54 protein-coding genes and 1 riboswitch (1 of these 55 running past the window's edge) are annotated in these 57,671 nt (G+C 48.8%); of the genes, 32 read left to right on the top strand and 22 right to left on the bottom strand.

Annotated elements, in window-relative coordinates; translation table 11 throughout:
• Window positions 1-26, top strand: the 3' end of a protein-coding gene (locus H579_RS0110075; RefSeq protein ID WP_028300573.1) for an arginine N-succinyltransferase. It extends 1,030 nt beyond the left edge of the window; 26 of the gene's 1,056 nt are visible here — the last part of the coding sequence; its start codon lies off the left edge, out of view; it ends in the stop codon at window positions 24-26.
• A 167-nt stretch (window positions 27-193) separates the two neighbouring features.
• Here the strand turns inward: H579_RS0110075 and H579_RS0110070 are convergent, their stop codons facing one another.
• From H579_RS0110070 to H579_RS0110060, 3 genes are all read right to left on the bottom strand, one after another.
• On the bottom strand, window positions 194-1,237 hold the full coding sequence (locus H579_RS0110070) for a hypothetical protein (RefSeq protein WP_028300572.1): 1,044 nt from the start codon (window positions 1,235-1,237) through the stop codon (window positions 194-196).
• 303 nt (window positions 1,238-1,540) lie between these two features.
• Window positions 1,541-2,341, bottom strand: coding sequence for a DUF1338 domain-containing protein (locus tag H579_RS0110065; protein ID WP_028300571.1), 801 nt, complete (start codon window positions 2,339-2,341; stop codon window positions 1,541-1,543).
• Between the two features lie 183 nt (window positions 2,342-2,524).
• On the bottom strand, window positions 2,525-3,475 hold the full coding sequence (locus H579_RS0110060) for a LysR substrate-binding domain-containing protein (RefSeq protein WP_028300570.1): 951 nt from the start codon (window positions 3,473-3,475) through the stop codon (window positions 2,525-2,527).
• Between the two features lie 240 nt (window positions 3,476-3,715).
• On the opposite strand from H579_RS0110060, the gene H579_RS0110055 reads away from it, so the two are divergent.
• Both H579_RS0110055 and H579_RS0110050 read left to right on the top strand, forming a co-directional pair.
• Window positions 3,716-4,648 (top strand): sugar nucleotide-binding protein, encoded by a 933-nt coding sequence (locus tag H579_RS0110055; protein ID WP_028300569.1) that lies wholly within the window; start codon window positions 3,716-3,718, stop codon window positions 4,646-4,648.
• A complete protein-coding gene (locus H579_RS0110050; RefSeq protein ID WP_028300568.1) occupies window positions 4,649-5,422 on the top strand; it encodes a lysophospholipid acyltransferase family protein in 774 nt (257 codons plus the stop codon).
• Between the two features lie 368 nt (window positions 5,423-5,790).
• Here the strand turns inward: H579_RS0110050 and H579_RS0110040 are convergent, their stop codons facing one another.
• Window positions 5,791-6,510: a YoaK family protein gene (locus tag H579_RS0110040; protein ID WP_028300567.1), complete on the bottom strand. Its 720-nt coding sequence runs from the start codon at window positions 6,508-6,510 to the stop codon at window positions 5,791-5,793.
• 297 nt (window positions 6,511-6,807) lie between these two features.
• On the opposite strand from H579_RS0110040, the gene H579_RS0110035 reads away from it, so the two are divergent.
• Complete coding sequence (locus H579_RS0110035) at window positions 6,808-7,062, top strand: hypothetical protein (protein WP_157834596.1); 255 nt, start codon at window positions 6,808-6,810, stop codon at window positions 7,060-7,062.
• A gap of 143 nt (window positions 7,063-7,205) precedes the next feature.
• On the opposite strand, the gene ahcY is transcribed toward H579_RS0110035, so the two are convergent.
• The gene (ahcY, locus tag H579_RS0110030) at window positions 7,206-8,600 is read right to left on the bottom strand and encodes an adenosylhomocysteinase (RefSeq protein WP_028300565.1); all 1,395 of its coding nucleotides are present in this window, start codon (window positions 8,598-8,600) and stop codon (window positions 7,206-7,208) included.
• Between the two features lie 16 nt (window positions 8,601-8,616).
• Window positions 8,617-8,701, bottom strand: a riboswitch (S-adenosyl-L-homocysteine riboswitch).
• Between the two features lie 142 nt (window positions 8,702-8,843).
• Window positions 8,844-10,034, bottom strand: a complete 1,191-nt coding sequence (metK, locus tag H579_RS0110025; protein ID WP_028300564.1) for a methionine adenosyltransferase — start codon at window positions 10,032-10,034, stop codon at window positions 8,844-8,846.
• 593 nt (window positions 10,035-10,627) lie between these two features.
• Between metK and tkt the strand changes: the two genes are divergently transcribed.
• From tkt to H579_RS0110010, 3 genes are all read left to right on the top strand, one after another.
• A complete protein-coding gene (gene tkt / locus H579_RS0110020; protein WP_028300563.1) occupies window positions 10,628-12,634 on the top strand; it encodes a transketolase in 2,007 nt (668 codons plus the stop codon).
• Window positions 12,635-12,971: 337 nt separating this feature from the next.
• Entirely contained in the window at window positions 12,972-13,412 is a 441-nt protein-coding gene (locus tag H579_RS0110015; RefSeq protein WP_028300562.1) for a Panacea domain-containing protein, read from the top strand.
• A gap of 12 nt (window positions 13,413-13,424) precedes the next feature.
• Window positions 13,425-13,838, top strand: a complete 414-nt coding sequence (locus tag H579_RS0110010) for a hypothetical protein (protein WP_028300561.1) — start codon at window positions 13,425-13,427, stop codon at window positions 13,836-13,838.
• Window positions 13,839-14,003: 165 nt separating this feature from the next.
• On the opposite strand, the gene H579_RS25160 is transcribed toward H579_RS0110010, so the two are convergent.
• Window positions 14,004-14,279 carry a nucleotidyltransferase domain-containing protein gene (locus tag H579_RS25160; RefSeq protein ID WP_245583247.1) on the bottom strand — a complete coding sequence of 92 codons (276 nt, stop codon included), beginning with the start codon at window positions 14,277-14,279 and terminating at the stop codon, window positions 14,004-14,006.
• Between the two features lie 244 nt (window positions 14,280-14,523).
• On the opposite strand from H579_RS25160, the gene H579_RS0110000 reads away from it, so the two are divergent.
• The 3 genes from H579_RS0110000 to fba all read left to right on the top strand — a co-directional run bounded on the left by H579_RS0110000 (window position 14,524) and on the right by fba (window position 18,101).
• Complete coding sequence (locus H579_RS0110000) at window positions 14,524-15,546, top strand: type I glyceraldehyde-3-phosphate dehydrogenase (RefSeq protein ID WP_245583246.1); 1,023 nt, start codon at window positions 14,524-14,526, stop codon at window positions 15,544-15,546.
• Between the two features lie 69 nt (window positions 15,547-15,615).
• Entirely contained in the window at window positions 15,616-16,824 is a 1,209-nt protein-coding gene (locus H579_RS25155; protein ID WP_051227517.1) for a phosphoglycerate kinase, read from the top strand.
• Window positions 16,825-17,036: 212 nt separating this feature from the next.
• Entirely contained in the window at window positions 17,037-18,101 is a 1,065-nt protein-coding gene (fba, locus tag H579_RS0109990; protein ID WP_028300559.1) for a class II fructose-bisphosphate aldolase, read from the top strand.
• A gap of 231 nt (window positions 18,102-18,332) precedes the next feature.
• On the opposite strand, the gene H579_RS0109985 is transcribed toward fba, so the two are convergent.
• Window positions 18,333-18,605, bottom strand: coding sequence for a Txe/YoeB family addiction module toxin (locus tag H579_RS0109985; RefSeq protein WP_028300558.1), 273 nt, complete (start codon window positions 18,603-18,605; stop codon window positions 18,333-18,335).
• Complete coding sequence (locus H579_RS0109980; protein WP_028300557.1) at window positions 18,586-18,858, bottom strand: type II toxin-antitoxin system Phd/YefM family antitoxin; 273 nt, start codon at window positions 18,856-18,858, stop codon at window positions 18,586-18,588. Before H579_RS0109980 ends, H579_RS0109985 begins: the two co-directional genes overlap by 20 nt.
• A gap of 197 nt (window positions 18,859-19,055) precedes the next feature.
• Between H579_RS0109980 and chrA the strand changes: the two genes are divergently transcribed.
• Entirely contained in the window at window positions 19,056-20,255 is a 1,200-nt protein-coding gene (gene chrA / locus H579_RS0109975; protein WP_028300556.1) for a chromate efflux transporter, read from the top strand.
• A gap of 302 nt (window positions 20,256-20,557) precedes the next feature.
• On the opposite strand, the gene H579_RS27835 is transcribed toward chrA, so the two are convergent.
• A complete protein-coding gene (locus H579_RS27835; protein ID WP_051227516.1) occupies window positions 20,558-21,826 on the bottom strand; it encodes a diguanylate cyclase in 1,269 nt (422 codons plus the stop codon).
• Between the two features lie 265 nt (window positions 21,827-22,091).
• Between H579_RS27835 and H579_RS29110 the strand changes: the two genes are divergently transcribed.
• The gene (locus H579_RS29110) at window positions 22,092-22,241 is read left to right on the top strand and encodes a hypothetical protein (protein WP_157834595.1); all 150 of its coding nucleotides are present in this window, start codon (window positions 22,092-22,094) and stop codon (window positions 22,239-22,241) included.
• Window positions 22,242-22,380: 139 nt separating this feature from the next.
• Here the strand turns inward: H579_RS29110 and H579_RS0109960 are convergent, their stop codons facing one another.
• Entirely contained in the window at window positions 22,381-23,049 is a 669-nt protein-coding gene (locus H579_RS0109960; RefSeq protein WP_028300555.1) for a glutathione S-transferase family protein, read from the bottom strand.
• A gap of 237 nt (window positions 23,050-23,286) precedes the next feature.
• Here H579_RS0109960 and H579_RS25145 point away from each other — a divergent pair, with 237 nt between their 5' ends.
• The 3 genes from H579_RS25145 (at window position 23,287) to H579_RS29980 (ending at window position 25,405) form a co-directional block, all read left to right on the top strand.
• The gene (locus H579_RS25145; protein WP_051227515.1) at window positions 23,287-24,171 is read left to right on the top strand and encodes a LysR family transcriptional regulator; all 885 of its coding nucleotides are present in this window, start codon (window positions 23,287-23,289) and stop codon (window positions 24,169-24,171) included.
• A gap of 66 nt (window positions 24,172-24,237) precedes the next feature.
• Window positions 24,238-24,600 carry a translation initiation factor Sui1 gene (locus H579_RS0109950; protein WP_028300554.1) on the top strand — a complete coding sequence of 121 codons (363 nt, stop codon included), beginning with the start codon at window positions 24,238-24,240 and terminating at the stop codon, window positions 24,598-24,600.
• Window positions 24,593-25,405, top strand: a complete 813-nt coding sequence (locus tag H579_RS29980; RefSeq protein ID WP_084624061.1) for a globin domain-containing protein — start codon at window positions 24,593-24,595, stop codon at window positions 25,403-25,405. Before H579_RS0109950 ends, H579_RS29980 begins: the two co-directional genes overlap by 8 nt.
• Before the next feature lie 133 nt (window positions 25,406-25,538).
• Here the strand turns inward: H579_RS29980 and H579_RS0109940 are convergent, their stop codons facing one another.
• Window positions 25,539-26,135, bottom strand: a complete 597-nt coding sequence (locus tag H579_RS0109940; RefSeq protein ID WP_028300552.1) for a glutathione S-transferase family protein — start codon at window positions 26,133-26,135, stop codon at window positions 25,539-25,541.
• 108 nt (window positions 26,136-26,243) lie between these two features.
• Window positions 26,244-26,675, bottom strand: coding sequence for a VOC family protein (locus tag H579_RS0109935; protein ID WP_028300551.1), 432 nt, complete (start codon window positions 26,673-26,675; stop codon window positions 26,244-26,246).
• Window positions 26,676-26,889: 214 nt separating this feature from the next.
• On the opposite strand from H579_RS0109935, the gene H579_RS0109930 reads away from it, so the two are divergent.
• On the top strand, window positions 26,890-27,813 hold the full coding sequence (locus H579_RS0109930; RefSeq protein WP_028300550.1) for a LysR family transcriptional regulator: 924 nt from the start codon (window positions 26,890-26,892) through the stop codon (window positions 27,811-27,813).
• A gap of 38 nt (window positions 27,814-27,851) precedes the next feature.
• On the opposite strand, the gene H579_RS0109925 is transcribed toward H579_RS0109930, so the two are convergent.
• Entirely contained in the window at window positions 27,852-28,589 is a 738-nt protein-coding gene (locus tag H579_RS0109925; protein WP_051227514.1) for a 2OG-Fe(II) oxygenase, read from the bottom strand.
• Window positions 28,590-28,726: 137 nt separating this feature from the next.
• A complete protein-coding gene (locus tag H579_RS25140) occupies window positions 28,727-29,548 on the bottom strand; it encodes an NAD-dependent protein deacetylase (protein WP_036565987.1) in 822 nt (273 codons plus the stop codon).
• Between the two features lie 219 nt (window positions 29,549-29,767).
• Between H579_RS25140 and H579_RS27830 the strand changes: the two genes are divergently transcribed.
• On the top strand, window positions 29,768-30,556 hold the full coding sequence (locus H579_RS27830; RefSeq protein ID WP_157834594.1) for a GGDEF domain-containing protein: 789 nt from the start codon (window positions 29,768-29,770) through the stop codon (window positions 30,554-30,556).
• 138 nt (window positions 30,557-30,694) lie between these two features.
• On the opposite strand, the gene H579_RS0109910 is transcribed toward H579_RS27830, so the two are convergent.
• On the bottom strand, window positions 30,695-32,866 hold the full coding sequence (locus H579_RS0109910; RefSeq protein ID WP_028300548.1) for a malate synthase G: 2,172 nt from the start codon (window positions 32,864-32,866) through the stop codon (window positions 30,695-30,697).
• Window positions 32,867-33,328: 462 nt separating this feature from the next.
• Here H579_RS0109910 and H579_RS0109905 point away from each other — a divergent pair, with 462 nt between their 5' ends.
• The 8 genes from H579_RS0109905 (at window position 33,329) to H579_RS25125 (ending at window position 42,613) form a co-directional block, all read left to right on the top strand.
• Window positions 33,329-34,417 carry an ABC transporter substrate-binding protein gene (locus tag H579_RS0109905; RefSeq protein ID WP_028300547.1) on the top strand — a complete coding sequence of 363 codons (1,089 nt, stop codon included), beginning with the start codon at window positions 33,329-33,331 and terminating at the stop codon, window positions 34,415-34,417.
• A gap of 64 nt (window positions 34,418-34,481) precedes the next feature.
• Window positions 34,482-36,062, top strand: coding sequence for a diguanylate cyclase domain-containing protein (locus H579_RS0109900; protein WP_169449705.1), 1,581 nt, complete (start codon window positions 34,482-34,484; stop codon window positions 36,060-36,062).
• Between the two features lie 2 nt (window positions 36,063-36,064).
• Entirely contained in the window at window positions 36,065-37,048 is a 984-nt protein-coding gene (locus tag H579_RS0109895; RefSeq protein ID WP_036565986.1) for an alpha/beta hydrolase, read from the top strand.
• Window positions 37,049-37,191: 143 nt separating this feature from the next.
• Window positions 37,192-38,919 (top strand): COG3014 family protein, encoded by a 1,728-nt coding sequence (locus H579_RS0109890; protein WP_028300544.1) that lies wholly within the window; start codon window positions 37,192-37,194, stop codon window positions 38,917-38,919.
• Window positions 38,920-38,976: 57 nt separating this feature from the next.
• Window positions 38,977-39,582, top strand: a complete 606-nt coding sequence (locus tag H579_RS0109885; protein WP_036565983.1) for a penicillin-binding protein activator LpoB — start codon at window positions 38,977-38,979, stop codon at window positions 39,580-39,582.
• Window positions 39,583-39,630: 48 nt separating this feature from the next.
• Window positions 39,631-40,704, top strand: coding sequence for an LPP20 family lipoprotein (locus H579_RS0109880; protein WP_028300542.1), 1,074 nt, complete (start codon window positions 39,631-39,633; stop codon window positions 40,702-40,704).
• 126 nt (window positions 40,705-40,830) lie between these two features.
• Window positions 40,831-41,880: an OmpA family protein gene (locus tag H579_RS27825; RefSeq protein ID WP_028300541.1), complete on the top strand. Its 1,050-nt coding sequence runs from the start codon at window positions 40,831-40,833 to the stop codon at window positions 41,878-41,880.
• 124 nt (window positions 41,881-42,004) lie between these two features.
• Complete coding sequence (locus tag H579_RS25125; protein WP_051227512.1) at window positions 42,005-42,613, top strand: OmpA family protein; 609 nt, start codon at window positions 42,005-42,007, stop codon at window positions 42,611-42,613.
• A 116-nt stretch (window positions 42,614-42,729) separates the two neighbouring features.
• Here the strand turns inward: H579_RS25125 and H579_RS0109865 are convergent, their stop codons facing one another.
• Window positions 42,730-44,643, bottom strand: coding sequence for a beta-ketoacyl synthase (locus tag H579_RS0109865; protein WP_036565982.1), 1,914 nt, complete (start codon window positions 44,641-44,643; stop codon window positions 42,730-42,732).
• 462 nt (window positions 44,644-45,105) lie between these two features.
• On the opposite strand from H579_RS0109865, the gene H579_RS0109855 reads away from it, so the two are divergent.
• Window positions 45,106-45,873, top strand: a complete 768-nt coding sequence (locus H579_RS0109855; RefSeq protein ID WP_028300539.1) for a ParA family protein — start codon at window positions 45,106-45,108, stop codon at window positions 45,871-45,873.
• A gap of 231 nt (window positions 45,874-46,104) precedes the next feature.
• On the opposite strand, the gene H579_RS0109850 is transcribed toward H579_RS0109855, so the two are convergent.
• A complete protein-coding gene (locus H579_RS0109850; RefSeq protein WP_036565981.1) occupies window positions 46,105-46,965 on the bottom strand; it encodes a sulfurtransferase in 861 nt (286 codons plus the stop codon).
• Between the two features lie 400 nt (window positions 46,966-47,365).
• Between H579_RS0109850 and nfo the strand changes: the two genes are divergently transcribed.
• The 6 genes from nfo to H579_RS25115 all read left to right on the top strand — a co-directional run bounded on the left by nfo (window position 47,366) and on the right by H579_RS25115 (window position 54,849).
• Window positions 47,366-48,220 carry a deoxyribonuclease IV gene (gene nfo / locus H579_RS0109845; RefSeq protein WP_028300537.1) on the top strand — a complete coding sequence of 285 codons (855 nt, stop codon included), beginning with the start codon at window positions 47,366-47,368 and terminating at the stop codon, window positions 48,218-48,220.
• On the top strand, window positions 48,220-48,951 hold the full coding sequence (trmB, locus tag H579_RS0109840) for a tRNA (guanine(46)-N(7))-methyltransferase TrmB (RefSeq protein ID WP_051227511.1): 732 nt from the start codon (window positions 48,220-48,222) through the stop codon (window positions 48,949-48,951). The genes nfo and trmB overlap by 1 nt, the downstream gene beginning before the upstream one ends.
• A 24-nt stretch (window positions 48,952-48,975) precedes the next feature.
• Window positions 48,976-49,707: an SIR2 family NAD-dependent protein deacylase gene (locus H579_RS0109835; RefSeq protein WP_028300535.1), complete on the top strand. Its 732-nt coding sequence runs from the start codon at window positions 48,976-48,978 to the stop codon at window positions 49,705-49,707.
• Window positions 49,708-49,900: 193 nt separating this feature from the next.
• The gene (locus H579_RS0109830) at window positions 49,901-51,544 is read left to right on the top strand and encodes a FecR domain-containing protein (RefSeq protein ID WP_028300534.1); all 1,644 of its coding nucleotides are present in this window, start codon (window positions 49,901-49,903) and stop codon (window positions 51,542-51,544) included.
• Between the two features lie 20 nt (window positions 51,545-51,564).
• Window positions 51,565-54,006, top strand: a complete 2,442-nt coding sequence (locus H579_RS27820; RefSeq protein WP_169449704.1) for an EAL domain-containing protein — start codon at window positions 51,565-51,567, stop codon at window positions 54,004-54,006.
• 114 nt (window positions 54,007-54,120) lie between these two features.
• Window positions 54,121-54,849, top strand: a complete 729-nt coding sequence (locus H579_RS25115) for a tRNA-uridine aminocarboxypropyltransferase (RefSeq protein ID WP_245583245.1) — start codon at window positions 54,121-54,123, stop codon at window positions 54,847-54,849.
• Window positions 54,850-54,921: 72 nt separating this feature from the next.
• Here H579_RS25115 and H579_RS0109815 read toward each other — a convergent pair whose 3' ends face one another.
• The 4 genes from H579_RS0109815 to H579_RS0109800 all read right to left on the bottom strand — a co-directional run.
• Entirely contained in the window at window positions 54,922-55,446 is a 525-nt protein-coding gene (locus tag H579_RS0109815; RefSeq protein ID WP_028300533.1) for a hypothetical protein, read from the bottom strand.
• Between the two features lie 76 nt (window positions 55,447-55,522).
• Entirely contained in the window at window positions 55,523-56,044 is a 522-nt protein-coding gene (locus H579_RS0109810) for a hypothetical protein (RefSeq protein ID WP_028300532.1), read from the bottom strand.
• A 100-nt stretch (window positions 56,045-56,144) separates the two neighbouring features.
• The gene (locus H579_RS0109805; RefSeq protein WP_028300531.1) at window positions 56,145-56,705 is read right to left on the bottom strand and encodes a hypothetical protein; all 561 of its coding nucleotides are present in this window, start codon (window positions 56,703-56,705) and stop codon (window positions 56,145-56,147) included.
• 676 nt (window positions 56,706-57,381) lie between these two features.
• On the bottom strand, window positions 57,382-57,671 hold a 290-nt coding region (locus H579_RS0109800), incomplete at its 5' end, for an IS3 family transposase (protein ID WP_028300530.1).

The raw sequence follows: 57,671 nt of genomic DNA, 5'->3' as shown, positions 1-57,671 counted from the left end.
AACAGGCTCATGCCGTCGCGGCATAGTTTTATTGGAAGAGTTAGTGTTATTTCGAATCATATAGTCTCGCGAGACAGAGACACGAGCAATACGCGCTTTCCTGCAAAACATAGACAGTACTTCAGCCCCGTGTGCACGGGGCTTTTTTTGTGTCCGCTATTTGTAATGCGCACAGGGCCAGCAGAGGACTGAATCAGCCGTTCAGTGACATATTGAGCAGGTTGTAGGCTGGAGCCAGGAACAGGGCTTGTCTCAGCGTACTGTTTTTGCCAAAGATCTCTTCGGTTGATGGTTGTCCGACCAGTTGCCTGAAGGAATCCGCAGCATCTTCACCCAGTACCTTCTCCGCTAACTCAATTAACTTATTCGGTGTATCAATCTCATTTCTGAAGAGTTCTGATGATGCTTTAACAGCCTGTGCTGCCGAGCTATTCTCATCCAGCGTTTTGGTCATATTTTCGTTCATACGCTGAACGGCTAATAACAGGGCTGCTTTGCGTACTTCTTCTGGATCTAGATCGTTATCCCGCGCATTTTGATACGCTTTACTGAGTTCCGAATGATCTGAGTCTTTCAGATGCCGGAAGAGCAGATCTTCGGCAGCGTTAGAGCTTTGATTATTTGATGTCGCGTTAGCTCGATAAGGACCAAGTTGATCATCAACGGCGTCAGTAAACAGTGCTTGATTCAGTATTGGATTTGAACCAAAGAAACTGCCTTCGTCAGCACGCTTTATTCTATTCAGTAGTTTATTGTCAGGATCTTGCTGGAGTAGTTTTTTAAGCTCCTGAGCCCTGTCTTCAGGTTTCGCACTTACAAGGGCTTTATATTTATCAGGTACATAAGTGGAGTGTTTCGTACCTGTCGCAACCTGGGCTTGTTTGTGCCTTAGTCCGCCCAGATAAAAAGCTGCTTCTTCTACTTTTTTTAGATCGGTTCCATTATTTAAAGCGTAGTCATAGGCTTCTTTCAGAACTTTTTGATCGCTGGGCTTTAAGAAATCATAAATACTGCCAGATGATGCATGAGGATCGGCATAACCTTCCACTGGTTTTAGATAGCGTGGAAGATTGTTGCCTTCTCTGGCTGCATTGCTAATTTGCACTTCTGCCGCTGCACCTGTCCCAGTTTGTTGAACGGTATGCTTATCAGCGGTGTGGCCTTCAGTGGCTGTCCTGCTGGATTTGGGCTGATTAGAATGCAGGGATGGAGCTGATGAGTTATTGGTGATCTGCATAGATAACCTCCTGTTATCTGAGGGCTTCGCAATTAGCGTGCGTATCGAGTCAATATTAATCGACTTTATTGATAGTTATATCGGTTTTTTTATAGGCCTCTTTAATAAATAAATTGTTAGCTTGAGTAATTAATGTATTGCTTACTATTTGATTATCCGGAATCTGGCAAGTAATAAGATTGCTTTATCAGTGGATTTTTTAAGACAAATATTGTCCTTTGTTTTTTGTGAAAAATAATAAGGGCATGCCTTCATTGCTGCCAGCATGCCCTTTAAATGGATAATTACTGTCGTATCAGAGGGTTAGGCTGCGATGTTAGTAGACTCGAAAATCTTATCGGCATTGGCTTCGATAAAACCTTGGTAGACAACGCCTTCATTGTCGGCATGGCGCAGGGCGAACTCATAGAAGCAGGTCGCGATCTCATGCTCTTGGCCATCGGCAAAGGTAAATGCCATACGGTCAGCCATACTGGAGCCCTGTTCCAGCAGTGACTCAGGCGTACCTTTTACTTCACCGCCTACGGTGTTGACTGCAAAACCGGCGTCTTTTACACGCTGCAGCACTTCACGAATGCAGTTGGTGCTGTTTAGATGATTGATGCTGACCGTGAAGTGATTCACTCGGATACCAATCGCCAGTAACCAGGCACCGTACTCACTTTCTGCCATTACGGTTTGATAGTCTTCCCAGGCTGGCGTGCTCCAGTGACGACCCGAGCAGAACACACTTTGATCCATAGGCTGTTCGGTGATTTCAGCAGTGTACTTGGCAATAATCTGTTGTGCCTGTTCGCTCAGCTGGTCGGTCAGCAGCTCAGAGATAAAAATCTTAGGCACGGTATGATCCAGGTGGATAAAGCTTTTCGCACGCAGTTTTTTCGCTTTGAACTCATAGTCCCCTTGTACCTCGTAACCCATTTCCAGAATCAGAGGTACCAGGTTATCCAGTTGCAGCGGTGTATTGGCAAAGGTTCGGAAAGCGACATGGTCGTTAATCACTTCACCGTCGGTGGCGGCAAACAGCTGACGAATCTGCTCAGCCTGTGGTGTGATCTCGATATAGTTTTGCCAAAGTTGTTCAAAGAAAGCCTGTGGAGTCATGTTGTTTTCCTGTCACGGTTTTTCTGCTGGCACTCTTCAATGCCGCAGTAGGGGATTAAACCCCTTTATCTTTTATTTGGGTCATAACCTTGTGTGTAAAACAGGGTTATTTGTTATACCGGTAATAGAGGTAGTGTGACGAGACAGGGAGATGCCAGCAAACAAAAAAACTTCGTGTCTTGGTCAAGTTAAACTTGCTCTTGCGGCTCTTGGGTGGTGTTGTAGCCAGCTGTGCATCCAGCGCAGAAAATCCTGAATCTGCGGGTGCTTATGGGCGTCTTCTTTTTGCACTAACCAATAGCCGGGCATCAAGCCAGGGTTAAGCTCACTGATCGCTCTATCGCCCAAAGGAGCAATCAGATCGCCTTGGGTAATGGCATCTCGGGCATCGGGGACAGAGATCAGAGCCACGCCTAAACCCCGTTTAGCCGCTTCCAACAGACCCGCATGGCTATCCAGAGTCAACACCTGACGCTCCACCACGGTATCTACGCCAAGTGTGTTCAGTAACTTGCGCCACAATTCGACGGACAGAGGAGTGCAGAGCAGTCGGTGTTGGCTCAGATCGTCTTTGTGTTGCAGTGTTTTGTAGTAAGAGGAATCCGGCTGCAGCAGATCAGGCGCGCAGACCAGAAGTTTATCGTCGGTAATCAGCAGTTGCTTGTGACTGAAAGGCCACTGGCCAAAACCCCACTGTATCGCCAGATCCAGGCGTTCGGCGGCAAAGTCCGGAAAGGGCACTGTGGTCGTGATACGAATATCCAGTTCAGGGTGCAGGGCTTCATATTCGGGTAGCTTGGGCAGTAAGCAGTTCACAGCAAACCAGGGTGAGGTACTGATTCTCAATAGTGGCCGATGTTGCTGCTGTTTGACCTCTTTAATACCCCGGTCGATCAGGTCGATGCCTCGACGCACATAATCCAGTAGCTGTTCACCAGCAGCACTCAGCTCAATGCCTGAGGGGTGGCGGATAAACAGTGTCAGCTGTAACTGTTCCTCTAGTGATTTGATCTGCAAGCTGACCGCCTGAGGGGTCACGCACAGTTGTTCTGCGGCCTGTTTAAAGCTACCCAGTTCTGCGGCAACCGCAAAAATATGCAGACTGCGCAGTGGCGGTGTGCGCTGAATATTCATAAAGCTCTCTCTGACTGTTCTCCGGGGACGTCGTTTGGCTTGATCGACGACCTTGGCATTATACTTGTCCCGGTATAGCATGCCTGCGATTGATTTAGAGATCTGCAATCCAGCGAGCAATACGGTACAATTCGTATCCCCAAAGCATCACCCCAACTCTGACTGCTGAGCTGAATACATCCTTCTGATGGGCTTTAGTCGTTGTCGATGTTGGGATTATCCTTCAGACAGGAACAGGGTATGCACATTTTTTTCATAGAGGATCAGTCCTCTCTGGCACAAGGTATTTTGCAATACGCTGAGGCGATCCGTGGTATTCGGTGTACGGTGTATCAGGGTGACCCTGATGATATTGCTGAGCTGCAGCGTCAGCTGGCAGAGCTATCCGTGGACTTTGTGCTCAATACCTACGAATTTGCCGATAGCAAAAAGGTGGAGCAGCAGCCGGACAGGGCCTGGCAGATCAATGCTATCTTCCCGGATCACCTGGCGCATATCTGTCTGGAAACAGGCAGTGCTCTGCTGCATATCTCTACGGATGATGTTGTGGGTGAAACCCGTGGTATCGCTTTCCATGAGAAGGATAACGTTCACCCGCTGAATGCGTACGGTGAAAGTAAGTGGCAGGGCGAAGAAGCGATCCGCCAATTGCTGAAACGTCGCCTGATTCTGCGTCTTGGCACCTTGTTTGATGCGAACAGCAAGGGCTGGTTAAGCCAAATGGTGGCGCAGGCTGAGAGCAGTAAAGGTGTACAGGATGCCAGCGATATTATGTTTTCGCCAACCCCTGTTGCCGATGCCGCCCGTGTGATTATTGCTATGTTACAACAGATGGATTGTGGTGCGGACTGCTGGGGAACCTATCAATATGCCGGTGTTGAGCCGATCAGCCGCTTTGAGTTTGCCGAGCTGCTGGTTGAGTTGGGACAGGATCAGGGACTGCTGGATATGATGGCGGAAGCCCGCTCAGTATCGGCTGCTGCACTGGGTTTAACCGGTAAGCAGGCGCTGCATAAAGAGATGAATTGTCAAAAGATTATGGATCACTTCGGTATTAAGCAGCGCAGCTGGCGTCCTGCGTTGGTGGGGTATCTGGAGCATATTGCTGATAGTCGCAAAGCTGCCCAGGCTGAGCAACCCGAGGAAGTCGTCCATTCTGAGGAAAGTAAGTAGATGACTGCGTTACGAGCCATTATTTTTTATCTGGGTTATTCACTGGCCCTGGTACTGGTGTCCTGTATCGTGACACCGATTGCTCTACTGACCCCACCTAAAACCCGTGCCTGGTTGATTTTGCGTTATAACTGGTTTGTGCTGTTGTGGCTGCGTATTACCTGTGGTGTGCGCTATGAGATCGAAGGTGCTGAGCATATTCCACAAAACGGTGAAACTGTCGTAATTCTGGCGAACCATCAATCCGAGTGGGAAACCCTGTACCTACAGCTGGTCACTCAGCCAATGAGTACCGTACTGAAGCAGGAGCTGCTGAAGATCCCTTTCTTTGGCTGGGGCATGAAGGCACTGCAACCGATTCCTGTGGATCGCAGTAAACCCGCTGCAGCCATGAAACAACTGCTGAAAGAGGGCAAGCAGCGCCTGGATGAAGGCTTCTCCGTACTGGCGTTTCCTGAAGGCGCCCGCACCGAGCCGGGCACTCGTGGCGATCATAAAAAAGGCGGGGCTATGCTGGCGACCAAAAGTGGTAAAGCGATTCTGCCAGTGGCTCATAATGCCGGTGAGCATTGGACTTCCAGCCCGTTAAAGAAAAAAGCCGGTACTATCCGTGTTTGCTTTGGTCCGCTGATCCAGACCGAAGGTCGCCATGTCAATGATGTGCATGCCGAGGTGACCGAATGGTTGGAAGCTCAGGTGGATCGTTTGTCTGATCTGCCACCGGTGCGAGTTGAAGAGAAGAAGGCTGAAGCAACAGAGAAGAGCGCGGACTAAATTCAAAAGAGATTAATATAACCGCTCTCTTTAATACCAAACCAGATAAGTTGTTGTCGGAAAAGCTGCAAGGTGCCTTCCGACAATCATCAGGTACCGAAGTCAGTGTCGGATGGCGCTTCGCTTATCCAACCTGCTTGATATCAAGAAATTTATCGGGAATGGTATAAGTTTTGTGCTTAAGCCTCTTTTACAAATAGAGAGAATAAACAAAAAGCCGTTAGTGATTGATTGACGATCCAGTAGCGGCTTTTTTGTTGTCTGACTTGACGGTTATGGTTACGGTTATTGTACAAGCTTGTTCAGGATTATCGAATAAAGAGGTCGGTGATTTATGGTGAGCTTCGAATCACAGGATCTGGCGTGACTTATTTATTTTCTCCAGATGTTGAGCCCTTTTGACGTTTCAATGCAATTCGGCGGGCAAAGCGGATGCGGTACAGGCGGTAATACAGCGCCAGAATAAAGCAGATAACAGCCGGTACTGACAGTGTCATAAACTGATAGTTTTGATAGAGCCAGGTGCCCACAATACCGCCTGCGGTAAAGTCTAACAGCAGCAGGCTCAGTAAAATCAGCTTTCTCCGGTCGATGGGTTTATTGCGTAATGCCGCCCCTAGCATAATGCCCAGATCTGTCACAATACCTGTCATATGTGTGGTACGAATGACCGCACCACTGTAACGGGTCACCATCGCATTCTGCAGACCGCAGGCCGCGGAAGCAAGATAGTGGCCCGATAACGAACCTTGTTCTAACAGAAAAATGGCTCCCAGCAGCAACAGCCCTTCAATGATCAGCAGTGCATCATAATGCCGCCCCAGTTTGAGTGAGACATGGGGCATCATAAAACCGGACACCATCGCGCCCAGCATAAAGCTTACCACGACACCGGCTAAGTGCAGTGTTGTGGACAGTGTCTCGGGTGATAGGTGCAGAATGTCACTGCCCAGCAGAGTAACTGTGCCGGAAAGATGGGAGATAGACTGATGCTGGAAACCGAGCAGCCCCACCGCATTGATCGTACCAGCCATTAGGGCGAGTAGAAATGCACCGTACTCAATCCAGCGTGGCAGTCTTGAAATCACGTCAATGTCTCCCTGTTTCGAATGAAGTCAGACCCTGTGTGAATCTGGAGTCTATCAAACAGATCTGACTGAAGGGAGATGACCTTAGCCTCAGGTACTCTTTTATCATCAAGGTGTAAGGCATAGTGATAGTGCCGGTTAAGTATGTATAAAGTCAGGCTTGAGCAGGGGTTAGGATAGGTGTAATAACGCGTAATATTCTGTCGCTTTGGTTTTGGTTATATTGTTCTGAAACAGGTTGCCGCTGAAGATTAGGGCCAAGTCATGAGTTTTATATTGACCGCTGATGGAATTGTTATGTCTGCACAGCCCAGGACAGATCAAGTCAAGCTATTGGTGTTTGAGCGCCAAATCTATGCCATCGAACAGATTGTATTTGAGGTAGACGAGTTCTGTGTTGTTGAGTTAGGTCAGACGCTGCAACTCAGTGGCAGGGAAGAGCGTTATCTGGCCGTCACTAAGCATGCCCAACTGTTCACCATTGATGCCCTGGCTGCCCCCAACAAGTTACTGATTCACTGCCACGGTAGCGCCCGTATTATCAGCAGTTAATCTCAAAGGTTTTTAGGTGACTAAATAGCCATCCGTCAGGGAAGACGGTTTTTTTGTATGGTCTAAAAAAGCAGTCAGAGATAAAAAATAACCCCGCAAGTGCGGGGTTATCTCTAAATACTGAAGTCAGCTAAGAGGGCTGATTAGTACTTATAGCTTTCTGGCTTGAATGGGCCTTCAACGTCAACACCAATATAGTCTGCCTGCTCTTTAGACAGTTTGGTAATCACGCCGCAGAAGCCTTCAACCATATAGCGAGCTACTTCTTCATCCAGCTGCTTAGGCAGAACTTCAACAGTGATGTTCGCCGCTTTTTCTTCAGCAGACAGGTTAGCAAAGCCTGCTTGGTAAAGGTGGATCTGAGCCAGTACCTGGTTAGCAAAAGAGCCATCCATGATACGGGATGGGTGACCGGTGGCGTTGCCCAGGTTCACCAGACGGCCTTCAGACAGCAGGATCAGGTAGTCGCTGCTATCCAGGTTGACATCAGTACCTGGCTTAGCATCGCGGAATACCTTGTGTACCTGTGGCTTCACTTCTTCCCACGCCCAGTTTTCACGCATGTAAGCGGTATCGATCTCGTTATCGAAGTGACCGATGTTGCATACCACAGCACCTTTTTTCAGGGCTTTCAGCATGTTGGCGTTACAGACGTTGTAATTACCGGTCGTGGTTACGATCAGGTCGGTTTTTGCCAACAGTGCGCTGTTGATAGAGGCATCAGTACCGTCGAATTCACCGTTGTTAAACGGAGAAACCACTTCGAAACCGTCCATACATGCCTGCATCGCACAGATAGGATCCACTTCTGTAACAGAAACGATCATGCCTTCCTGACGCAGAGATGCCGCAGAACCTTTACCCACGTCACCGTAACCGATCACCAGGGCTTTTTTACCTGACAGCAGGTGGTCAGTACCGCGCTTAATGGCATCGTTCAGAGAGTGACGACAGCCGTATTTGTTATCGTTCTTGGACTTGGTTACCGCGTCGTTTACATTGATCGCAGGGACTTTCAGAGTACCCTTGTGCATCATCTCGATCAGACGGTGAACACCCGTGGTGGTCTCTTCAGATACGCCGTGGATGCTGTCCAGCATAGCTGGGTATTGCTCGTGGATCAGAGCGGTCAGATCACCGCCGTCGTCCAGCAGGATGTTGGCATCCCATGGCGCACCGTCTTTATTGATGGTTTGCTCCAGACACCAAACGTACTCTTCTTCTGTCTCACCTTTCCAGGCAAATACCGGAATGCCTTGAGCAGCGATAGCTGCAGCAGCGTGGTCTTGCGTAGAGAAGATGTTACAGGAAGACCAACGAACTTCTGCACCCAGGGCTACCAGTGTTTCGATCAGCACGGCAGTCTGGATGGTCGTGTGAATACAACCGATGATCTTAGCGCCAGCCAGCGGTTGCTCGGCACGGTACTTCTCACGAATCGCCATCAGCGCCGGCATTTCAGACTCAGCGATGCGGATTTCGTTACGGCCATAGTCAGCAAGAGAGATATCAGCGACTTTGTAGTCAGTGAAGCTCATTAGGTTTCTCCATTCAGGTGAATGGGCGCCCTTGCAATAATAAAATTTGGCATCGGTCTGAGCGTAGCGGAATAAACTCCGTTGCAGCGCCCCTCAGTCCGATGTGATGCCAGCAGGGCTGACAATCAGATGCGACAAAGCAGGAGCCAGGCTCCTGCTTTGTGGTGTACGTTAACCGTACATTATAGATGCTCTGTGACAAAACAGATCATCCGGGTCTGTATCTAATTGAGAGTAATCAGATTACAGGCCAGCATCAGCACGCAGTGCGTCAGCTTTATCGGTTTTTTCCCATGGGAATGCCGTGAAGGTGTCATCGCCCACGGTCATCTCAAAAGGATTACGGCCAAAGTGACCGTATGCTGCAGTCAGGCGGTACATAGGGTGCAGCAGATCCAGCATGCTGGTGATTGCGTATGGACGCAGATCGAAGTGCTCACGCACCAGCTGGATGATCTTCTCGTCGGAGATCTTACCTGTGCCAAAGGTGTTGATAGATACAGACGTTGGCTCTGCAACACCAATCGCGTAGGACACCTGAATCTCACAACGGTCCGCCAGGCCTGCTGCGACGATGTTTTTCGCAACATAGCGACCCGCGTAAGCCGCAGAACGGTCTACTTTGGATGGATCTTTACCAGAGAACGCACCGCCGCCGTGACGAGCCATACCACCGTAGGTATCTACGATGATTTTACGACCGGTCAGGCCACAGTCACCCACAGGGCCACCGATAACAAAGTTACCCGTTGGGTTGATATGGAACTTGGTGTCTTTCGTCAGCAACTCAGCAGGAATCTCATGCTTGATGATCAGTTCCATTACCGCTTCACGCAGATCTTCCTGAGAAACTTCAGGGTTGTGCTGAGTGGACAGAACGATGGCATCAATTGCAGATACCTGACCGTTTTCATAACGGCAGGAAACCTGAGATTTAGCATCCGGGCGCAGCCAAGACAGCAGACCGTTCTTACGGGTCTCAGCCTGACGCTCAACCAGGCGGTGAGCAAAAGTGATAGGTGCAGGCATCAGTACTTCGGTTTCGTTAGACGCGTAACCGAACATCAGGCCCTGGTCACCGGCACCCTGATCTTCAGGCTTCTTACGATCAACGCCCTGTGCGATATCAACGGATTGCTTACCAATCAGGTTGATGATGCCACAGGTGCTGCCGTCAAAGCCTACATCAGAAGAGGTATAGCCGATGTCATTAATAACATTACGGACCAGATCTTCCAGATCGATCCAGGCAGAAGTGGAAATTTCACCAGAAACAATGGCAACACCAGTTTTTACCATAGTTTCACAGGCAACACGGGCGTACTTATCTTCCGCCAGAATCGCATCGAGTACGGCATCAGAAATCTGGTCAGCGATTTTGTCCGGATGGCCTTCAGATACAGATTCAGACGTAAATAAAGAGTATTCGCTCATGATTCTCTTATTACCCTCAAAGGAGTTGAAAATAAGGAATTAGCCAGACCTTTTAAATAGGTTAAGACCTGACCTCCTGTAACAGACATACAAGGATAAACGTATGACTGTTGGTTTGACCGGCAGGAGGGTCGCTCAATAGAACAATCCAACCGGGTGTAGCGATGACCCGGCAAGTCCTCGTCCACCACGTTGAAGACCCCATTGCATAAGAGGTCATGGCTTGGAGCGTTATAAAAACACCATCGAATGGGACGCGCCTAAGGTTAATCGTTAATTGTAGCCATTTGCCCTGCTGAATGCACAATGAAATTTACTAAAATTACCCTGAAAAACGCTCATTTTCACTATGGAGGATAAAATTCATTCGCAATTGCCGTGTTATTCCATTCTATCTGTCATGAAATGAAGTTCAGGGTTTGAAGAGTGCGGCCTTATAAGCGACAATACGCGCCTATTTACGGTGGTTTGTCCCATTTTGAGCTTAACTTATACGCTTTGAACGTATCGTTAACGCTCTGGCAGGCCATGAACATACTTTGCAGTGATACCTCTGTTTATAAGAGCATCACACACCCAGGAGCCAGGTAAGCATGCCTTCCCGTTCTGATTTAGCTAATGCCATCCGTGCCTTGAGCATGGACGCCGTCCAGAAAGCCAAGTCCGGTCACCCCGGTGCCCCAATGGGGATGGCTGATATTGCTGAAGTGCTATGGAACGACTTCTTAAAGCACAACCCACAGAACCCGAACTGGTACAACCGCGACCGCTTTGTCCTGTCCAACGGACACGGTTCTATGCTGCTGTACTCTCTGCTGCATCTGAGCGGCTACGATCTGTCTATCGACGATCTGAAAAACTTCCGTCAGCTGCACGCTAAAACCGCAGGTCACCCTGAGCACGGTTATGCGCCTGGTATTGAAACGACCACCGGTCCTCTGGGTCAGGGTATTGCTAACGCGGTAGGTATGGCAGTGGCTGAAAAAGCCTTAGCGGGTCAGTTCAACCGTGACGGTCACGAGATTGTTGATCACTACACCTACACCTTCCTGGGTGATGGCTGCATGATGGAAGGTATCTCCCACGAGGTATGTTCTCTGGCCGGTACACTGGGTCTGGGTAAACTGATCGCGTTCTACGATGACAACGGCATCTCTATCGATGGTGAAGTAGAAGGCTGGTTTACTGATAACACCGCACAGCGTTTTGATGCTTACGGCTGGCACGTGATCAAAGTAGACGGTCACAATCCAGAAGAGATCAAAGCCGCGGTTGAAGCGTCTAAAGCAGAAGCTGATAAGCCAAGCCTGATCATCTGTAAGACCATCATCGGTTTTGGTTCACCAAACAAAGAAGGTAAAGAGGATTGCCACGGTGCACCTCTGGGTGATGACGAAATCGCACTGACCCGCGAGCGCCTGAACTGGCCTCACGCGCCATTCGAAATTCCTGCAGAGATCGCAGCGGGCTGGAATGCACAGGAGAAAGGTGCAGCAGCTGAAAGCGCGTGGGCAGAGCAATTTGCAGCTTACCAGGCGGCACATCCTGAGCTGGCCGCTGAGCTGGAGCGTCGTATGAACGGCGACCTGCCTGCAGACTTCGCTGAGAAAGCCGATGCGTACATCAAAGCCTGCCAGGAAAAAGGCGAGACCGTTGCGACCCGTAAAGCGTCTCTGAACAGCCTGAACGCCTTTGGTCCTGAGCTGCCTGAACTGCTGGGCGGTTCTGCGGATCTGGCACCATCTAACCTGACCTTCTGGAACGGTGCAAAAGCGATCACCGCTGACGATGCTTCCGGTAACTACATGCACTACGGTGTACGTGAGTTCGGTATGGCTGCCGTCATGAACGGTGTGGCGCTGCACGGTGGTTTTGTCCCTTACGGTGCGACCTTCCTGATCTTTATGGAATACGCCCGTAACGCAGTACGTATGGCGGCTCTGATGAAGCAGCGCGCTATCTACGTATTCACCCACGACTCTATCGGTCTGGGTGAAGACGGTCCGACTCACCAGCCGGTTGAGCAAGTACCTAGCCTGCGTGGCACGCCAAACATGAGCGTATGGCGTCCATGTGATGCGGTAGAGACTGCCGTATCCTGGAAAGCAGCGCTGGAGCGTAACGACGGCCCGACTTCTCTGATCCTGTCTCGTCAGAACCTGGCGCATCAGCCACGTACTGAAGAGCAGCTGGCGAACATCGCCCGTGGTGCTTACGTACTGAAGGACTGCGAAGGTACAGCTGATGCTATCCTGATCGCTACCGGTTCCGAAGTGACTCTGGCGCTGGATGCGGCAGAGAAGCTGACTGCAGAGGGCAAGAAGATCCGTGTAGTCTCTATGCCTTCTACCGATCGTTTTGATGCACAGGACGCGGCTTACCGTGAGCCTGTACTGCCTGCTGACGTGATCACTCGTGTCGCAATCGAAGCAGCGCACAAAGACTTCTGGTACAAGTACGTGGGTCTTGAAGGTGCCATCATCGGTATGGAAACCTTCGGTGAATCTGCACCGGCAGATCAACTGTTTGAAGAGTTTGGTTTCACTGTGGACAACATCGTTGGCACAGTTTCCGAACTGCTGGAAGAACTGGACGACTAATTTAATCGGTCGTTAGCATCTGCCAAGCATTCACAAAAAGGGCAGGCCATTTGGTCTGCCTTTTTTGCTTATACCACTCCCGATAAGTTTCTTGATATCAGAGTAGGTTGGATAAGCGAAGCGCCATCCGACAGTGACTTCGATATATGGCTATTGTCGGAAGGTGCCTTGCGTCTTTTCCAACCTACAACAACTTATCTGGATTGGTATTAATTGGATATACTTAATAGTAGACTCTTAGAGCTTTATTCTGGCTAAACAACTTGTTTTGCTGCGATTGATCCCGATATTCTAACGGGTAAGTGTTTAGATTTTCGGATAGCTTGGGAGGTAAGCGATGATCAGTGTTCGTGAAGTGGCTAACTATATGCTACATCGTGATGCTATGAATGAAGGCGATGGATTGTCTAATCTGAAACTGCAAAAGCTGGTTTATTATGCCCAAGGATTCCACTTGGCTATTTTTGATCAGCCTTTATTTGAAGAGCGGATAGAGGCCTGGACCCATGGTCCTGTGACCCCGGAGCTTTATCAACAGTATAAAAGTTTTGGTAAAAACCCTATTCCTCTAGCTGGTGATAGTGGCCTGAATCAGTGTGTATTCAGTGATAATCAACGCGAACTTCTTGATGAGGTCTTTGAGGTTTTTGGTCAATACTCGGCTTGGAAGCTGCGTGATATGACTCATGAAGAGTCTCCTTGGCTGAATAACGAGTCTCATGCCGGAGTGATAAGCCCAGACGAGATTAAGGAATACTTTAAAACACGAATCCAGTAACGGATATGGGGTATGGTCAGAAAAAGGATTAAGGCCAGACAGCCTAAACAAGGGCACTCAGTTAAAGCATTGGATGTGCCCAACTATGATAATCGTCCACCCGTCTTCTCTTTAGAACGAGTACAACAGGGTAATTACTGCTTTTCCTCTCTCGATCAAACACATAAAGCACAATTTGCCGAAGCGATATTTCGCCGTAGAGGCATTACTTGGCGGGAGATAAAATCTGTTGATCGACATAGCCTCGGTTTTGAGAAGATAGCCCGCAGTGGTATAAAGGCACCGATCCCCGCTTTTATCACTGAAGACGAAGAAAGCTTTCTTGCATTTCGTTATAACGGTATGAGCCCTATGGTTGGCTACCGGGTACGGGATGTGTTTTATGTCTTATGGTTTGATCATAACTTTACGCTGTACAAGCATTAGAATGAATTTGTGAGTCGAGAGAATTGCTGGCTTTGCCTCCTCTTTCGGACATACGAAAAATGCCCATCCCTATCAGGATGGGCATTTTTTGCGAAAATCAAATGACCTTATAGCCTATCCACCCCTGCTGGTGGGGTCTTCACATCATCATTAGAGTGCATGCTTTTACCAACCCCATCCCTTACGATCAATCACCAGGTCTATCTTCTGTTCGGCCAATTGCTGATAAAGCGCGGCCTTGGCTTTAATCATTGCTTTGGCTATTAGACTGGTATCAGAGGTTTCAGGTTCCAGATAGAGATCGATATCACCGCCTCTGGCCTGATCATCCAAATGGGAACCAAACAGATAAACCAGGCTTTGATTGCCAAAATGTTGGCGTAATGTGCTAACAATTTGCTGAGTCTGTTGCAGACTTAGACGCACGGTCTTGATCCCCACTTTGACACATTAATGGTGGTTACTTCAGTAGTAACCCTCTTTTTCCTCTTAGAGCTATCCGCGCTAGATCTCTATGAAACAAGTTCAGTGGATTAATATCTTGAAACTTCCGTCGCACAAGTTTGCGCCCAGCCGTCGGATGGGAGAAAATGTCGCTCCATTTTTCGGTCATTAGGCGCAAAGATAGCTGCCGATGATCAGTAACGCTGCGATTTAGTTTTTTGTTAACGGAGTGGCGCATCCTTTGGGTATATACAAGCTGGCAATTAATGGTTATGGCCGTATCGGGCAGTGTGTCCTGCGGGCCTGTGCTGAACGTTCCGATTGCTCCGATCTCCAGGTCGTGGCGTTAAACGAGCTATCTGATCTGGATACGATTACCTACCTGACCCGTTATGATTCCACCCATGGGCGCTTTCCTGCTGAAGTCAGCCAGACTGAAACTGAACTGGTGGTTGCAGGTCGGCCTATACAGGTGTTGAGTCAACCGGATGCGTCTTTGCTGCCCTGGGGCGAGCTGGGTATTGATCTGGTGATGGAGTGCTCGGGCTCTTTCAAAGACCGTGCATCTGCGCAGCAGCATCTGGATTCCGGTGCTAAGCGTCTGCTGTTTTCCCAGCCTGCAGAAGCGGATGTGGATGCCACTATTGTTTATGGTCTGAATCAGCATGAACTCAGGTCCGAACATACCATTATTTCCAGTGCGTCCTGTACGACAAACTGTGTGATCCCTATTTTAAAGCTGATCGATGATCACTTTGGTATTGCTCACGGGGTTACCACGACGATTCATTCTGCGATGAATGATCAGCCGGTGATTGATGCTTATCACCAGACCGATCTGCGTTTGACCCGCGCCGCGATGAGTTCGATTGTGCCGGTAGATACTGGTCTGCCAAAGGGGATTGATCGTTTGTTGCCTCATCTGTCAGGCAAGTTTGAATCCCTTCATCTGCGGGTGCCGACGTTGAATGTATCGGCGATGGATATGACCCTGTGTGTGAACACCGATGCCAGTGCGGAGCAGACCAATCAGATCCTGTCTGAGGCGGCGAAAGGGCCATTATTTGGGCTATTGGGCTATACCGAAGAGCCCCATGCCTCGGTAGACTTCAACCATGATCCGCGCTCAGGCATTGTGGATGGTACTCAGACCCGGGTCTCCGGTAAGCGTATGGTGAAACTTTTGTGCTGGTTTGATAACGAGTGGGGCTACGCCAATCGTATGGTGGATGTGGCTCTGTCCTGGTTAAGGCAAACCCGGTAACGGCAAAAAACTGCGCCTGACAACGTATTGCATTTTTATCCTTGTAACTGAAACGGTAGGAATTATCCCATGTCCGTATTGAAAATGACTGACCTGCAACTGGCCGGTAAACGCGTCCTGATTCGTGAAGATCTGAACGTACCGGTTAAAGACGGTAAGGTAACTTCTGATGCACGTATCCGTGCTTCTCTGCCTACGATTGAACTGGCGCTGAATGCCGGTGCTAAAGTGCTGGTGATGTCTCACCTGGGCCGTCCAACGGAAGGTGAATACGCCGAGGAGTTCTCTCTGGCACCTGTGGCGAATCATATCGCTGAACTGCTGGGTCGTGAAGTACGTCTGGAGAAAGATTACCTGAGCGGTCTGGAAGTGGCGGACGGTGAACTGGTCATTCTGGAAAACGTACGTTTCAACAAAGGCGAGAAGAAAGACGAAGACGAACTGTCCCGTGCTTATGCGTCTCTGTGTGATGTTTTCGTGATGGATGCCTTTGGTACGGCGCACCGTGCCCAGGCGTCTACGCATGGTGTCGCACGTTTTGCTCCGGTTGCCTGTGCCGGTCCTCTGCTGGCCAATGAGCTGGATGCACTGGAAAAAGCCCTGGCCGCACCGGCCAAGCCAATGGCGGCTATCGTGGGTGGTTCCAAAGTTTCCACGAAACTGGAAGTGCTGTACGCATTGTCTGATAAGTGCGACAACCTGATCGTGGGTGGTGGTATCGCGAACACCTTTATCGCAGCGGCAGGCTACAATGTGGGTAAATCCCTGTATGAAGCGGATCTGATTCCGATTGCCAAGAGCCTGATGGAAAAGACCTCAATCCCTGTTCCGGTTGACGTGGTTGTTGCGAAAGAGTTCAGTGAAAATGCTGAAGCCGTTGTGAAAAAAGTGGATGAAGTTGCTGACGATGAGATGATTCTGGATATCGGTCCTGAAACAGCGGCGCAACTGGCGGCACAACTGAAAGAAGCCAAGACCATTCTGTGGAACGGCCCTGTGGGTGTTTTTGAGATCGATCAGTTTGGCGAAGGCACCAAGACTCTGTCTCTGGCCATTGCTGAAAGCGAAGGCTTCTCTATTGCCGGTGGTGGCGACACGCTGGCCGCGATTGGCAAATATGATATCGAAGATAAAGTCTCTTATATCTCTACCGGTGGCGGTGCTTTCCTGGAATACGTGGAAGGTAAAAAACTGCCAGCAGTCGTCGCGCTGGAACAAGCTGCTAAACTGGTAGCAGACGACGTTGATACTTGCTGTGGCAGCGGTTGCTGCGATTAATCCCCTGTTTAACAGTCGGGTACTACGACAACTGTCAGAAAACAGTTGAGATACGGCAAGGCTAACGCTAGTCTTGCCGGACTTATTTTCCAGGACTGGGTAGCAGGTCATCAGTTTAGTTTTTTTCTGAGCTGACGAGACTGACACCGGGTACTGAAACTTATTTCATACATCCAAAATCGAATCTTACGATTTAACCAAGGATATTGATCATGGCTTTAATCAGTATGCGTCAGATGCTGGACCACGCTGCAGAGTTTGGTTACGGCGTACCGGCTTTTAACGTAAATAACCTTGAGCAGATGCGCGCGATTATGATCGCTGCGGATAAAACTGACTCGCCTGTTATCGTGCAAGCCTCTGCTGGCGCACGCAAATACGCCGGTGCTCCTTTCCTGCGCCACCTGATTTTGGCAGCAATTGAAGAATTCCCGCACATTCCTGTGTGTATGCACCAGGATCACGGCACCAGCCCAGCGGTATGTCAGCGTTCTATCCAACTGGGCTTCAGCTCCGTAATGATGGACGGTTCCCTGATGGACGACGGTAAAACACCTGCGTCTTACGAGTACAACGTAGACGTAACCCGTCGTACTGTAGACATGGCACACGCGTGTGGTGTTTCTGTAGAGGGTGAGCTGGGTTGTCTGGGGTCTCTGGAAACCGGTCAGGCCGGTGAAGAAGACGGTGTTGGCGCAGAAGGCACTCTGGATATGGACCAGATGCTGACTGATCCTGAAGAAGCCGCTGACTTCGTTAAGAAAACCGGTGTTGATGCACTGGCAATCGCTATCGGTACTTCTCACGGTGCGTACAAGTTCACCAAGAAGCCGACGGGTGATGTACTGCGAATCGACCGCATCAAAGAGATTCATGCCCGTATCCCGGATACTCACCTGGTGATGCACGGTTCCTCTTCTGTACCTCAGGAGTGGCTGGCAGTAATCAACGAGTTTGGCGGTGAGATCCCGGAAACTTACGGTGTACCGGTTGAAGAGATCGTTGAAGGTATCAAGCACGGTGTGCGTAAAGTAAACATCGATACGGATCTGCGTCTGGCTTCTACCGGTGCGATTCGTCGTTTCCTGGCGGAAAACCCATCTGAGTTTGATCCGCGTAAATACTTCAAAGCGTCTATGGATGCGATGGTTCAGATCTGTGTGGATCGTTATGAAGCGTTCGGTACAGCGGGTAATGCAAGCAAGATCCGTGCAGTATCTCTGGACGATATGTTCGCCCGTTACGCCACTGGCGAACTGGACCCTAAAGTAAAATAATCCGTTTTACTGTTATACCAAACCAGATAAGTCGTTGTAGGTCGGAAAAGCCGCAAGGCGCCTTCCGACAATCATCCGATACCGGAGCAAATGTTGGATGGCGCTTCGTTTATCCAACCTACTTTGATATCAAGAAACTTATCGGGAATGGTATTAGTTGATCCAAGAAAAACCCGCATAGCGATATGCGGGTTTTTTTCGTACTAAAAGATGAGAATGACGTGAAGAGGACTATTTAAACTGCTCGTAATGACCACCGATGGCAAAAATATAGATATAGTGATCATCGAATTTATAGATCAAGCGATCCTTCTGGCTGATACGCCGGGACCAGAAGCCTGAGAGGTTGTGTCTTAAGGCCTCAGGTTTGCCGATACCCTGAGTCGGATCTGCCCTGAGTAGTTCCTTCAAAATGCGACATAGGGCTTTATGCAGTTGCTTATCTCTATTACGAAGCTCTTCGTATACCTGCCAAGTACTCCCTTCAAAGATTAAGGATCTCATCCAGTTCCTCCTTGGAAGGTTGATGCCCCTTGTGTTGCTGATGGGTTTCCATGGATTCAGCAATCTGTTTCATCAGTGCCTGATTTTGCAGCACATATAGCGTTTCCTGTTCCCGTTCCCAATCTTCAGCGCTAATCACCACAAAATCCTCACCAGAGCGGCGGGATACTTTTAAGGGCTGATGGTCCTGAACTACAGTTTCAATGTAGCTTTTCAGATTATCGCGAAACTTGTTAACACTGACACTGTCCATTTTACACTCTCGTGATGTACGGTAATTCCGTACATATTAAATTAGGCTTGGGTATTCAGCCAGAAAAAGATTTCGATTAGCCGACGGCTATAGATAAGATCTAATGCCATAAAAATGAAATCTCAACCTGATAAGGATAGGCGCTTCGTTATTTATAGACTGAGCATGCGTAATTTCATCGAAAAAATGGAGAGCAAATGAAACCAGCCATTGAAGTTTTCTGGCGTTTTTTACTGCTGGGTTGTGTCAGTTTTGGTGGGCCTGCGGCTCATATCGGTTATTTTCGTACCACCTTTGTGGAAAAGCTGAAGTGGTTAGATGACGATGCTTATGCCCGTTTGGTGGCGTTAAGCCAGTTTCTACCAGGGCCGGGCTCCAGTCAGGTGGGGTTTGCGATTGGTGTCAATCGTGCCGGTTGGTTGGGTGGTTTAGCGGCGTTTACTGGTTTTACCCTGCCGTCTTTTGTCTTGTTAACCCTGTTGGCGACGTTGACGTTGCAGCATACGGATACCGGTCTGTTAAACGGTGCGATTCATGGTCTTAAGTTGTTGGCTGTCGTGGTGGTCGCGGATGCCTGCCTGGGGATGTATCGCAATTTCTGTAACAACCAATGGACGATGGCAATTGCGGTTTTAACGGCGGTTGTGTTGTTGATGCTACCGGGCATTGGTAGCCAGATTGTGCCGCTGATTGTTGCAGCGGGTTTTGGTATCTGGCAAAGACAGCGGCTGATGTCTGAAAGCTCTGCTAAGGCGGCGCAGTCAGTCGCTTCGTCTTATTCGCAAGCAGGGCAATCCAATCAACCCGGTGTATTGAAGTCCCGTGCGTTATGGCTGTTTTTTGCTTTGCTATTAGGCTTACCTTTGTTTGCTTCAATCGCGGAAAGCCTGGATCTGTTCAGTCGTTTCTATCAGGCGGGTAGCTTGGTGTTTGGTGGTGGTCATGTGGTTCTGCCGCTGTTACAGGAGTTGGTTGGCGAAAGCATGGCTCAGGATCGCTTTCTGACTGGTTATGCGGCGGCACAGGCGGTGCCGGGGCCGATGTTTACTCTGGCTTCTTTCCTGGGGGCTGATCTGTGGTTAGAGAGTCCAATTGCGGGGGCTTTTATTGCGACAATCGGTGTTTTTGCGCCAGGTCTATTGCTGATGTATGCCCTGCAACCTCACTGGGAGCAATTAGCGGCTAAACCGAAAATGGCGGCGGCTGTGGCTGCGATTAATGCGGCGGTAGTCGGTTTGCTGCTATCGGCGTTGTATACGCCCGTGTTTAGCTCGGGGGTGTTGTCTGGCGTCGATATGGCGCTGGTGCTGTTAGGATTCTGGGTGTTAAAACAGCTGAAGTTATCCCTGTTATGGATTGTGGCCGCTTATCTGATGGTCGGTATGATCTTTTTCTAAGGCAACAGGTCCTTTAGGGTCATGCTTCTTCTTGGACAGCGCTTCTTCCAGAATAAGACTCAGGCCGGTGACTGTGGATATATTCTCTCTGTAATAAGGGAATAGGGGCAGTCACCGACCTGATTGTTTTTTAGTTGGGCTGTTTTATCCACAGGGAGATGGAGTAAACGTTATTCACAGAAGTTAATGATCCTCTGCTTATTCGCTTTCTTGTTGCTTGTTCTTGCGGCAGTGCTTCTGATTTTAGGCTTTATAAGCCTCCAGCCTCCAGCCTCCAGCCTCCAGCCTCCAGCCTCCAGCCTCTAGATTGAAAAATCCGTTAAACGATTGGCTTTGAGTTCACGTTTGTGTTGATACATGCTTTCATCGGCCCGGTTGAGCAGGCTTTCAAAGCAGTCTTCCGCGGTCATCTCACACACTCCAAAACTGGCATTCAGAAAGAGTTCGCCCTGGGGGATGGAGAGCGGAGTGCCAGCCAGAGCTTGCTGTACTTTGCCTTTGATCTCTTGAGCTTCATTCAACTGAGTCGTTGGCAGCAGGGCCAGAAACTCATCACCGCCCAGGCGAAAGGCAAAGTCGGTGCCTTTCAGTTGTTCGGTGATGATACGGCCAAAGTGACATAGGGCATCATCGCCTACCGCGTGACCATAGGTGTCATTGATCGGTTTAAAGCGATTTAGATCAATTGAGAGAATGGAAAAGGGCGTGCTATGTTGTTCAAAACGAGTAATCTCTTCCGTTAACACTTCGGTGAGTTTTTTGCGGTTGTATAGCCCTGTCAAAGGATCAATCAAGGAGGCCTGTTTCAGCTTTTTAAAGGCATTCAGTAAGTCAGAATGTTCTTTCAGAATCAGGTCTTCGATCTCAGCAATTTCGGCAATCGGTGTTTTAGAGCGTTTCAGGATGATTTGATCCGACTGGCTGATCGACTTCATTTTATCGATAAACTGATCAAAGGGCGCAATAATACTGGCCTTGATTGCCCGGGTGTAGACGAGATACGTAGCGACGACTGTCAGTATCAGCAGGAGCATATTCATAATAAAGCTGTGCAATAGCGGCAGCTTCAGGTTTTCAAAACCATAGCTGATACTCAGGACTCCGGCGATGTCGCCTGCTTTGGCATTGCCGTGGCAGGCAAGACATTCAGCCTGAAACTCTATGGGTTTAGAGTAGATAAAACCATACTCACTCCGGTAGCTCACACGATTATCAGGGCCGATACCTTTCAGTAATTCGGCTTCTGCTTCCGTAAATTTCCACCGGCTTTCCCTGGCACCAAAAAGCTCAATAACCTTCTCCGAGCGGTGCATGTGGAAGTTGACGCCATTATGATAGTTGTTCAGCTCATTTAATTTTTTGCTGATATCCTCTTTATTCCAGCCTTTCTGCATAAAGGCATAGAGATTGGCAAAAACGATATCCGATAAAAACTCGCCTTCCTGTTGAACCGCTTTTTTTACCAGAGTGATCTGGTAGGCTACCAACAAGGAACCGATGAATACGGCTACCAGCAAACCAGAGGCTAAAGAGAGCTTTTTAAATTTAGAAAACAGGGCGACCTTCCGCATAGAGATCCTTTCATCTGGTTGAGAGTAAGTCTGATGTTAAGCTGGAAAGCGGCTTAACATCTATGTGGCGACATTCCCTGTTGCAAACCCCAGACCTGGGATATTGTTGTTTTCCATAGGTTAATTTTAAAACGGTAGCGACAGTGAAGGTAATGGTAAAAGGCACTTTATATAGTTGTCTTTGCTATATGGATGATAAGTATCAATTAAGAACCGGGTTGAGTCTTATCATTTAGTCGGTTTAAAAGCTGATGAGAGGTTGAGCATGCAAGAGTTTATACAGAATAATCAGGGTGTTATTGCCGCAGTGCTGTTTTTGATGGTGCTGCCGTTTTATATCAAGAAGATCAAACAGTGGTCTAAGGCCAGTCAGGAAAAAGATAAGGCACGACGCAAAAGGCTTAAGGATCTTTAGTGCTGTGCAGGCGAATACTGCAGAAGTATAAACGGTGGTGCTGTCGCGAAATGCGAAGCGCCCTGAACGGGTGCTCAGGGCGGGTTTTCAGGACGTGGGCGCAGAGAAGCCGGTGCGTTTATCCGGCTGAATTTAGGCGTCAGTGAGCCTCGACTTCCGCAACCTGGATTACTTCCGATTCATCACAGGCTGCTGCCTTCCATTCCTGATAGGCTTCCAGCTGCTCTACCTGCTGACAGTAAGCTTGACAGGCTTCCGGCAGATCCACCTGATAGGTGATAAAGCGACTGACTACAGGGGCATAAAACGCATCGGCGATAGAAAAATCACCCAGCAACCAAGGCCCACCTGAAGCGGTTAACAGCTGTTGCCACAGGCTACTGATACGGTCGATCTCTTTCTGCGCAGCGTCTGAAGGCGTAAAGCCTGAGAAGGTTTTACGCATATTCATCGGTAGCTCACCGCGCAGGGCAAAAAAGCCTGAGTGCATTTCGGAAACCGCTGAACGTCCCATGGCTCTGAGTGTTGGATCTTTAGGCCAAAACTGCCCTTCACAACATTCATTGATATATTCGCAGATCGCCAGAGAATCCCAAATTTCTATTTCTTGTGCCTGATCTCCCTGTTCCTTTAAAACGGGCACCTTACGGCTGGATGAGTGTTGAGCCATTAACGCTGGCATCTCATCGGTCATCAAAGGGATGCGGATCTCGCTAAAACTCCAGTTGGCCTGCTTCATTAACAGCCAGGGGCGCATCGACCAGGATGAGTAGTTTTTATTGCCTATGATCAGGGTTCTTTCAGTCATTTTTCTTCCTCCATGTGATGGATGCAAGTCTGGAAGAATCCTGTTAAGCGCTCAAACGAATAATATTTACCTCAGGTATAAGCGAGGCTTATCGGTTTGCTTGATAGGGAAAAGGGTATGATGGTGACTAAGATGGAGTTCTTAGAATGGCTGGACTAGCTGTAAAATAGTGATGACAGACGCTGTAGAAAATAGTAGTAGAGTGCTGTTTAAGATAAGAGCCAGGAGGATAACAATATGATGGAAACCGAGCTGTTGCGTACCTTTCTGGCTGTGGTCGATACCGGCAGTTTTACCCGTGCAGCCAGGCAGATTTTCCGTACTCAGGCGGCGGTCAGTCAGCAGATGAAGCGCTTGGAGCAGACCCTGGGCAAAACGTTATTCGAACGTGAAGGGCGGGTGCTGGAGCTGACTCAGGATGGCAAAGCACTGACCGGTTATGCTCGTCGAATAGTGAATTTGCATGATGAAGCGATGCAGCAACTACAGCAGGAAGAAGCCTGCCCTCCGCTACGGTTGGGCTGCCCGGATGATTATCTGCATACGGTTGTACCCGGGCTACTGGCTTTGATTGAACAGCGTTTTCCAAAGCTTGAGGTACAGATTTTTGGTGGTTCGACCAATCGTTTGCGTCCCCAGTTGGATGCCGGTGAGCTGCACCTATCGGTGATGACCCGTCACCCCGGCAGTGATGAGGGCTATACCCTGTTTCAGGATCAGGGCGTATGGGTGATTCCCGACGGTATGGACCCGGAAAAGGTGGAAGTATTACCTTTGGCGCTGTCCGAGCCGGATTGTAAGTTTTACAGCACCGCCATTGATGGACTGGAAAAACTGGGGCGACGCTATCAGGTGCGCGCCGTAGTGAATAATACCGCGCTGCTGGCGGAACTGGTGCGGCGTAACGGTATGGTCAGTGCCATGGTGACCAGTGGTGTCCCGGCAGGAATGACAACGCTGGAAGCGGGCACCACACTGCCTGATCTGCCTTCGGTGGCGATTGTGATGGCGGTGGCAGCAAAAGGCCATCCATTAGTGACGGCACCTGTGATACAGCAGATCTGTCAGGCGTTCAGATCTGGTACCTGGAACCCTGTGCCTCTTTCCGCCACCGTAAGCTGACGGTACACTTATTCCCTATCGCTTAATCCTTTTTTCTTAATCCATCTTGAACCTGTGGATAAAACAATGTCATTTGATAAGTTAAGAAGCCTGGTTTACTCAACAGAAACGGGCCGTGTATGCCCGGATTGTGAGAATCCAGTGGATCAATGTACCTGTAAACAAGCCGATGACAGCATTCCTGAAGGGGATGGTATTGTCCGGGTGAGTCGCGAAACCAAGGGACGGAAAGGCAAGGGTGTGACCCTGATTAAAGGTGTCCCGGTTCCTGCCAGTGAGCTGAAGAAGCTGGCCAAAGAGCTGAAAACCCGTTGTGGTACCGGCGGCGCGGTTAAAGATCATGTGATTGAGATCCAGGGGGATCAGCGTGATCTGCTGGTACAGCTGCTCACCGATAAAGGTTTTAAAGTGAAAAAAGCCGGTGGCTGATTGGTATCTGTACGTCATAGAAACCGACGGCCAGCGTCTGTATACCGGGATTACTACCGATGTTGAACGGCGCTTTACTGAGCACCAAACCGGTAAAGGCGCGCGCTTTATGCGGGGCCGTAAGTGCTTTACTTTACGCCACCAGCAGCGGATTGGCAGTCGAAGTCTGGCGTCAAAAGCAGAGTACGCTTTTAAGCAGTTAAAGCGCAGTGATAAGCTGTTTTGGCTGGCTCAGGGAGAGATCCCTTTCCACCCGGAAACCGGCAAGCTATCTATAACAGCAGCAGCCACAACCACACCAAACCACAAGCAGCGAAAAACACAGAAAGCTGCTGAGTCCAGGCTCAGGCATGAAAACAGCAGAATAATACAATCAGGATTAGAGATGACGACAGAAGCAAAACAAGACCCACGCCCTTACGGCACCGAAGATGCGTCTTTCCAGGCCGCAGGCGGTGAAGAAGGCATTAAAAAGCTGGTCGATGCGTTCTATAAAGCGATGGATACTCTGCCAGAAGCCAAGCGTATTCGTGATATGCACGATGCCGATCTGACGGTATCCGCTGACAAGCTTTACCGTTTCCTGTGCGGTTGGTTAGGTGGCCCAACACTGTTCCGTGAGAAGTATGGCCCCATAGCTATTCCCCGTGCCCATGCACACCTGGATATCGGGATTGCCGAGCGTGATGCCTGGCTGCTGTGCATGAAGGAAGCGCTCAAGGATCAGGATTACGCCGATGACTTTAAAGAGTATCTGATGGCTCAGCTGTTCCGCCCGGCAGAATTTTGTCGTACCCGCGATTGATACATTGCAAGCGATAATAATCAAAACCGCCAAGGCCTGATCAAAGGCGTTAGCGGTTTTTTATATCTGCTCTCAAGTTCAGCTTGTTAGTGTGATTCTTCAGAGATGTTATTCAACCTGCCTGTCCAATGTTTTATTCAATGCCTGGCATAGGAATAAAGCCCGGCAGCTCTTTAATGCGCGCCATCCAGGCATTAATCGCCGTATAGTCAGACAAATCTATACCACCTTCCCAGGCAACTGCCAGATAAGGAAAAACGGCACAATCGGCGATGGTTGGACGACCCAGAGCCAGCCAGTCGTGTTGTTGCAGGTGTTGCTCCAGTACCGGCAGGATAATTCCCGAAATATCCAAAGTACGAGACTTATCCAACGAAATGCCAAACTTATCGATTAAACGAGCGGAGCAAGGACCATGCTGAATCTCGTTAGCGGCGGCCGATAACCATTGCATCACTTCGGCTTGTTGAGCCGCGCCATCCGGCCACCACTGATGGCCACCGTATTGGCGCGCTAGATAAACCAAAATAGCTTGAGAGTCTCTCAGTACCAGATCCCCATCTTGCAATACCGGTAGTTGGCCCAGGGGGTTAAGCTCAATGACTGGTGCTTTTTTATGATCTCCGGCCAGGAAATCCACCGGTTGCAGTTCCAGGGAAATACCCGCCAGAGCGGCAAACAATCGAACTTTGTAGCAGTTACCGGATAGATCTAAATCGTACAGTTTCATCCTGATATCCTCGTTGTTGTGAGTGGACACTTGTCCTGGCTAAGTTATCTTGTTGTCGTTGTTATTGTGTAGGGTCTATCTATGATGTTTTCTTGTGTTGCTTGCTGCTTATGAAGTGAGGGATGGCGTATTGGAAATCAGTTGATTGAACTCCAGAACATTGCCATCTGGGTCACGAATAAACAGGGTGATACGGCGTGAGCCTATGGGGTGAGGGCCTTGGGTAATCGTAATACCTTCAGTCTCCAGCCATTCTTGCAGAGCGGTTAAATCATCCACAACAAAAGCGGGGTGAGTGACGCCGGGAGGTTTTACAGGAGCATCCAGCAGAGGGTTATGATCCATACGGGCACCGTTAAATATCAGATTGATACGTACCCCACCCACTTCCATCTCATTGGCTTCATAAGCAGGGAATACGGCTGTTTCACGAAATCCCAGGCGTTGATAAAACTCGACGGAACGCTGACGATCGCTGACCCGAATACCGACATGATCAAAGCTGCGAATGACCTGAGGATTTAGCATTGTTGTTGTCATGTACTTTCTCCGCTGGTTTTGTGCTGCCGTTGCTACAGTTCGATCTGAACGTTGTGTTCCGCTGTATCTGCCACCACTGTAGGCTTCTTATAAAACGTAATAAATGCCATAAAGCTGATATCTTTATTTCGTTTTATGAATAAATAGATAGGCTGGGCATCAAAAAGGATGGCTGTAGGGTAAATGGGCAGGGGATAAAAATCGGAGGAAGATAATGGATAAATTTAAAGGTATGACGGCTTTTGTCGCTATTGTGGAGCAGGGCAGTCTGTCGGCCGCAGCGGAGCAGCTCAATCGCTCTGCGGCCACCATGGTACGCACCCTGGCTGAGCTGGAAGAGTATTTGGGGGTGCGTTTGCTCAATCGCAGTACCCGACGTTTATCTTTGACCGATGAGGGACGGGAATATCTACAACACTGTCGGCGCATTCTGGCAGAGGTGCAAGAGGTCGAATTTCTGTTGGATAGCCGAAAACAGCGGCCAGCGGGTAAGCTCAGCCTGACAGCTCCAGTGATGTTTGGTCGACTGCATATTGCTCCTTTGCTGAACCAATGGCTGCTGGACAATCCCGGTATGAGTGCGGAGTTAACTCTTCTGGATCGTGTCACGGATATCATTGAGGAGGGCTACGATATAGCGCTAAGGATTGGCAAACTGTCAGATTCTTCTCTGATCGCTATGCCTCTGGGGCAAGTGCATTATACCTTGTGTGCAAGCCCGCAGCTTGTTGAAAAGATGAGCGTGGCTGAAAGTGTGAAGGGGAATGAAAAAATAGGCTTGCTAGAACACCCCTGTGAACTGGCGAATTGGCCAGTTATCGCCTTTGCCCCGCAGGGGCAGTATTGGCAGCTGTATTATCAAGGTAATCCTATTGTTGTACCCATTACGCCTGTGTTTACTTCGAATCAGATTGATCCGGTATTAAATGCTGTCAAAGCCGGTTTAGGCGTAGCAATGGTGGTGTCTTACCAGGCCAGAGAGGGCTTGGAAAGCGGTGAGCTGGTGAGTCTGTTAGATGACTGTATGCCGGAAGCGATACCTGTACAGTTTGTTTACCCTCATAACCGTTTGCTCTCACCCAGAGTGCGCTTATTTCTCGACTGGGCTGCACCCAGAATCCGACAAATTCTGGGGTGATAGACAGAAAATATTATGGTTCTTTTTGATAAAAGGGCTTAAGCCGGGATACCATCATTGATGCGAAACCAGACCGCAATACTGTAGCGTGTGGCTTGGGCTGTGATCACTTCGTGGGGAAACTCTTCACTCAGAAATGCCGCTACGGTACCTGCTTCTGGTTCGACCTTGGCAATGGGGGCGTCTGATAACTGCAGAGCATCGGTCACATTCTGACCTTGTTCACCCACTTCTGGGAAGAGTAAAAACTGACCGCCATCGGCGCTGTTCCAGTTCGGATTAAGGTAAAACACCAGGGTCATAATACGGTTGCGCTGACCACGGAAGCTGTCCAGATGTTTCTTATAGAATTGACCCGGTTCATAGATCGCATACATGGCTTCAAAGTGATTCATACCCAGAAACAGTCGACGATTTACGGCGGTCATCAACTGATCCAGCATCGCCATAAAGCTGCTTTGTACCGGGTTGTCGCCGTCCAGCCAGCAGATACGATCCGTACGGATATCATCCCGCAGTACCAGCTCTTTATCACGACCGATACCTGCTTTGAAAAACTCCTGATTCTGATCCCGCTGCTGCATATCTGTACGCAGTGCCTGCACCATCTCTGCTGACAGACTATCTTCCATCACCACCCAGCCCGTTTCATAAAGAGATTGGCAGATCAGGTCGATCTGTTGATCACTCAGCTGTGCAGAAGGGACATCGGTTGAAAGACTGGAGTTAGAGGTCACAGTAGAGTCTGTGGTTTCAGTGACAGGCAAATCGGTCATAACGGATTCTCAGAGCAGCAAGCTTATATGCAGAAATAGGCTGACAAGCTTGGGGTCAATATCATTACCCCGGCTTATACCCTAAGAGGCCGCTTAGGCAAAGTAAAAAGCGGCTTAAACGTGTAAAACCCGGTGGGTTATTGATCTAAACCGGCCAGAGTTTCGCTGCAGGCGGCGTCCAGCTTTAGTGTCGCCAGCTCATCAGCACGGGTCACGCCTTTGTTGAGTAGCGCAATCGGTTTGCCTAGCTCATGAGCCTTACGACAGAAGCGGTAACCGGAAAAGACCATCAGGGATGAGCCGATCACCAGTAAACCGTCGGACTGCTCTAAAGCGTCAAAAGCGGTATCAACACGATCTCTGGGCACGGTATCACCAAAAAACACCACATGGGGTTTTAATATGCCACCGCACTGCTGGCAGTCGGTGAGTTGGAATTGATGAAAGTCATCCCGTTCAAGATCGGCATCGCCATCGGGAGCTGCGCTGGCGGTGAGTTGGGCAAACTCGGGATTCAGTGTGCTCAATTGATCGCAGATCTGATCACGGGTATACAGTACCTGACAGCCCATACAGATCACCTGATCGGAACGGCCATGGAGATCGACCACGTTTTGGCTGCCCGCTTTGTTATGCAGGCCATCCACATTCTGGGTCACCAGTAGCTGGCAGGTGCCATTGTGCTCCAGCTGAGCAATCGCTTTGTGAGCGGCATTGGGTTGGGCGTTGCGCATCACCGGCCAGCCAATCAGAGAGCGGGCCCAAAAGCGCTGACGGGTATGCAGGTCAGACATAAAGTCATGGTGTTGAACCGGTGGTTTGCGTTTCCACTGGCCGGATTTATCCCGGTAATCCGGGATACCTGAATCAGTACTGATGCCCGCACCGGTCAGTAACATCAGCCGGGGGTGATCCTGAATAAACTGCTGTAGTCGTTCTGATGCCTTGAGAGTGGTCATACCGTTACTTTTCCGTGATCGTGCATGTTTAGAGAAATATGTTGCTCAGAATGACCTGAGTGTCTCTCTTCTTAGTGCTCTTTGAGTGTTACGTTAAAACTCTGCCGTTGGTTTGCGGTCTGATACTTCTCTTAGCACCCTAAATACGATTAACATAGTGAACCTCTTTACATAGGCCTTGCGTATAATACGGGCCTTGGTTCTTTAACAATGGTTACCATGAAAGATAACAATAGCAAGCTGTTACGGGAAAAAGCCCTGTTAATTGCCCGCAGGGGATTAGTGCGCTTTATTCTTCAAATGACATTGCCCTCTACTCTGGGGGCTGTGTTGCTTTGTTATGGTGTTTATTGGTTGTTGGACGTTCGGCTGTTCGAATCACAGCTAGCGCTGTTGATGCCCATACTGGCACCTTTAACGATTACACCTGTGGTTGCCTTTTTCTGTTTTCGCTTATTCCAGGTATTGGCGGATGAGCATGAAGAACTGTTGGCTGAGGTGACCCGGTGCCAGGCACTGGAGATGGAGCTGAGGATGCAGGCCAATAACGATATGTTGACGGGCTTGTCGAACCGCAGGGCTTTTTTTGAAGAAGGTCACAGGCGATTAAGCAAATGGCCGCAAACCCTGGTACTGATCGACCTGGACTTTTTTAAGTCGGTTAACGATGAATACGGTCACGATATTGGTGATCATGTGCTAGTGAAGATGGCGCAGCTGTTATCGGATAACTTTGAACCGGAGGCGTTACTTTCCCGCTTGGGAGGCGAAGAGTTTGCCTTTCTTTCTTCATTGGAACCAGGGCTGCTGATAGACCAATTGCAGGAAGTGAACCGGATGCTGGTGACCCATCCTATGCGGATTAAACAGCATGAGATAGAGATGAGCCTGAGCGCCGGGGTTGTAAGCGTTGACCAGCATGGTGATCTGCAGGAGGGCCTGATTCAGGCAGATACCTGTCTCTACAAAGCCAAACGTAATGGACGTTGTCAGATTCACAGTGTGTAATATTGTAATTGTAGTCTTGAATCAATAAAAAGCCCGGTTGCTTGCATAAAGCAACCGGGCTTTGTTTTTCTGCTTTAAGTCTTTAACGACTCGGACATTGGAAGCAACGTTACAAGACCGTTAAAGCAAAGCCGCTGATTAAGCCTGTTGGGCTTTCAGCTTCAGACGGCAAGCGTGCAGTAGCGGTTCGGTGTAACCACTTGGTTGCTTGGTGCCTTCAAAGATCAGCTTGCAAGCGGCTTCAAACGCTACACCATCAAAGCCTGGAGCCATCGGTGTATACGTTGGATCGTTGGCGTTCTGACGATCAACAACAGCCGCCATACGCTTCAGAGTTTCCATTACCTGCTCTTCAGAGCAGATGCCGTGGTGAACCCAGTTACAGATATGTTGGCTGGAGATGCGCAGAGTCGCACGGTCTTCCATCAGGCCCACATCATTGATGTCCGGCACCTTGGAACAACCCACACCCTGATCAACCCAGCGTACAACATAACCCAGCAGACCCTGAGCGTTGTTATCCAGTTCCTGCTGAATCTCTTCTGCAGACCAGTTTGGATTTTCTGCTACCGGAATGGTCAGAATATCGTCCAGAGAGGCGAACTCACGGTTACGCAGTTCTTCCTGACGGGCGAATACATCGACTTTGTGGTAGTGCAGAGCGTGCAACGTCGCAGCCGTTGGCGATGGAACCCATGCGGTGTTAGCACCGGACAGTGGGTGACCGATCTTGGCTTCCAGCATGTTTGCCATCTGATCCGGGATTGGCCACATGCCTTTACCGATCTGGGCTTTACCGCTCAGGCCACAGGCCAGACCAGTATCAACGTTCCAGTTCTCGTAAGAGTTGATCCATGGGGTGGCTTTCATATCGCCTTTACGGATCATAGGACCGGCTTCCATAGAGGTATGGATCTCGTCACCGGTACGGTCCAGGAAGCCTGTGTTGATGAATACCACACGCTCTTTTGCTGCGCGGATACACTCTTTCAGGTTAACTGTAGTGCGACGCTCTTCGTCCATAATGCCCATTTTCAGGGTGAAGCGCTCGATACCCAGTGCATCTTCGATACGGGCAAACAGCTCGTTGGCAAACGCCACTTCTTCAGGACCGTGCATCTTAGGTTTTACGATGTACATGGAACCTGTGGTGGTGTTGCTGAACTGACCCAGACCTTTCAGGTCATGCAGAGCGATCAGAGAGGTACACAGACCATCGATGATACCTTCCGGTACTTCGTTGCCGTCTTTGTCCAGAATCGCGCCGTTGGTCATCAGGTGACCCACGTTACGTACGAACATCAGGCTGCGGCCTTTAAGCGCCAGGGTAGAGCCATCTTTAGCGGTGTACTCGCGGTCACCGTTAATGCGACGGGTAAAGGTTTGACCGCCTTTGCTTACTTCTTCGGTCAGGTCACCTTTCATCAGGCCTAACCAGTTGCGGTAAACCACAACCTTGTCGTCAGCGTCTACCGCTGCAACGGAGTCTTCACAGTCCATAATGGTGGTCAGTGCCGATTCCATGACAATATCTTTGACGCCTGCTGCGTCAACTGAACCGATCTGGTGCGTGCGGTCGATCTGAATCTCAAAGTGCATGCCGTTGTTGACCAGCAGGACAGACTCAGGGGCTTCAGTGTTACCGGTGTAACCGACAAACTGATCCGCGTTAGCCAGACTGGTTTCAGAACCGTCTTTCAGGGTCACAACCAGTGCACCGTCTTTAACGGCGTACAGAGTCGCTTCTGTGTGATCAGAAGACGCCAGTGGTGCCGCTTCATTCAGGAAGTCACGGGCAAAGGCGATCACTTTAGCGCCACGAGCCGGGTTATAACCCTGGCCCTTTTCCGCGCCACCCTCTTCAGAGATGGCATCAGTGCCGTACAGTGCATCGTACAGGCTGCCCCAACGTGCGTTCGCCGCGTTCAGTGCAAAACGGGCGTTCATCACAGGTACTACCAGCTGAGGACCGGCCATGGTCGCCATCTCAGGGTCGACATTGGAAGTCGTGACTTCAAAGTCTTCACCCACAGGCAGCAGGTAACCGATATCCGTCAGGAAGGCTTTGTACTCTTCCAGATTAAAGGCCTGGCCTTTACGGCCACGGTGCCATTCGTCGATCTGAGCCTGCAGCTGTTCACGTTTCTCCAGCAGCTCGCGGTTACGCGGTGCCAGGTCATGAACGATGGCATCAAACTGAGCCCAGAATTGTGCAACGTCTACACCTGTGCCGGGTGCAGCTTCGTTGTTAATAAAATCAAAAAGCGTTTTTGCAACACTCAGGTTGCCTGTCTGAACGCGTTCAGTCATGGAAATGTGCCTCTAACATTTGTTTTTTTGGCCGTGGTTTACCTGATCCCGTGTGCCGGCGGGAAGAGGGCTGACGGCGTTGTTATTGCATGATGCCACTCATGCATAGCCTGCTAAAGATACCCAAACAGAGGCTTTTTGTCCCTATATGTACGCCTAATGAATGAGAAAAGTGCGACGGACAGGTCACGTCAGGTAGGAAAAAAGTCGAAAAACAACCGTATTTTTGCCGGTAACGGCATATATTTATAAAACACACGCTCAGTTTTGAGTGCTTGCCTTTTAATTTGACACTGGACGGCTTATCACGGGAAAAATAAGCGGGTCACGACAATGGGGATCTGTGCAATGTGGCAGTGGGTTGGTCTTTTTCGAACGGCTGTTCTTACTCGAATGGCTCATGTTTTCCGAATACTACATGTTTCCCGAATACTACATGTTACCCAAACGATACTGGGTCCAATGGTTCTGATTGCGTTGCTTTGCCTGGCATTTCCTGTATGGGCTGGCTCACTGCAGGTCAGTTTTATTAACCCCGGTAAACAAGGTGAGCGCTTTTGGGATATGGTCACCGCGACCATGCAAGCTGCAGCAGATGATCTGGATATTGAACTGAAGGTGTATTACGCCCAGCGAAACCGTATACGCATGCAGGCGATCGGTTCTCAGTTGCTGACCGAAAAACAGCTGCCGGATTATCTGGTACTGGTGAATGAAGAGCAGTCGGCAGAAGAGATCGTCAAAATGGCGAATGAAAAGCAGGTAAAAACCTTGCTGCTGCTGAATGATTTTTTTGGCAGTCAGCTGGAGCGCATGGGGCAACCCAGAGAAAAGTACCCATACTGGATCGGCAGTATCACCCCCGATAATTACCGTGCGGGTTTTCGTATGGCGGATCGTATTATTGAGCGAGCCAAGCAACGCTTTGGCACCCCGGTACATTTATTAGCGATTGCAGGGGATAAGGTGACACCGGCTTCGATTCTGCGCACAGAGGGTATGTTAAAGCGGGTTCAGGCTGACCCGGATGTGATTCTCGATCGCCTGCTGTATGCCAACTGGAATGCCAGAGATGCGAAGGTCATGACGGAGCGTTATCTGCAATGGGCCGAGCGTAACCAGATTCATCCCCATAGTTTATGGGCCGCCAATGATCCTATCGCCGCAGGAGCGATTAAAGCGCTAAGGGAAAAGGGGCTTGAACCTGGTAAGGATATCTTTCTTGCAGGTTTAAACTGGTCCCCAGAAGGGCTGGATATGGTGCAGAGCGGTGACTTGGTTCTTACAGACGGCGGTCATTTTCTGGCAGGAGCCTGGACCATGGTGCTACTAAGAGATTATGCGGAAGGCTTTGATTTTGCCCAACAGGGTTACCGGCTCAGTTTCCCTATGTCTGCTATCGATAAGCGTAATATCGAGCGCTTTATGCAGGTGTTTGCGGAGCGGGATTGGCGCAAGGTGGATTTTAGTTATTTTAGTCGGTGGAAAAATCCTCGTTTGCAGCAGTATCCCTTTGGGCTGGAGCATCTGATTAAAGCTGTAGCGGATTAAGTTTGATTCGATCACTTTATTAGAGAATAGGAGGGTTGCCTTGCTCTGGATGGGTGTCAGGTCTTTGCATAGTAAATTCTTTCTCAGCTTAATGCCTATTGTGTTGGGTATCGCTTTAATGACGATCGGTGTTTTTGCGTTTCTGTCTATAGAGCGTTTTGAAAATCAGCTGCAGGAGAAAGAAAAAGCCTTATCTGCGGCCCTTGCACAGGTGTTGGGAGAGCCGCTATGGAACTATCAATATGAAACCTTGGTGCAGTTGGTTTCCGTTGCAATGACTGACCCGGATATCGTACAGGTCCTCATTCTGGATGAAGGAGGAAACGAGGTACTGGTGAAAGGTAATGTGGCTGACAATGAGCGTGTTGATCGACGTAGTCAGAGGATTTTTTATCATAATGCCCATATCGAGCAGAGTGCCGGCCTGTTGCAGATTAGCTTTGGTCGTCAACGCTTGCGTGATGAATTACTCGGGCGGGTATTCCAGGAGTTGATACTGATCGTTTTTATGAGTGCAGGCTTTCTGGTGTGTGTCCTGTTGATCAGTCGTTATGTGATCCATAAACCTCTGTCGGAGTTATTACTGGCGATGAAGCAGAGCCAGGCCAAAGGGGTGTTACAACCGGTACAATGGCGCTCCGATGATGAGATCGGGTATATCATTCACCAGTATAATCTGATGCAGGAATCCCTGAGCGTGAAGGAGCGGCAGCTGGAGTTGAGTCGCAGTCGTTATCGTACTCTTTACCATAGTACACCGGCATTGATGCTGAGTGTGAATATGCAGGGAAAGATATTAGAGGTGTCTGATTACTTCTGCAAAGAACTGGGCTTTGCACCCGATCAGCTACTGGGCACGTCGCTTTGGCGTTACTTGGACGATCATGGCTCTAAATCTGTGCATCAGGTCCTGGAGCAGGCTCTGCTAAAGGAAGAGGTAATCAGAGAGCTTCAGGCCTGCTTTCATTTGCCCAGAGGCCGCATTGATATACTGATTACTGCGGTACCTCAGTATGACGAGCTGAGTGAGTATCAGGGGCACTTGCTGGTACTATCGGATATCACCCAGTTGAATCAGGCTTACCAGTTGATTGAGCATCAGGCTAATGTCGATCACCTGACAGGTTTAGCCAATCGCAATCGCTTTCAGCAGGATATTGACCGGTACTTTATTGAGCAGCCGCATCCCAGATTGTCCCTGTTATTTATCGATCTGGATGGTTTTAAACTGGTCAACGATACCTGGGGCCACCTGGTCGGGGATCAATTGCTCGTGGTGGTGGCGAAACGTATGTTAAATGTGGTGCCTCCCGATGTGCTGGTGGCGCGTTTAGGCGGTGATGAGTTTGCGATTTTGATTGATGATAGTACGTTGGACTTGACGCTTGATGAACTGGCTTTGAAGCTGGAGCAGCTTGGCGAGTCCATTTTGCAGCAGATGGCGATGCCTTTTAAAATTTCTGGTCATGCACTTTGCATCTCCGCCAGTATCGGTATTGCTTGTGCACCTATGCACGCAACGAGCAGTGTTGAGTTGCTGCAATATGCCGATATTGCGATGTATCAGGCTAAGCGGCAGGGTAAAAACGCATTTGCTTTTTATCATGAGACCCATGGTAGCGAGCCACCCTCTGAACAAGGATAAGTATGCTCTCAGGTTTAGACAGCGAACCTTTCAAGGCCGCAGCACTGCGTGAAAGTTTGCTGCATCAGCGGCCCCTTTGTGAGTGGCTTAAGCGCCAGCAACAGCATTATCTTAACTTCTATCAATTGGCGCCTTTCTCTGGCGCTGGTTATCAGCAGGGTTGCGTCCGTTCAGGTGAGTATGAAGTTGTTTATCAGTGCTGGCGGCCCTGTCGGGATGAAGAGGCGGGAGTGATTCAGAAGAGCTCTCCAGGCACTTTTTATGTTGTACACGGTTATTACGACCACCTTGGGATCTATCGTCACCTGATACAGGCTCTGCTGGGCAAGGGGTATACTGTTGTTGGCTTAGATCTGCCAGGGCATGGACTGTCGTCGGGCCTTCGGGCTTCTATTATCACCTTTCAGCAATACACTCAGGCGCTCTGGCAGGTGATTCAACAAACCTACCCGTACTGCCCCGGGCCTTATAATTTGATCGGGCAAAGCACCGGTGGTGCTGTTGCCATTGATTGGTGGTTAAACAGTGATCTCCAACATCAGTTTAACTTTGAGAGTACGGTGCTATTGGCACCGCTGGTTAAACCCGCTAACTGGCAGCAGGGCCTGTTGAGCTATCAGCTATTGTCTCCTTTTCTTAAGCGTATCAAGCGTGGTTATTCCAGAAACAGTCATAATGATGACTTTCTTGCCTTTCTGAGAGATGACCCTCTGCAGCCCAGGTATCTGGCTGTGGACTGGGTCAAAGCATTAAAAAACTGGATTCCCATGATTGAAAACGCAGACCCTCTCTCTTGTCGGGTGTTGATTTTGCAGGGAGAAGAGGACAGAACTGTGGATTGGCGTTTTAATACCCAATTACTAAGACAGAAATTTCCTCAGGCCCAGCTGAGCTTTTTCCCTCAGGTCAGACATCATATGGTGAATGAATCGGATGACATCAGGCTGCTTTGGTTAAATCGGCTGTGGCAATTCCTGCAGGATTAGCCTCTCCACCACTATTCAGCTTCAGGAAGGGAGTCTTGTTATCATCGACTGTCGCTCGGCTTATGCTACTGAGCGCAACTTTCTTCCGGCGCAAGTTAGCCTGCGTATCTCTGCCTGTAACACAACAGTTTAAGAGTCGACAATTGTCGGTACTCTTGACACTACTGCTGGGTGCCCAGATCTCTGGCTGCAGTACTTATGGTGATAGCGTAAAAAGTTTCTTGGATGACGCCCGTCAGCAAAATTACAGCGCAGCAGACAAGGTCGCAGAGGAAACCCTGTCCCCCTGGGGGCAGGACCGACTGCTCTACTATCTCGAAAGGGGCATGATCGCTCATCTGGATCAGCGTTATAAGGACAGCAATCAGTTATTAGAGCAAGCCCACGAGATAGCTGAGCGCCAATATCAAACGGAGCTGCAGGATTTGCTGATTACGGCCATGACGCATCCAGGACATGCGACCTATAAGGGGCAGATATACGAGCGGGTTTTCCTGTATTACACCAAGATGCTGAATTACCTGATGTTGGCCCAGGAACAAACAAAGGGAGCAAAGCAGAACCGTTATTTGGATGGTGCACGAGTGGAAAATAGGCGCTTACAGCTGTTACTGGATGAACAGGTACTGCAGGTAGGGGGTTACCGTGAGGCTTATACCGATGATGAGCAGTGGTTTAAACAACTGCTGGATGTGTTTGATCAGCTGACTGGCGAAGTGCTGGATATGGAGCAACTGATCTATCGTGATCAGGCTTTTGCCCATTATGTGATGGGTGCCATGTATGAGCAGTATGGTGAGTTGGATAATGCTCGTATCAGCTATCAAAGAGCCGCGACGTTATATGAAGCCGGATATCGTGAGCAATACAATCTGGGCTCAGAGATAGAAGATCAGGCCTGGCAGGATACCGTACGTATGATGCAAAAAGCGGGTGGTTATGAGCAAACCTGGCGGCGTCTGGTTAAAGAAAAAGGGCTGCGGCAAGAAGGTTACTACCAGCCAGGACAGGCTGAACTGTTGGTGTTGCAGCATGTGGATCTGTCGCCACAACGTCAGATACTTAATATGCATCTGATGATCAATAAAAATAGTCAACGTCTGGTGCTGCGCCCGATACCCTTGGGCAACCGAAAGCAGCGTAGAGAGCAAGCCGCCTGGTTCTATCTGCTATACGCTGATAAGGGACTCTACAATTTGGTACGGGACTTTTATGACGGTTCTATTCTGGATAGTGAAGGCGTGTTGTACAACAGCCAGTCGACGACGTTGAAACCTATATGGTCGACAGTGGGAAAGAGTGGTCTTGATCAAACCCTGGGAGAACCTGGAATACGTGTCGCTATCCCCTACTTCCCTATGCCTGGGCAACCGATAAAGAAATCTGAACTAATCGTGAGCCCATCCTCTCGGGATATTCAACACCTTGAATCAAATCAGAAGCAAACTCAGGCACAGAGTTTGGCTTTAATGCCTGCCGACTCCGTCGCTATGTTGGGTTTATTGCAGCAGGTGGTTGAGGCGCGTCGCGATCTCTATGCAGCCATGGCGCGTGAAACACTGCGTAATCGTACAGCGCAGGAGGCACTAAAAGATCTGGGTAAATGGGCCCGCTTGGGCAGTAAGCTATTAACTGCGTCAACGACTAATGCTGATACCCGCAGCTGGTTACTCTTGCCTCATCATATTCGTCTGCAGCGCATACAGCTGCCACCGGGAGAGTATAAAGTGAGCCTTCATACGGAGTGGTCTGAAACAGGAGACGCAGGAAGCAGAGCGGGACTGCCAGTTGAGCAGATATACACCGTCAAATTGGTGGCCGATGAATTAACAATTTTGAATGTACGGACCTTTAACCCCACAGGTTTTTAAGGCTGCGTGTCAGTCATAGGACTAACTATCAAAAGCACAAGCAAAGGAGTCAGCAATATGAATAAACTGATCCGCTGGGTCGCTCCATGGGTACTGGGATCAAGCCTGGTGCTGGTCGGCTGTGGCAGCAATAACCCTAGGGTTGAGCGTGTTGATGTGAATCAGGAGATCGCTCTGACGGACCGCTGGAACGATGAAGATTCCCGTTTGGTTTCTCAGGAAATGATGCAGGATATGCTGACTTTTCCCTGGATCAGTCGCTATAAGACAGACAGTGATGATGACCGTAAACCCACAGTAATTATTCAGTCTATTCGCAATAAAACCGATGAGCATATCCCCACCGAAACCTTTGTTAATGATATCAAGCGTGCCTTGCTGCGCTCCGGTGATGTGGATTTTGTCGTCAGTGGTGATGAGCGGGATTTCATCCGTGAAGAGCGTAAAGACCAGGAGCTTAACGCTTCCAGTGAAACTCAGGCCGCGATGGGGCAGGAGGTCGGTGCTAATTTTGCGCTGTCTGGCACCATCAATGCATTTATCGACCAGTTGGGAAAAACCAAGGTCAAAACTTATCAGGTTGATTTGAAACTGATCAATATGACGACCAATCGAGAAGTGTGGAACGGCCAGAAAAAGATGAAAAAGAAGATGACCCGCTGAGTCTTTGTGCAAAATGTGCCGTCGTACAGTATTAACGGAAATAAGAAGATGACTATAAATCAGCAAAATAATAACAGTTTGCTTCGATGCAGCCGTTCAATCTGTTTCGCCTGTGGCTTATCACTGGTGCTTCTGCTCAGTGCCTGCAGTATTAAAGATCCGATGCACCCTGAGCGTGTGGTGCATGAGCAACCTCTTTGGGTGACGCAGCTCCCTGAACGTACAGGTTATGAATACGGTGTTGGTAGTGCCGATCTGTCTGGTCGCGAAGCTGAAGCCATTGAACTGGCCAGAGAGCGAGCCAGAGCTGATCTGGTGCGTCAGATTCAGGTAGCCGTTAGCAGCGAGTTGGCCAGTCATAGCGAACTGACAATGGAGAATGGCCAGAACAGTCGTTTTGTGGAGCAGATTAACGAAAAAATACGCAGCCGGGTGCCAGAGGTGGAGTTGCCCGGAATTAGCTGGCAGGCTCAATGGCAAGACCCGGATAGTGGCACCTTTTATGTATCGGCGCATTTAAACCGTTGGGCTGTGGAGCAACAGTTAAGTGAGCGTCTGTCAGTGTTGGATCTGGAGCTGGAAGAGGCGAATTTACCGCGACAGGGCAGCCGCTTACAGCGGGTCAGGCAAGCACTGCCTGTGCTGGAGCTATTTGCTCAACGGGATAAGTTGCTGCAACAGTTGAGCTTTTTGGCCGAGAGCGGTTTGAGTCGTTATCAACTGAGTGCAGAGTTAAAGCAGTTACGGGATGAGCTGAATCAATTGATCTCAGCGCTACAGATTGCCCTTGTTCCAGAAGATCGACAGGCACGTTTGTTGTCTACAGGGCTAAGCGAAGGGCTATCTGGATTAGGGCTGGTGTTAGTCGATAAGGATAGGAATTCAGCGGACCTGATGTTGAGTTACTCTTTACAGCTTACTGATAAAGAGGTTGAGGGAGTTCATTATGTGCTGGCTTATGCTCAGCTCCAGATTCGGGATCAACAGCAACGTATTGTGAAGGCAATAGAGCAGCAGGCAAAAGGAGTCTCAGGATTTCCCGAGCGGGCAGAGCAGTTAGCATTACAGCGCTTAACGTCAATTCTGACAGAGCAAATTACAGGCCTCCTGTTTTCCCGATAATGTTTCTTTATGCAGAGTGTGATTTTCTTGGCAATTAGCAGGCATTTATTTGTTTACGTCCTGTAACAGGGCTTATAATTAGTCAGAATCTGGAAACCTGATCACCGATCATAATAGGAAATTGATATGAAACGTCCCGTATTAGTGCTTCTTTCTGCGATGACTCTTTCGTCTGCAGCACTGGCTAACCCTCTGCCTGTACCAACAGGTTATTTTGTGGGTGGTTTTGGAGAAGTTAACCTACCTGACAGCAAGAAAGATGACTTAGAGCGCTATGACTTTATTGATGAGGATGGTAAGGCCCTGGGTCTGGAGTTCGGTTATTTTTATGGCCCTCGTTGGGCTGGGCGTATTGAATGGTCAAATCTGAAGTTTGGCAACGGTATCGGCGGCAGTGATGTGGATGGTGATCGTTATGGTGTAGATGCGCTGTATCGTTTCAGTGATCACGGTCCCTTCTACGGTATTATGGGCTTAAAACACCTGGCAGCAGGTAAAGGTCATACTGCTGCGAGTATGGGTATCGGCGCAAATACCATGATCAGTGATCACATGTCGGTATTTGCCGAAGGTACGCTTTACGGTGGTCTGGATAAGTCCTTTATCGATTTTGGCACTAAATTAGGTTTGCGTTACCATTTCGCAGCCAGTGCTCCAGCGGCAGAAATTACCCCAGTGGCTGCTTTGGCACCGCAACCTGAGCCAATGGACAGTGATAATGACGGTGTAATCGATGATGAGGATCTGTGTCCAGATTCAGATCCTAAGTACGCGGTTGATAACAACGGCTGTGTTGTACTGAAAAGTGTAGGTGTTTCCATTGAACTGGAAATTCCATTTGCCAACGACTCTGCTGTAGTCGAAGAGCAATACTTTGCTGAGATTAAGCGCGTAGCAGACTTTATGAAAAACTATGCTGAAGGCAGCGTAGAGATCTCAGGTCACACATCTGCCCGAGGTAAAGCGGATTACAATTTGGATCTGTCTTCCCGTCGTGCTAAAGCTGTAGCGGATATTCTGGTGAATAAGTTTGGTATCGCTGCGGACCGTGTTAACCATAAAGGCTATGGAGAAACACGCCTGAAAGATACCAGCGGTACAGCTGAGGCTGAGAAGATGAATCGCCGTATTGAGGCTGGTTTCTTCGCGACAGAGCAGCGTAAACAGTTGCGTTAAGCCTGGGTCAGTAAAAGCCACCTTGCATGCTGTAAGGTGGCTTTTTTATAGGTCACTGATACTTTATTTTTAAGCAATTGCCTTACTTTTCAATCCGTTTACTGCAATGTGTTAGGGGTCATGAATGAAGAAAAGCCGTCTGTTTGCGCTGTCTATTGCCATGCTGGCTACTGTTGGTTGTGCAGAGCATAGCTTTATTGAGCCCTATACTGCAGTAAAGCCGGAGGTGATTTCGATACCCGAATCCGATCTGGATCTGGATGGTGTAGCTGATCGCCTGGACCAGTGCCCTGGTACGCCAACCGAGTATGCAGTTGATGAGATAGGCTGTCATATGTATGAGCAGTTGGCCGTTTCCATGGAGCTGGAAATCCAGTTTGATAATGACTCTTCTGTTATCGAGAGATCTGACCTGGATGAGATCAAACAGGTAGCAGACTTTATGAATGACCACCCGGATACCCATGTAGAAATTGGTGGTCATACATCTACCCCTGCAACTGAAGAGTACAATCTGCAGCTATCTGAGCGTCGTGCTAAAGAAGTGGCGGGTGTTCTGGTCAGTGAGTTTGGTATTGCAAAAGAAAGGGTTACTTTTAAAGGTTATGGTGAGAGTCGTCCGAAGGATCTTAGTGAGACAGAAGAGGCCCATCGTATTAACCGTCGGATTGAAGCCGTAATTTTTGGTGTGGAGCAGAACGTTGTTTTACGCGAGAGCCATGCTGTGCAGTAATAATGCCAGGTCTTCTTATCAGCAGAGGCTTTTCTAAAGAGTAAGATAAAAAACGCCGGTGACTTCCGGCGTTTTTTTATGTCGCTTTTTCAGGGGACTGATTACTGAATACAGGGCTAGGTCATATCCCGAAAAGGATTATCCAGATCCAGGCTCACGGTTTGCTCATAGCCAGGGATGCGTACTTCATGAGCAGAGATCTCTAGTTCAGGTCCCTCAAGTACGGGCTGGTCACCAAAGTGATAAATCAACTCAAAGCGGCCTGAGTCGGCATTAGCCAGATACTGAGCCGCACGCTCTTTCTGTACCTGAACCTTATCTTCCCAGGCTTTGATCGCTTCAGGGCCATGTTTCTTCGTCAGCATTTTCAGGGTGACTTCCGGCGAGAAGACTGCACCTGTCGCATTATTGCCACCAAAACCTTTGGCGTTGATCAGCGCAGTATCCATACGACGTTCGCTCAGATCAATATCCTGTTGAGAAAACAACAGGTTACTTTGATGCACATCATCTGCTACCTGCTCAGTGGTTGCGATACCCGGAATCAAGCCATGTGCCCATGTACCCAGTGCGCTGATGGTTTGGTCACCGGCTGCGGTACCTTGAGAGTGACCGACATAACACTTGATAGCCGCGACAGGCCAATTCTGAATACCAAACGCCTTAGCCACCTCGTTCAGGACATGAGATTCTGTCACCCGGTTTTTTGGTGTGCTGGTGCCGTGGGCGTGAACGTAGCTATGTTGTTGTAGGGACTCTTCGCCCAGTACAGAGCGCACCAGAGCTGAAGCCTTAGCCAAAGTGACATAATTACCAATCCCCGGTGCACTGATGGATTTCTTGAAGCCATCGGCATTCACAAAAACATCGGGTACGGAGCCAAAGATCTGGGCACCTAACTCCAGAGCCAGGTTATCGTCTGTTAGCATCAGGTACTGCGCGCCCTCTGCCATGGTAAAACCGCAGTTTTCGGCAAATGGGCGACAGGCTTTCTGATAATCTGCATCGGTTAGTTTTTCCAGTGCATCCAGGGCCATCAGGCTAGCATCGTCTGCCAGCGCACCCATTACACGGAAACCTTCGATAATCTCAGGGGTGACCGGTGCATCACTGGTGCCAACGACGGCTAAGCGGCGACGGCCAGAGCGAATATCCTGCACTGCTGCCTGTAGGTTGTACAGGAAGCTGGCACAAGCACCTAGGTGGCCTGCTGTTGCCCCAACACTGCCCAGGACATAGGCGTTAATAAAGTCCGCAGGCATCTGGCCGTAACCCAGTGGCATCTGCTTGGAGGTCGCACGTTTACCGGAGACAAAGCTTTGTAGCAGACCGCCCCAGCCAAACTGATCCAGTTGACCAATGGAGTTACCGGCATAAACGGCAACCTGATCCGGACGGATCATGGATTGCACCTGCTTCCAGTCCAGACCGGTACTGCCCAGCATATCGGAAGCGGCAAAGATAGCCATTTGCAGGCCGCGGGGATGGTGTACAGAACGGTAGAAACTGCCAGGGTTAAAACCTGTCGGTATCTGACCGGAGCATTTCACCAGAGCTTCCCGCTGGTCTGGTACAAGAGCCTCAAAACCACCGGTAATGGTGATTTCAACCTTACCACCGCCCTGCTCAACCAGCGTCCAGTTATCCGGGATGCTTTCCGGTAGCTGACGACGACGTACGACAAAACGCAGCTCATCCTGCTCGGGATTGATACTTAATTTGGTATTAGCCGGGATGGCTTCGATGTCAAACAGATCCGCATGGGTTTTTCTGATCAGGCTATTGTCCAGTACCTGTTGACGCACCTGTTCAGCCGCTTCGGCTGCATCCAGTGTCTGACCATCCTGAGTTATCCATTGCCCAGCTTGTTCGGTCAGCAGCCCCATCATACAGGCCAGGCTGACAAGTGTTTCGATTTGCTGATCTTGTGTCAGGCTGTTTAAAACGGTACGGCGGAAGCTCTGAAAACCTGAGCTACGGCCTGCGGCATTTACACCACCAAAACCAATGATTACCGGTAACTGTGACAAGCCCCACTCCTCATAACGGCGACGCAACCATAAGCACCGAAAGCCCAACCTGTTTGATCAGGTGCGTCAAAAAAGCACCTAACGTAAGCGCCTGGTATCAGTGTCTAAAAGCGCTTTATAAATAACTACCTTCCGATCACGATAATGGAGAGTAGCGACAGGTTTTTGTTTCGGTATGTATATCTTGCTATGAAATCTTTATGCAATGGCTAAGAGTTTTGCACGACCCAATGCCAAATAAGCCAAGAATCTTAACACTTACAAATGATAGCGGCTATGGCTGACCGGGCGGGAATGCAGGATTTTATGGATACTTTTTCTGCGGATCGTGACTGGGGCGGTCATCTACATTTCATGGCTCAGAATTAGTCTTTTAGTAGGCTCGACCTTAAACCTCAAAATGCATACACTGAGGTTGTGCTGCACCGCGAAAAAAGACAGAGGGAAACTGAGGAGGAAAGTATGATCCGAGTGGTTTTTAATCAGAAAGGTGGCGTCGGTAAATCCAGTATTACCTGTAACCTGGCTGCGATCAGCGCCAGTCAGTCGTTTAAAACGCTGGTGGTTGATCTTGATCCTCAGGGGAACTCCAGTCACTACCTGTTAGGCAGGCCAGTGCAGGAGATGGATGACACTGTATTTGATTTTTTTGAACAGGCTCTGACGATCTCCTCGCAAAGAAAACCCATGGATCAGCTGATTCAGCCCACTCAGTGGGATCATCTGTATGTGCTACCGGCCCATGCTGAGCTGGAAACTCTGGAAGCCAAGCTGGAATCCCGCTATAAAATCTACAAACTAAAAGAGATGCTGCAGGAGCAGCTGAACGAGTTTGACTGCATCTTTATTGATACACCGCCCGCCTTGAACTTCTTTTCCCGTTCGGCATTGATCGGCTCGGATCGTTGCTTGATTCCGTTTGATTGTGATGCCTTTTCCCGTCAGGCATTAACTCAGTTGTTGGATTCTATCGCTGAGATGCGTGAAGACCATAATCCTGATCTGTCCGTTGAAGGGATTGTGGTGAATCAGATGCAGCCGCAGGCGAAGCTGCCGCAGATGCTGGTGCAGGAGTTGATTGATGATGGTCACCCGGTACTGCCGGTACATTTGATGTCATCAGTGAAGATGCGAGAGTCTCATCAGCTGAATACGCCACTGATTCACTATGTACCCAAGCATAAGCTCACTGGGCAATTTGTTGAGCTGTTTAAAACGCTGCAGCAATAATAAAAAAGGCTGGAGCGTCACTCTATCGCTTGACTATGCTTCAGCTTTGAATATCTGTTTTCTGCGGTGTTAAAGGTTAACTGCAAAAACTTATACCAAACCAGATAAGTTGTTGTAGGTCGGAAAAGCCGCAAGGCGCCTTCCGACAATCATCCGGTATCGGAGTCAGTGTCGGATGGCGCTTCGCTTATCCAACCTACTCTGAAATCAAGAAACTTATCGGTAATGGCATTACAGGCGTGCGATAGGCCGGTTGATATCCTTGATCCACTCACTCCAGGAGCCTGCATACAGTTTGGGTTCTTCTATACCTGCAATGACACAGGCCAGGATCAGATGGCAAGCGGTCACACCTGAGCCACAATAAGCCACGGAATCCGGTTGGTTAAATGGGGTCAGTTTCTCTTTGAGTTCCTCGATCGGTAAGAAACAGCCTTGCGCGTCGACCAGTTCATTAAAAGGCAGGCATTGAGCGCCTGGGATATGACCGGCCACAGGATCGATAGGCTCCATCTTACCGGCAAAGCGCTCTCTGGCACGGGCATCGACCAGGTTTGGTTGCTGTTGCAGAATCGCATCGGCATTGATCAAACGTTCCGTCTGCCATTGCGGAGAAAAATCGCCCACTTCCCCTATCTCTGGAACTTCCTGGCTTAACTCACCTTCGGCACTTAACCAGGCATCCAGGCCGCCATCTAATACCTGTACCTGAGTCAGACCGGCAAAACGCAATAACCACCAGGCGCGGGCCGCAGCCATCGAACTGTTGTTTTGGTCGTACACGACTACGGGCTGATCGCTGTCGATGCCCCACTGTTTAAGTGCCGCTAACAAGCGCTCACTGGAAGGTAGCGGATGGCGGCCGGTGACACCGTAGCGAATGGGATCAGACAGTTGGCGATCAAGGTCCGCATACACAGCCCCAGGGATATGACCTGCTTGATAAGCTTTCTGACCGGCATCCGGCATTGGTTGAGCCGCCATGGCAAAGCGGCAATCCAGAATATGGATTTTTTCTGCTTGATTCTGATCTTGAGTCAGTCGCTGCTGTAAAGCCTGTGCGCTGATTAAAGTGGCTTGAGTCGATTGCATGACTTTTCTCCCTGCTATGAAGGCTATAACGTTAAGTGGATTTTCCTTGAACATAAATGATTTTCTTAAGGCTTTATCCGAAAGGTCTTTTTAGTGTGCCCAGTTCTTTTCCTGGTTTTTTATCTTGCTGTAAATATTACGTATTACGAAATTTTGTTTTATATAGCGTATTTAACGTATATAGGCCGATCTGGCTTTATTCTGTTATGTAATTATGTGGCCGTGGTTTTGTTTTTTTACACTTTGTATTGCGAGAGATCGTCAATATCGGAAGAGGGTGCTTATTCATATGAGAGCCGCTTTCCGCAAAAAACAGGTGCCTTACTGAGCTTTTTACGGCTATTTGTTACAATTTAAGACAAATTGACCCTTCTGTTTGAAGCAGCTCTGGAGAGTAAACATGAAATACATCGGTGCCCATGTCAGCGCCAGCGGCGGCGTCTTTAATGCCCCCATCAATGCCAAGGAGATCGGTGCCAATGCTTTTGCTTTGTTTACCAAAAACCAGCGTCGCTGGCAGGCTAAACCGTTAGATGACCTGACTGTGCGTAAATTTAAGGCCAACTGTGAAAAGCTGGGCTATAGCGCCGATCAGATTCTGCCTCACGACAGCTATTTGATTAATCTGGGACACCCGGAAACCGAAAATCTGCAAAAGTCCCGCGATGCCTTTTTAGATGAGATGCAGCGTTGTGAGCTGCTGGGCCTGAAGTACCTGAACTTTCATCCAGGAAGCCATCTGAAAAAAATTGATGAAGCGGCATGCCTGACCCGGATCGCAGAATCGATTGATTGGGCGTTAGGGCAGACTCAGGATGTCATTGCGGTTATCGAATGTACCGCCGGTCAGGGCAGTAATCTGGGCCATAGTTTTGAACAGCTGGCGGCGATTATTGAGCAGGTTGAAGATAAGAGCCGGGTCGGCGTGTGTCTGGATACCTGCCATATGTTTGCAGCAGGTTATGATCTGCGTACGGCAGAGGCATGTGATAACACCTTTGGCAACTTTGCCAGCACCGTCGGTTTTGACCATCTGTTTGGTATGCATCTGAATGATTCTAAGGGTGGATTAAACAGTCGCCTGGATCGCCACCACAGTTTGGGCAAGGGAGAGATTGGTTTGGAGTGCTTCCAGTGGCTGATGCAGGACGAGCGTTTTAATGGTATCCCTTTAGTGCTGGAAACCATCGAGCCGGAAATCTGGGCTGATGAGATTCAGATGCTGCGTCGTTTTGAACTGGGTGAGGCCGCCTGATGCAACACCGTGATCATGGTAATGTCAGCTTTGGTAACTCCCGCGAGATTGAAACCACTCAGACTGGGCCCCATGAGGATCTGATCAAGCAGGTGCATAAACATCTGCAGCAACCGTTTCAAAAGCCCTATCAGGAACACAATGTTCAGGCCTTTAAGCAAGCACAGCAGTGGCTAAAAGCACAAGATAAACCGCTGATACTGGATTCCTGTTGTGGCGTCGGTGAGAGTACCCGCCATCTGGCGCAACTGTTTCCAGATTATGCGGTGGTTGGTGTCGATCAGTCCGAAGATCGTCTAAGCCGTAAGCTGGGCGAGTTACCAGATAATGCCTTGCTGGTGCGGGCGAATTTATTGGACTTCTGGCGCTTGGCTGTTAATGCGGGCTGGCAACCGGAGCGGCATTATCTGCTTTATCCCAACCCCTATCCAAAAAAGAGCCAATTTAAACTGCGCTGGCACGGTGGCGCTATGCTGCCTTTTATTGCCAAGCTGGGAGGGCGTTTTGAATGTCGCAGTAATTGGCAGATCTATGTGCAGGAGATGGCCCAGGCGCTCTCTTTGGCGAATCACAGGGACTGGTTTGATCTGCCGGAGGTGGAACTGGACGCTCAACTTAAGCTGGTGGCTGACCAGGTTGTTGCCATTACTCCAGAGCCGGTCATGACACCGTTTGAGCGTAAGTACTTGGGCAGTGGTCAGCAGGTATTTGCCTGGATGCAGGCTATTTGAGCCATAGGATAACTGGAGAATAGTATGAGTGAGCAGAAACAGCATATCGTCATCTTAAGTGGTGCCGGAGTGAGTGCCGAGAGTGGTATCAAAACCTTTCGCGATTCTGACGGTTTGTGGGAGAACCATCGTGTTGAGGATGTGGCTACTCCAGGTGCCTGGGCGCGTGATCAGGAATTGGTGTTACGTTTTTATAATGAAAGACGGCAGCAGATACGTGCGGCAGAACCCAATGAAGCTCATAAAGCTCTGGCTCTTCTGGAAGAGAGATTCAAAGTCACCGTTATCACTCAGAATATTGATGACCTGCATGAAAGAGGTGGGTCGTCTGATGTCTTGCACCTGCATGGTGAGATCTTTAAAGCTCGCAGCAGTCAGAATGAAGACTTGTTATATGAGCTGGGTGATCAGGATATTTATGCCGGTGATCTGTGTGAGCAGGGATCGCAACTCCGTCCGCATATTGTCTGGTTTGGTGAAGATGTCCCTATGTATCCTGTTGCTCATGAGATTACTCAGACTGCGGATTTGGTGATTGTTGTCGGGACTTCGTTGCAGGTTCAGCCCGCCTCTTTTTTAGCCAGTGCAGCCCCTTACCATGTGGCACGTATTGTCGTAGACCCTAAAGCCGAAGCGGATGTACCCGCGTTTTATCTGCGTTACCCTGCAGGTGAAATTATGCCTGCATTGGTTGATTATCTATTGCAACAGGGTATTGAAGACTTGTCAGAGCTGGATCAATTGATTTCTCAATAATGAAGTTAAGTTGTACCGTTAATGAATCTTTAAAATAAAGCCATCTCTTGTCTGATAAGCTAGGGATTGTTTGACCTATGCTTATAACTGACTGGGTAAAAATATCGGATATATCAAATGCAATCCCTGCCTTTAATCTGAGGAGCGTCAGAGGGTTACGGAGTGCATAGATCGTTGGGTTTAGGAGCGAGTGATGGGATTAAAAAAGCAGACTTTGTTTCTGGCTGCATTTTTGCTGGTGGGTTCAAACAGTAGCTGGGCGGCTAAAGATTGGATTTATGGGGTTATTCAGGGCGATACGCTTTCTGAATTTAGTAAGAAGTATTTACGCAGCGACATAGACTGGCGTCAGGTTCAGGTGCTGAATAATATTTCTAATCCTGATTTGATCTTACCCACCACTAAAATCCGTGTACCTGCTTCCTGGCTAAAAGAGCAACCGAGTTCTGCTCTGGTTATTGCTGTTAAGGGCGATGTTTGGCTACGACGCAGTAAAACAGAAGAGAACAACGAGCCGCTTGCGCGCCCTTTGAATTTGGGGGACCAGCTACAGTTAGGTGATATGATCACTACTGGTGAAAACAGCAGTGTTGCTGTACGTTTTGCCGATGACAGTACGGTCTCACTCTCCCAAAATGCAGAATTGATCTTTGATCATATGAGTGCCCATGAAGAGACAGGAATGGTGGATTCCCGTTTACGCTTGATGAAAGGCACCGCTGAAACAGAAGTAACGCGCCAATTGGCGGGGCCTGCCCGGTTTGAGATTCATACGCCTTCTGCGATCTCTGCTGTGCGGGGCACCAGCTTCCGTACAACCTATCAACAGCAGGAAGATGCGGCACGGGTTGAGGTGTTGCATGGAGGCGTTGCAGTACAGGCCAAAAGTGTCACTGAATTGGTTGAGCAAGGTTTTGGCACCAAGGTGAAAAAAGGCGAGGCACCGATTAAACCCCGTGAGCTATTGCCGGCTCCTGAGCTCGCCAGGCTATCAGAAGTACTGACTCAGATTAATCATAACTTCCGTTGGCAGGGGCATGCGGATTCTACCGCTTATCGTTTCCAGATCGCTGAACATAAAAGCTTTAATACTTTGATCTGGGAAAAGGTTCAGTCTGGCAGCGAACTATTTTTTCCCGAACTCAGCGATGGCGGGTATTTTGTCCGTCTGCGCAGCATTGATGATATCGGCATTGAAGGGCATAGCCAGATAAAACCTGTGACGATTAATCTGACGCCGCTACCGCCTGTGCCTATTCGTTATAGCGGTCAGGGTGGTGTGATAGGTAATAACTTTGAGTTGCGTTGGACCATTGCACCTCAAGCGGCCCGCTATCGTTTGCAGATCGCTAAAGACGCTGGCTTTAAACAACGGGTTGTGGATAAAACGGATCTTCCACAGGCCTATGATGGTGATCTAAGAATCGACCAGGATGGTGACTATTACTGGCGGGTTGCGAGTATCAGTGCTGATGGTGAGCAGGGCGAATTCAGTCAGATTACTCCTTTGTCGATTACCCGAACTCATTCTATTTTACAAGATGACTGGCTGCATGATCGTCAGAAGGTGCACTTGAGTTGGCCAAGTCTGACCGGTGAGGCTTATCAGGTTCAGGTGGCTGAAGACCCTGAGTTTAAGCAGCTGTTGCTTGATCGTCGTCAAAATCATGGCCAGTTAACGCTGAAGCGTTATTACAAACCCCGTTACTTAAGAGTTGCCTCTGCCAGTCAGCAAACTCACGGTAAATGGGGAGAGGTTCATGTTATTTCACCAAGTCAGAGCCTGAAGTATCTGCCTGGTTTTAGTTGGTTTGCGATGGTACTGGCTGTTTTATGATGGGACCGACTCTGTCAGGGATGACAAAAAATATTTTGTTGCTGGGTGCAACTTTGCTCTTGCTGATACTTTGGTTGACGGCTCCTTTCACCAAACGTATGGATCTGTTTTTCTATGATAGCTGGATGATGCTGAATAAAACGCCAGTATCCAATCAGGTGGTAGTGATCGGAATTGATGACCAGAGTTTGTCTTATCTGGGGCGCTGGCCCTGGAGTCGTACGGTTCATGCTGAACTGATTGACCGCCTGACTGAGGCTAAAGTCAGAGCTGTTGGGATTGATATTATTTTCTCTGAACCGGAATCAGAACAGGCAGATCGTCGTCTGGCGAAAGCGATTCAGGATAATGGCCGTGTTGTTCTGGCCCTGGCACCGGAACGTCTCGGCATGAGCCGCTCCATGCAGGAATTATTGCCTATTCCTGTTTTAGCTATAGCGGCACAACGCTTGGGCCATGTGGACGTCGGGTTAGACCCTGATGGCCTGGCGCGAACCCTGTATCAATTTGGAGGTTTGGGTGAACCTCGTTGGCCATCATTTTCATTGGCTTTGGCTTATCTGACGGCTGAAAACGTAATCAGTGATATCGGTTATAACATAGAGCGTCAGGATCAGGGCACGGGCTGGGTACGAAAAAATCCCATGCTGATTCCATACTGGGGCGGATCGGGGCACTTTAAGCACTATGCCTATATTGATGTCTTGCAGGGGCGTGTGGGGATTAAGCAGCTCAAAGACAAAACGGTGCTGATTGGTGCCACGGCTGTGGGGATGGGGGATATTCTATCGACACCGGTACAGCGTATGTCAGGGGTTGAGTTTAATGCCAATATTATTGAGTCCCTGATCCAGCAGAAGCAGATTAAGGCTACAAGTGATAACGAGGCCTTAGGGTTCAACTTGCTTTTGGCAGGTGTGTTTGCCGTTTTAATTATCTTTCTTCCCCCGCGTTTTTATACCGTGGTGGCCCTGTTCGGCTTAGTGCTGCCTGTGGCTCTGTCTTATCTGATGTTTGTTGGGCAATCAAACTGGTTTGCACCGACTAATGCCTTGTTCCTTCAGGGAATGGTGTTGTTAGCCCTGGGCGGTTGGCGCTATCAAAACTCGTTAAAACAGGTGGCTGTACTGCATAAACAGGTCTATCAGGAAACTCACTTTGACAATCTGACGCAGTTACCTAATCAGAAAATGCTGCAGCAAGAGATCACTCAACGCATGGAAAAAGCGCAGCAACAGAGCGGGCATCTGGCATTGCTGGTGATTCAGTTGGGCGGTATCAAAAATGTGAATGATCGACTGGGGTTGGAAGCCGGTGATCAGGTGCTACTGAAGGTGGCGCAGCAGTTGCAGAAAGCGGTCGTGTTTCAACACCCTGTCGCTCGTTTGGGAGGAGCGGAGTTTGCAGTCCTGTTAAACCCTATTAAGAGTGAACAGGAGGTGCATCATATGGCCAGCCGTATTACGCCTTTGCTGCAACAGGCCTATCGTGTGGGTGAGGACGCGTTTTATCTAACACCCAGTATTGGTGTGAGTGTTTTTCCTGGTGATGGTGAGGATGCTCCGGCACTGCTCAACAACGCTTATACCGCGATGCATAAAGCGAAAGAGGATAAAAAGTGTGACCTTTATTTCTTCTCGGAGCAGCTGAAGGACCAAATTGTACAAGCATCGGAGCTTGAAAGAGACCTGCGTAACGCACTGGCCAGTAATCAATTAGACGTTTACTACCAGCCGCAAGTCGTGACAGAAAGTGGTGAAATTATCGGGATGGAAGCGCTGTTACGCTGGATTCATCCTGAGCGGGGGTTTATCTCTCCGGCAGACTTTATTCCCATTGCTGAAAAGACAGGCCTTATCATAGAGATTGGTAATTGGGTTTTATACCAAGCCTGTGCTCAGGTGGCCCAATGGCGAGAAGAGCGGCAGCAGGACATTCGTATCGCAGTTAACGTATCCGCAATTCAGTTTGGTGAAGGTGACCTGGTTCAGCATGTCATTGATACCTTGCAGAAAACAGGTCTGCCATCGAATCAGCTAGAGCTGGAAATAACGGAATCTGCGTTGATAAATGACATGGAAGCAACTCGGGATACCTTATTACAACTGAGACGCTTGGGTGTTCAAATCGCCATTGATGATTTTGGTACCGGTTATTCCTCGTTAAGTTATCTGCAGAATTTTTCTCTGGATCGTATCAAGATTGATCAGAGTTTTGTGCGTGACCTGACGGAAAATAGTGAAACCGCGGAGATTACCCAGGCGATTATCTCTATGGCTCATGGTCTGAAGCTAAAGGTGATTGCAGAAGGGGTTGAGACGGTTGATCAGAGATATTTCTTGGCGTCTCAGGGCTGTGAAGAGCTCCAGGGTTATTACTTTAGCCGCCCGTTACCTGCGAATGAGGTTGAGACGCTACTGATCACCCCTGTATTGGGCCTTAAAAAACAGCCCTGTGGATAAGTAAGGGGGTGTGAAGTTTACTGTCGCTGCAGTAAACTTCGCCACTCAATTAGCTCGGGTCTATTCAATTCAATGTCCAAACCTTTCTCTCTGCCCCTGCCGCCGGCACCTGAAATGCCTCGTAAACCTTTTGCAGCCCGAGGCTCACGGGTAAACCGCTGTTCTGGCTGCCTGATGGCACAGGATTTCTGTATCTGTGATTTGCGCCCTGAGAATGTGCCCTGTCGTGCACAAATCTGGCTGCTCATGCACCCGGAAGAGATCTATAAACCGACCAATACCGGACGTTTGTTGGCGGACTGCTTGCCGGATACCCAGGTGTTCTACTGGTATCGCACTGAACCTAATGCTCAGCTGCTGACCTTGCTACAAAATGATCAGTATCAGCCCTTTATTATCTTTCCCGATGATATGGAAGACTATGCTCACCGTGTGGTGCAGTTTGATCAGGTGATGACGCTGCAGGGAGAGTATCACGATGGTTGTGATAAAGCTGGCAAGACTGATCAGGATAATAAAAGTAGTAGCCGCAGTAAGATCCCGGTGTTTATTATTCTGGATGGTACCTGGCGTCAGGCACGACGTATGTTCCGTAAAAGCCCTTATTTAGCTGATCTGCCAGTGTTACCGTTGAAAACCGATCGCTTAACCCGTTATGCCCTGCGTAAACCTGCCAGTGAACAACATTTGTGTACCGTTGAAGTAGGTGTTGAGCTATTAAAACAAGCCGGGGAAACACAAGCGGCTGAAGCTGTGGAAGTTTATTTTGAGGCCTTTAATCGACGTTATGCCGAAGCACGCGGTCTGCGGGAAGAGGTGCTCGAGCGTATTAATCGAGTATAGATATTTTTATAGGACATGAAAAAGCCGGGTTAAAGACCCGGTTTAATCGGTTCTGTTTACAGGGCCTGATGCTTAGACTTTGGCCTTGACTCCGCCTATCTCGAATAGGTGTCTGGTCAGATTGATGTTTTCATTAAATCCTAGATAAGCCATATTCTCATAGCTCTTTGGTCCCAGACCTTTGTAATCAATGCTGTAATATTCGCCATTGGGAAACGATTCAGAGCCGTAGGACTGATCAATGACTTGCTTTTCCTGCGCGAACCAGTCAGGCACTTCCTGATTATCCATGACTATCTGGTGGATATTGAGGGTGGTACCAAAGCCGCCTGCACCATGGGTTTTGCTATAAGCTTCACGCAGGGAGTCTTGTAATGCCTGGAAAATCACTTCCTTGCTTTCCTGACTTAGACTCAGCCCTTTGTCTGACCATGAAGGAAAGGCGAATTTGTCAGCAAAGTAATCGACTAATTCAGGTCCCGATACCATGCGAGGTCCTTTCTGATCTATTACCTGGGCACTGTTTGTCCTATCTGTGTTATTCACCGATTTGACTGCGTTTGTGTGTAACGCAGTGTTTGTAGAATCAATCTTCATGGTTTTATTCCTTTTTAATGATATCTACTTAACAGTGCTGAGTCCTAAAGGGTTGCAAGCATGGGGCTGTGCCGGGTTAGGCGTTGGTACTTAGCCCGTTTCTTGAAAATAATTGCTTAAGTAGCTCATCAACATCTTTAGAAGATAAATTTAGAGGGGGATACATGTGGCTTGAGTCTATTTTTCGATCTCCAATGCTGTAGGCATAATGCTCCCCATTAGGGAAAAGTTGATCTCCGTACAAATCTCCTACCATCTCTTTTTCACTAAGAAACCAGCTAGGGACATCCTGGTTGTCCATGACTATTTGGTGAATATTAATACTTACGCCTACACCAGCAGCAGAAAAAGGGTTGTTGGTTAATGCCGCTTCTACGAAGGTATTATGAATGGCTTCTTTGGTTTCTTGAGTCAGTGTTAATCCCTTAGCTTCCCATTCTGGGTAGGCAAACAGTTTTGCGAAGTGTTCAACAGCTTCCTGACCTGTCATAAAATAAGGTTGGTCTTTGTCTGTTGTCTGAGTCAATGTTTCAGTTTTTGACGGTGTGTTAATCGGGCTACTAGCGGGCGGGGCGGGAATGGCTGCGATAATCTTCATGGAAATAACCTTTTCAGTAATGCTTAATATAGGTTTGTCTCCCCCTTATCGGCCATTGACAGATAAGAGGAGGATCAAGATGCTTTCATGCAAGTGCTGATTATTGGTATTCAACAGAAGCACTCACATAATTAAACGATGGACCATTATAGATTCTTAGTTTAGGTGCTCTATCTACGACAAAATAGAACTGTATAGAGTCATTTCCTGAATAAGTGCCGTAAGATGTAGAGATACTTCCTGTTGGTGTACTGCTGACATTGGCACAAACTCCTGCATTGATTAAACAGAGATAGACTTCAATATCGCTCCACCCATTGAGAGTTCCACTCCAGTGATAATTGATATTAGTAATAAAGCCTGAACCGTATCCCGATAAAACTCCACTAGGCTGTGGATCATATTGATATTGTAAAACGCCGGGACCAGCAGCAGAATCCCACCAGTTCCCAGTACTAAGTGCAGAGAAGACATTGGGCTCGGCGGTGATGGAGTGAGGCTCAGAAGAAAGACTATTTTGCTTCATTTCCTCCTGTTGATTATTAATACTTTGCTGCAAAGCTTCCGGGATATCAGTGCTGAACTCTGCTGTACCAGCGTAAGCTGTCATATTAGTGAATGCCAGAGTTAATACGGCAGAGGCTGTTAATAATCTATTCACAATAAAATCCTTTTAAAACCTGTCTATTGGAGCGCACAGGCTAGCAGTGAAGGTGGTATGGGAATAATGGCAGAGTGCTTGACGATTTGTGCGATATTGCTGATGGAGTGTGTGATGATTTTTCTATAGCTGTCGCGCTAAGTAGAGAGGTTTTTAATTCCTGATGAGCCAAATACTTTCGTATCTGTTGAAGTGGGTAATGATATAAGTCTTAGGGGTATTGCCTCTGAGGAGCCTGCCTTGGTGGGCTAAGGTTATTCGTATAAGTATTCTCAGGCGATAGATAGGGTCGGCTATCTCTTTGGTAGCAAAAAATAGGGTTTGTTGATTTAAGTCGCATTATTTCGACGCTTTGTAGCCACCATTTTTTTTCTTAGAGAGCTTCCAGATATATCTATGTTGGATTGTTAAAGGCTGAGTAGGGTGGCTTTACACCTCGTAAGTTTGTCAAATATGCCGCGTGTGCTCTTTTTTGCCGTCGTTATCTCAATACATAAAAAAACCTCTGTTACCGGAGTGACAGAGGTTTTTTAAGATGCTATTGCTAGAAGCCAACTATTTTTAGAGTTCATCTTTGATAAAACGTTATAGCAGCTTTAGCGTATTCAAATGTTTAAATAGCTGCATTTGCTCATCCTGTGACAGTGACGTGGTCAAGCAAATACTACCAGTCCAGTTAAGCGACTTCCTGTAGTCGATAAAATTCCCGTTCACAGTCATTAGGGCTCATATAACCCAGATATGAGTGAAGTCGCTTTTCGTTGTAATACATTACGATATACTCCCGTATATCCGCTATGGCTTCTTGCCGGGTTTGATAATGACACCACTGTACCCGCTCCTGCTTCAATGTGCCGAAGAAACTCTCAGCAACAGCATTATCCCAGCAGTTCCCCTTACGACTCATACTGCCTGTAAAACCATTCTTATCTATCAGCCTTCGGTACGCATGACTGGCATACTGTG

The organism is Oceanospirillum beijerinckii DSM 7166 (assembly GCF_000422425.1).
GTDB classification, from domain to species: Bacteria; Pseudomonadota; Gammaproteobacteria; order Pseudomonadales; family Halomonadaceae; genus Oceanospirillum; species Oceanospirillum beijerinckii.
The sequence above is the reverse complement of the archived record's forward strand: the minus strand, read 5'-3'. Positions and strand labels throughout refer to the sequence as shown.

Bases quoted from the DNA above. Each gene is read 5' to 3' on its own strand.
- H579_RS0109960 (WP_028300555.1), bottom strand. From the start codon at position 23,049: ATGACTGAAAGAACCCTGATCATAGGCAATAAAAACTACTCATCCTGG.
- H579_RS0110035 (WP_157834596.1), top strand. From the start codon at position 6,808: ATGTCTGCACAGCCCAGGACAGATCAAGTCAAGCTATTGGTGTTTGAG.
- nfo (WP_028300537.1), top strand. From the start codon at position 47,366: ATGAAATACATCGGTGCCCATGTCAGCGCCAGCGGCGGCGTCTTTAAT.
- H579_RS0109950 (WP_028300554.1), top strand. From the start codon at position 24,238: ATGTCATTTGATAAGTTAAGAAGCCTGGTTTACTCAACAGAAACGGGC.
- trmB (WP_051227511.1), top strand. From the start codon at position 48,220: ATGCAACACCGTGATCATGGTAATGTCAGCTTTGGTAACTCCCGCGAG.
- H579_RS0109835 (WP_028300535.1), top strand. From the start codon at position 48,976: ATGAGTGAGCAGAAACAGCATATCGTCATCTTAAGTGGTGCCGGAGTG.
- H579_RS0109905 (WP_028300547.1), top strand. From the start codon at position 33,329: ATGGTTCTGATTGCGTTGCTTTGCCTGGCATTTCCTGTATGGGCTGGC.
- H579_RS0110050 (WP_028300568.1), top strand. From the start codon at position 4,649: ATGACTGCGTTACGAGCCATTATTTTTTATCTGGGTTATTCACTGGCC.
- H579_RS27825 (WP_028300541.1), top strand. From the start codon at position 40,831: ATGAAACGTCCCGTATTAGTGCTTCTTTCTGCGATGACTCTTTCGTCT.
- H579_RS0110065 (WP_028300571.1), bottom strand. From the start codon at position 2,341: ATGACTCCACAGGCTTTCTTTGAACAACTTTGGCAAAACTATATCGAG.
- H579_RS0110070 (WP_028300572.1), bottom strand. From the start codon at position 1,237: ATGCAGATCACCAATAACTCATCAGCTCCATCCCTGCATTCTAATCAG.
- H579_RS0109895 (WP_036565986.1), top strand. From the start codon at position 36,065: ATGCTCTCAGGTTTAGACAGCGAACCTTTCAAGGCCGCAGCACTGCGT.
- H579_RS27820 (WP_169449704.1), top strand. From the start codon at position 51,565: ATGACAAAAAATATTTTGTTGCTGGGTGCAACTTTGCTCTTGCTGATA.
- H579_RS0109930 (WP_028300550.1), top strand. From the start codon at position 26,890: ATGGATAAATTTAAAGGTATGACGGCTTTTGTCGCTATTGTGGAGCAG.
- H579_RS27830 (WP_157834594.1), top strand. From the start codon at position 29,768: ATGAAAGATAACAATAGCAAGCTGTTACGGGAAAAAGCCCTGTTAATT.
- chrA (WP_028300556.1), top strand. From the start codon at position 19,056: ATGAAACCAGCCATTGAAGTTTTCTGGCGTTTTTTACTGCTGGGTTGT.
- H579_RS0110055 (WP_028300569.1), top strand. From the start codon at position 3,716: ATGCACATTTTTTTCATAGAGGATCAGTCCTCTCTGGCACAAGGTATT.
- H579_RS0109855 (WP_028300539.1), top strand. From the start codon at position 45,106: ATGATCCGAGTGGTTTTTAATCAGAAAGGTGGCGTCGGTAAATCCAGT.
- H579_RS25140 (WP_036565987.1), bottom strand. From the start codon at position 29,548: ATGACCACTCTCAAGGCATCAGAACGACTACAGCAGTTTATTCAGGAT.
- H579_RS25145 (WP_051227515.1), top strand. From the start codon at position 23,287: ATGATGGAAACCGAGCTGTTGCGTACCTTTCTGGCTGTGGTCGATACC.
- H579_RS29110 (WP_157834595.1), top strand. From the start codon at position 22,092: ATGCAAGAGTTTATACAGAATAATCAGGGTGTTATTGCCGCAGTGCTG.
- H579_RS25115 (WP_245583245.1), top strand. From the start codon at position 54,121: ATGCCTCGTAAACCTTTTGCAGCCCGAGGCTCACGGGTAAACCGCTGT.
- metK (WP_028300564.1), bottom strand. From the start codon at position 10,034: ATGAGCGAATACTCTTTATTTACGTCTGAATCTGTATCTGAAGGCCAT.
- H579_RS0109925 (WP_051227514.1), bottom strand. From the start codon at position 28,589: ATGACCGATTTGCCTGTCACTGAAACCACAGACTCTACTGTGACCTCT.
- fba (WP_028300559.1), top strand. From the start codon at position 17,037: ATGGCTTTAATCAGTATGCGTCAGATGCTGGACCACGCTGCAGAGTTT.
- H579_RS0109810 (WP_028300532.1), bottom strand. From the start codon at position 56,044: ATGAAGATTATCGCAGCCATTCCCGCCCCGCCCGCTAGTAGCCCGATT.
- ahcY (WP_028300565.1), bottom strand. From the start codon at position 8,600: ATGAGCTTCACTGACTACAAAGTCGCTGATATCTCTCTTGCTGACTAT.
- H579_RS0109910 (WP_028300548.1), bottom strand. From the start codon at position 32,866: ATGACTGAACGCGTTCAGACAGGCAACCTGAGTGTTGCAAAAACGCTT.
- H579_RS0110015 (WP_028300562.1), top strand. From the start codon at position 12,972: ATGATCAGTGTTCGTGAAGTGGCTAACTATATGCTACATCGTGATGCT.
- H579_RS27835 (WP_051227516.1), bottom strand. From the start codon at position 21,826: ATGCGGAAGGTCGCCCTGTTTTCTAAATTTAAAAAGCTCTCTTTAGCC.
- H579_RS0110010 (WP_028300561.1), top strand. From the start codon at position 13,425: ATGGTCAGAAAAAGGATTAAGGCCAGACAGCCTAAACAAGGGCACTCA.
- H579_RS0109935 (WP_028300551.1), bottom strand. From the start codon at position 26,675: ATGACAACAACAATGCTAAATCCTCAGGTCATTCGCAGCTTTGATCAT.
- H579_RS0109830 (WP_028300534.1), top strand. From the start codon at position 49,901: ATGGGATTAAAAAAGCAGACTTTGTTTCTGGCTGCATTTTTGCTGGTG.
- H579_RS0109815 (WP_028300533.1), bottom strand. From the start codon at position 55,446: ATGAAGATTGATTCTACAAACACTGCGTTACACACAAACGCAGTCAAA.
- H579_RS0109885 (WP_036565983.1), top strand. From the start codon at position 38,977: ATGAATAAACTGATCCGCTGGGTCGCTCCATGGGTACTGGGATCAAGC.
- H579_RS25125 (WP_051227512.1), top strand. From the start codon at position 42,005: ATGAAGAAAAGCCGTCTGTTTGCGCTGTCTATTGCCATGCTGGCTACT.
- H579_RS0109850 (WP_036565981.1), bottom strand. From the start codon at position 46,965: ATGCAATCGACTCAAGCCACTTTAATCAGCGCACAGGCTTTACAGCAG.
- H579_RS25155 (WP_051227517.1), top strand. From the start codon at position 15,616: ATGTCCGTATTGAAAATGACTGACCTGCAACTGGCCGGTAAACGCGTC.
- H579_RS0109980 (WP_028300557.1), bottom strand. From the start codon at position 18,858: ATGGACAGTGTCAGTGTTAACAAGTTTCGCGATAATCTGAAAAGCTAC.
- H579_RS0109985 (WP_028300558.1), bottom strand. From the start codon at position 18,605: ATGAGATCCTTAATCTTTGAAGGGAGTACTTGGCAGGTATACGAAGAG.
- H579_RS0109880 (WP_028300542.1), top strand. From the start codon at position 39,631: ATGACTATAAATCAGCAAAATAATAACAGTTTGCTTCGATGCAGCCGT.
- H579_RS0110060 (WP_028300570.1), bottom strand. From the start codon at position 3,475: ATGAATATTCAGCGCACACCGCCACTGCGCAGTCTGCATATTTTTGCG.
- tkt (WP_028300563.1), top strand. From the start codon at position 10,628: ATGCCTTCCCGTTCTGATTTAGCTAATGCCATCCGTGCCTTGAGCATG.
- H579_RS0109940 (WP_028300552.1), bottom strand. From the start codon at position 26,135: ATGAAACTGTACGATTTAGATCTATCCGGTAACTGCTACAAAGTTCGA.